We start from the raw sequence: 56,688 nt of genomic DNA, 5'->3' as shown, positions 1-56,688 counted from the left end.
AGGTGGGTTGCACGCCGACGAAGACATTGCCGAATTGCACGCCCTGGATCAGGATATTGCCGCCATCGGTCAATTGCTTGCCAGGAGCAGGGCCCCACGCGGCTTCGATTTCGGCCAGATGCTTTTCGCGCCGCACATGATCGTCCGCCGGGATCCGGTGGGCGATATTGGCATCGGTGCCGTAGCGTTCCGAATTGCCCTTGAGCAGCGCATCGCGCATCGCGTCGAGGCTTTCAGGCACATCCACGCTGTAACCGTCGGCAGCGAGCCGCTCGAGCGTAGCGTAAAGCGATTCGTGCACCGCCATGAACGCAGCAGTGCCGGTGGCGCCTGCGTTGGGCGGGAAGTTGAATACCACGATCGCGAGCTTGCGCTGGGCACGTTCGCTGCGGCGCAACTGGATCAATTTCACAGTGCGCGCGGCCAGCGCTTCCGCGCGTTCCGGGCAGGCCTGCATCGGGCGGGCCTTGTGCGACGCGGGACGACCGCACTTGCGATCACAACCGTTGCAGCCTTCGCCGGATGCACCAGCACGCCCGCCAAACACGCTCGGCACGGTTGAACCATCAAGCTCGGGCATGGCGACCATCATGGTGGATTCGAGCGGGAGCAGACCCTGCGGACGCAACGCCCATTCCTCGATGGTCTGGAATTCAATCGCGTGGGCGGCGAGGTAGGGCAGGTCAAGCTTGCCCAGAATCTCGCGTGCGGCCTGTGCGTCGCTGTAAGCCGGGCCGCCAACCAGCGAAAAGCCGGTGAGGTTGACGATCGCGTCAACCGTCGGCTTGCCGTCGCGGTCGATAAAGAAGGCTTCAATCGCAGGGCGCGCGTCCAGCCCGCTGGCGAACACCGGCACGACCTTCAGGCCTGCCGCCTCGAACGCGGCAATCGCGCCGTCATAATGCGCGCAATCACGGCCCAGAAGGTAAGAGCGCAGCAGGATCAGCCCCACAGTGCCTTGGCGGCCTTCTTCGATCGGAAGCAGGCGCAGGCTTTCGGACATGCGTTGCTGGGTGCGCGGATGATAGACCCCGGTTTCGGGATATTCGAGCGGCGCTTCAGCCTTGGTCATCCCGCGGCGATTGGCACGCTCACCCGAAGCATACCGATCGATCAGCGACCGCACCATGGCGACCACGTTTTCGTCCGAACCGGCCAGCCAATATTGCATGGTGAGGAAATAGGCGCGTACATCCTGCGCGGTACCGGGAATGAATTTGAGCAGCTTGGGCAGGCGGCGCAGCATCTTCATCTGCCCGGCGCCCGAGTTGCTGGCCGGCTTGCCATCCTTGCCTGTGCTGCCGCGAAGCTTCTTGAGCAGTGCCAGAGGGCCCTTGGCAGGGGCGTCCATACGGTAGCTGCCCATACGCGTCAGCTTGACCACTTCGCCGGCCGACATCAGGCACACCATCGCATCGCAGGCTTCGCGCCGCGCTTCGAGTGAGGGCAGGATGGCGCGGATATGATCGTCAAGGAACAGCATCGTGGCAATCACGAAGTCGGCTTCGGCGATTGCAGCTTTGGCCTTTTCCAACTCGCCCGCATCGGTCCATTCGGATGCGGCAAAAAGGCTGATATCGATGCCATCGGGCGCCAGCGCCTCGTCGGCCCGGTCAACCGCACCCTTGAGGTGGTTGTCGAGTGTGACGATCACCACCCGAACAGGGGCCTGTGAGTCTACCGAGCGGGCCGAGGCGACATTACCGTGCATGGTGAGCCTTCGCGTCATAGAGGGTTTCAAGGTCGATCTGCGTGCGCCCTTCGGCGGCAGCAAAATTTTCGGTATTTCGGCGGGCCTTGCCACGCACGAAGAAGGGTATCTTCTTCAGTTCGCGCTCAGCCTCGACGGTCCAGAGTGACGCGTCATCATCACCCATCGCCATGGCCATGGCCGGAATGTCTTCAACCGGCGCTTCGGAAACGTCCGGCATCGTCGCCTTGCGGGGCGAATGCGCGGCATGGTGCGATGCGCCCGCTTCATCGGAGAACTCAAAGTCCTCGCGGAACATGGTCAAAAGATGCTCTTCCAAGCCCATCACCAGCGGATGGACCCAGGTATCGAAGATCACGTTGGCGCCTTCAAAGCCCATCTGGGGCGAGTGGCGCGCGGGGAAATCCTGTACGTGCACCGGCGCGCTGATGACCGCGCAAGGGATGCCGAGCCGCTTGGCAATATGGCGTTCCATCTGCGTGCCGAGCACCAGTTCGGGTGCGGCCGCTGCGATGGCGTCCTCCACTTCGAGGTGATCGTCCGTGATCAAGGCCTCGACCCCGCAACGCGCCGCTTCGGCGCGAACGTCCCGGGCGAATTCGCGAGCGTAGCAGCCGAGGCCACAGACTTCGAAGCCCAGTTCCTCGCGGGCGATCCGGGCGGCAGCGACGGCATGGGTGGCATCACCGAAAATAAAGACGCGCTTGGAGGTCAGGTAGGTCGAATCGACCGACCGGCTCCACCATGGCATCCGGGAAGAGGTGTCGCCGAGGGCAGGCGTGGGATCTGCACCTGCCAGCTCGGCGACGTCGGCGATAAAGGAGCGGGTAGCTCCCACGCCGATAGGGATGGTCCGCACAGCAGGCTGATCGAAAGTCTTTTCGAGCCAGCGGGCGGCCTCATCTGCGATTTCGGGATACATTACGATATTGAAATCGGCGGCGCCGATCTGCGTAATGTCTTGCGGGGTAGCGCCCAAGGGAGCGACGAGGTTCACCTCGACCCCCAGTTGAGCGAGAATCTTGCGGATCTCGACCAGATCATCGCGGTGGCGAAAGCCCAGCGCGGTGGGACCGAGGATATTGGCGCGTGCAGGCCGGCCTTCGCGCGGGGCGCGTGCGATAGTCTTGTCGGCCAGCGTGCGCACAATCTGGTAAAACGTCTCGGACGCGCCCCAGTTTTCTTTGCGCTGATAGCTTGGCAGTTCGAGCGGGATCACCGGGCAGGGCAGGTCCATTGCTTCGGACAGGCCGGCCGGATCATCCTGGATCAGTTCAGCGGTGCATGACGCGCCGACGATGATCGCCTGCGGCTTGAACCGGGCCACGGCTTCGCGCGCGGCATCTTGGAAAATCTGCGCTGTATCTTTGCCCAGATCGCGGGCTTCAAACGTGGTGTAGGTGACCGGCGGACGTTTACCGCGCCGCTCGATCATCGTGAACAGCAGGTCCGCATACGTATCACCCTGCGGCGCGTGCAGCACGTAATGGAGCTTTTCCATCGCGGTAGCGACACGCATGGCGCCGACGTGGGGCGGGCCTTCATATGTCCATACAGCCAGTTGCATCGCTTAAATCTCCAGCATGTCACGGCGCCGCAGCGGCCGCGCAAAGAGTTCAGCGAGATCCGCGGCTTGGTCAAAACCATGGATCGGCGAGAAGACGAGTTCGATGGCCCACTTGGTGGTCAGGCCTTCGCCTTCGAGCGGGTTGGCCAAGCCAAGCCCGCACACAGTGATGTCGGGCCGGTCAGCGCGCACGCGATCAAGCTGGCGATCCAGGTGCTGGCCTTCGGAAAGGCGCACGTTCGGGCCAAACCGATCAAGCTCGCGGGCAAGGTGCGCGCGGTGCAGATAGGGTGTGCCGACTTCGATCAATTCCATGCCAAGTTCGTCCTGCAGGAAGCGCGCAAGCGGCACTTCGAGCTGCGAATCGGGAAGGAAGGTGATGCGCTTGCCTTCAAGTTGCGGGCGCAGGTTAGCCAGAGCGCGGGTCGCACGGGCACGGCCGGGCGCAATCACTTTTTCTGCCACTTCCGGGTCAACACCGAAGGCCTGCGCAGCGGCGCGAAGCCAATCGGTCGTGCCGTCGACGCCGAAGGGGAACAGCGCATCAATGCGCTGCGCACCGCGACCTTCGAGCGCCATTGCGGTCTCGGCAAGGAAAGGCTGAGCAAGCAGATAACGCGTGCCGGGACCAACGCTGGGCAGATCGCGCGCATTGCGAGCGGGCAGGCAGCCAACCTTGGCAATGCCCATTTCTGCAAACAGGCGCAGAAACTGGTCTTCGACGATGTCCGGGAGACTGCCAACAATCAGCAGTTCTTTGGGAGCATCGGCGGGAAGGCCAGGCATCACCGGCACAAGCGCGGTAAGGCAGGCATCCTCGCCTTGCGTGAAGGTCGTCTCAATACCGCTGCCCGAATAATTGAGAATGCGAACCCGGGGAAGATGAACGGCGCCGAGACGCTCGGCAGCCTTGGCAAGATCCAGCTTGATGACTTCCGAGGGGCATGAGCCGACAAGAAACAGCGTGCGGATGTCAGGGCGGCGTTCAAGCAGGCGGTTGACCACCCGATCAAGCTCTTCCTGCGCATCCAGCATTCCGGCCAGATCACGCTCTTCCATGATCGCGGTCGCAAAACGCGGCTCGGCAAAAATCATCACGCCGGCCGCTGATTGCAGCAGGTGAGCGCAGGTGCGTGAACCGACGACCAGGAAAAAGGCGTCCTGCATCTTGCGGTGCAGCCAGATGATGCCGGTGAGACCGCAAAACACTTCGCGCTGGCCGCGTTCACGCAATACCGGACGGGCTGGCGCAATGTCCTGAACATCGTCGCGGGCGATTTCAGCCGCGCAGCCATCAAGGATGTCGAGCGCGCTCATGCTGTCACCGCCTTGCCATGAATGTTGCCCTGAAGCCGCGCCATCCGCAGCTTCCAGATGAACTGGCCGGCGTTAATCACATAGGCTGCGTAGCCCGCCAGCGCGACCATCATGCGCTGTTCCAGCGTGCCCACCTCACCCAGCAACATCACCAGATATAAGGTGTGCAAGCCGAGCACGAGCATCGAGAACACGTCTTCCCAGAAGAAAGCCGGCGCAAACAGCCATTTGCCGAAAACGACCTTCTCCCAGATCGAGCCTGTGATCATGATCGTGTAGAGAACGAGGGTTTTGAGGACGACCGATACGTCCGCGGCAAAGGCACCTTCTCCTGTTGTGAGGGTGCGAATCACGAGCCCGAGGCTGACGACGAAGACCAGAAACTGTACCGGTGCCAGAACGCCCTGAACTATCGTCCAGACCGATTTGTCCCGACGCTGCCGTTCGTCCGCGGTGTAAAGCGCGTAAGTTTTGCCTTGTGTCAGCCCCGCTCCCTTCACCGGAGTTGCGGGTGCGGCCGGGGATGTCTGATCCGTCCGTGTCATGTGATGCGTCAACCTTTTCTCTCAGAATCAGAGATTACGCTATCCAACTTGAGTGTCAACTAGATTGGACGTTTAGTTTTGTTGACGATTGCACATTCCTAGGTAAGATCGGCGGTGCACTGTCAAAATCGACGTGCGAAAGAATCGTTGGCTTTTCGGGATCTGAGCCACGACCGGTTGTGTTGGATCGGTCACTACCTCCTGCGGAAGGTTCCTCCGCACGACCTTGGAGGGTCTGACGAATGGGAGAGTCTAAGGCTTCGAGCGTGTTCGGTGCGGGATCGGCGGTTCTGCGGGGCGTCATTTCTGCGCCGCTTGAGGCTGTCAGGCGTCGCAGCGCTGCGCCCAGTCAGGTCAAGTCCGACTCTGTCAACGTCATCATCGAAAGCGAGATCATACCGCGCCTGTTGATGGCCCACGCCGGTTCCGATGTGCAAAGCCGTTCGCGCCGTGTCCGTACAATATCGGCCGATGATGCGTCGCGCTTTGCGGTGCTGCCACTCCGGCTCGAAGCCGCCAGCCTGCTCGAAGAGGTCGATCGCTTCATTACCAAGGGCGCCAGTGTTGAAACCATATGTCTCGATCTGCTGGCCCCCGCCGCGCGCAAATTAGGCGAAATGTGGGAACGCGATGAGTGCGATTTTCTTGACGTTACAATGGGTTTGTGGCGTCTCCAGGAGGTGATGCGCGAAGTGGCCGCACGCTCCCCTACGGTGCTGGGCGGCTTGAGCGTGCCCTTTTCCGCACTGTTTTCACCCATGCCGGGCGACCAGCACAATTTCGGGACACTGATGATCGAGGAAGTCTTTGCACGAGGCGGCTGGCGCAGCGAGGCGCTAGTCAAGCCGGAGCGACGCGAGTTGCTCGACCGGGTTGCACGCCAGCCCTTTGACCTCATCGGATTGACGCTGGCGCGCAACTGCTCCAGCGCCGCTCTTGCCAATCTTATCAAGGCGGTACGAAATGTGTCAGCCAATCCTCACATCATCGTGCTTGTCGGTGGACGGATGATCAACGAAAACCCCGGGTTATCAGACGAAGTTGGGGCTGATGGAACCGGAGCGGACGCTTTGGCGGCGCTCGAATTGGCGAACGCGTTGCTGAAAAGCACCGTGCCCCGCCAATTGAACATGCCGTAGATTCGACCGACCATGCTCACACGCAAACACAGCATTGATGGCAAGCACCCGTTCGGGAACGCGGCCGCGCTGTTCGACACCCTTGATGCTGATGCTGCAATGAAGCTGGCGATGGTCGCAGGGGACGTAACACTCGTCCTCAACGACACCGGAACCATTCTTGATGCCGCGTTCGATCCGCGGGAATTTCCAGCCTTTGCCGATATGATCGGCACCAACTGGATCGAGACAGTGACCGACGAAAGTCGCCCGAAAATCATGGAGATGCTGGCCGCCGCCCGGCGCGGCGAAGTGCAGCATTGGCGGCAGGTCAACCACCCATCGCGGGATGGCGATGTGCCGATTCGCTATTCCGTATTGAGCGTGAATAACGGCGAACACCGCATCGCCTTTGGCCGCGATCTGCGCGAGGCGGGCAAGCTTCAGCAGCGCCTGCTGCAGGTACAGCAGTCGCTTGAGCGTGACTATCTGCGGATGCGACAGCTCGAAGCGCGCTATCGCATGCTGTTTGAACGCTCGACCGAACCGGTCATGATTATCGAAGCCGGGACTCTGCGCATTCGTGAAGCCAATCCTGCGGCGCATAGCCTGGTGGGCACACGTGTCGGTGGGCTTGCCGGCAAGAAGTTGCTGACATTCATAGACAAAAACTTCCACGACGCGATACAGGCGCTGGTCGGTGCGGCGCTGGTTTCGGACACGGTCAGCCCGGGCCGGATCCGCATTGCCCGCGGTGCGCGCGAAGTTTTGGCCACAATCAATGGCTTTACCCAGGATCGCGGGCAGTTTTTGCTGGTGCGGTTGGTTCCGGCAAGTGATCGCCCTGCGCCTGATTCCTCCCCTGTTCTGGCTCTGGTTGATCAGATGCCGGATGCCTTCGTTGTGACCGACAGCAATCTGGAAATCGTCACGGCCAATGCCGCCTTTGTCGAACTTTTGCAGGCGGCAAGCGTCGATCAGTTGCGCGGGCGGCACTTGTCGGAATCGATCGGTCGGCCTGGCATCGACCTTGATCTGATTGAAGGTCAGATTGACCAGCACGGCGCGGCGCGTAATGTGACGACGATCTTGCGCGTAGGACACGATCTCGACGGCGAAGCCGTTGAATTGTCAGCGGTTCGTACCTCGGGCGAGGATGGCTATTATGCCTTCGTTATCCGTCCGATCGGCCGCCGTTTGCGCGATTTGCCACCCGGTTCGCAAGATCTCCCGCGGTCGGTCGAGCAATTGACCGAACTTGTGGGGCGGATGAGCCTGAAGGATATCGTGCGGGAAAGCACCGATCTGATCGAGCGGCTGTGCATCGAAGCGGCGCTGTCTTACACCTCGGACAATCGCGCCTCAGCGGCAGAAATCCTCGGCCTTTCGCGCCAGAGCCTGTATTCCAAGCTGCATCGCTATGGCCTTGGCAATCTGGCGGGCGACAACGAATAAGCTGCGCCCGCTGTTGGAGTTAAACGCGGGCGGACCCCATCCTTTGCATAACTTGCATCGCATAGCGTCTGCGCGTGCCTGAAACGGGCAAGCGGGGGTCTATGCGGGGTCAAGCCCGACCTAGAGCGACCTCCGTTGAGGCGCCCCAAAATCGCCCGGCAATCCAACATGACACATAAGCTGTCATGCATCGAACAGCGGTTGGACGCGCATAAACGGCTTTCTGAACAGAAAAATCAGCCCAATCGCAATAAAAAGTGTCAAAACAATTTGACGCTTTCATCTGTCAGGCATAGCTTTGACATATGGATCGCTCTGTTTCTTCGACTCGTCCTGTGACCGATCCGGCGCCGCCGCCTGGTGTGCGTCCCAGATCCGCGCCGCGTCCGCGCGACGTGCTGGAGCTTCTCAAGCCGATCACATGGTTCCCGCCGATGTGGGCCTTTATGTGCGGGGCGGTTTCGTCCGGCGCCGGGCTTGAGGGTCGCTGGTGGTTTGTTGCGGGCGGCGTGCTGCTTGCCGGGCCGCTGGTGTGTGGCACGTCCCAGGCCGTCAATGATTGGTTTGATCGCCATGTCGATGCCATCAACGAGCCCAATCGCCCGATCCCTTCGGGTCGCATTCCGGGTCGCTGGGGGCTGTATATTGCCATTATTGCCACGCTGATTTCAGCGGGCATCGGCTGGCTGCTTGGTCCCATCGTGTTTGTTGCAGGACTTGTTGGCCTCGCGTTTGCCTGGGCCTATTCCGCCCCGCCATTGCGCTTCAAGGCCAATGGCTGGCTCGGCCCGCTGGTGTGCGGACTGACCTATGAAGGGCTCAGCTGGTTTACCGGCGCCGCCGTGATGCTGGGGTCCATGCCTTCGGTCGAGGTCATCTGCGTGTTGGTGATGTATTCGCTGGGCGCGCACGGGATTATGGTGCTGAACGATTTCAAGGCGGTCGAAGGCGATCGCCAGACCGGCCTTACATCGCTGCCTGTCGTGATGGGCGTGAGCGTTGCGGCAAGGCTCGCCTGCACCACCATGGCGGTGGCGCAGATTGTTGTGATTGCCCTGCTGGCCATTTGGGGTTTTGGCCTTTCGGCGCTGATCGTGACCGCTGTGCTGGTGGCGCAGATCGCTGCGATGCCCAAGCTTATCCGTGACCCGGCCAAGAACGCACCGTGGTATAACGGCGTGGGCGTGACTTTATATGTCCTCGGAATGCTGGCGGCGGCGTTGGGCCTTGGCGGCTATATATAGTGCATGGTTCGCTCGCCTCGCCTCTGACACAGACCGCACTTCCCGGATTTGGCTGGCTGGCCATTGTCCGCATCGGGTTGGTGCAGGCGAGTATCGGCGCGCTGGTGATGCTGGCGACCACGGTGCTGAACCGGGTGATGGTGGTTGAGCTGGAATTGCTCGCCGCGATCCCGGCGGGATTGGTGGCGTGGCATTATGCTGTGCAGCTCGGCCGTCCGTTGTGGGGCCATTCCTCCGACAAAGGGCGCGGCCGAACAAAATGGATCATTGGCGGTGTTGCCGTGCTGGCGGCAGGCGGACTGCTGGCGGTTCAGGCGACCTTGATCATGGACGGTGCCTTTGGTGCCGGCTTTGCGCTCGCGGTGCTGGCCTATGCCCTGATCGGCGTCGGCGTGGGCGCCGGCGGCACATCGGCGCTGGCGTTGCTGGCGAGCGGAGTCGCGCCGGAACGCCGCGCGGCGGCAGCGGCTGTGACCTGGATCATGATGGTCGCCGGGATTGTGGTTTCGGCGATCACAGTGGGCGAATTGCTCAAGCCTTATTCGCCTGAGCGGCTTTTGATCGTGGCGGGCGGCCTTGCCTTGGCGACCGTGACGCTGACCGTGTTGGCGACCTTCCGGCTGGAACGGCAGGCGGGGCGGTTCGGCCATGCGGCGTCATCTGACACGGCCCCTGATTTTCGCGCCGCCATGGCTGAGATCTGGAATGAGCCCGCGGCGCGGCGCTTTACCATCTTCATCTTTGTCTCGATGATCGCCTTTTCGATGCAGGACCTGATCCTTGAACCCTTTGCGGGCCTGATTTTTGGCATGACGCCGGGCGAATCGACGCAGCTGGGCGGGCAGCATCAGGCGGGCATTTTGCTGGGCATGATCATCACCGGCATCGGTGGTAGCGCCCTCAGCGGCAAGCGGCCCGATGGCTTGCGCATCTGGGTCGTGTGCGGATGCCTGCTGTCCGCAACCGGCCTTGGCGCGCTGGCGCTGGCGGCGGTGGCGGGGCCGGGCTGGCCGCTCGGCGCGAATGTGTTTGTGCTCGGCCTTGGTAATGGCGTTTTCGCGGTTGCCGCGATTGGCGCGATGATGGGTCTGGCAGGCGCAGGCGCCAAAACGCGCGAAGGCGTACGCATGGGCGTGTGGGGCGCAAGCCAGGCCATCGCCTTTGGCCTTGGCGGGCTGACCGGCGCGGTCGGCGTGGATCTGGCGCGGCGCTCTTTGGCGAGCGACGGCGCAGCATTTCAACTGGTTTTCATGATCGAGGCGGCGGCATTTGTGCTGGCGGCCATACTTGCCGTGAAGGCGACCGGGGGTGCGGCCATTCAGGCCGGCATCGCGCGGCAGGAAAGGGAGATTTTCGCATGAACGAGACCATTTATGACGCGGTCATCATTGGCGGCGGGCCTTCGGGTGCAACGGCGGCCACCGATCTTGCTCTTGCGGGCCATTCGGTGCTGCTGATGGAGCGCGGTGGGCGGATCAAGCCTTGCGGCGGCGCGATCCCGCCGCGCTTGCTCGCCGATTTCGATATTCCGCAATCCTTGCTGGTCGCCAAGGCACGCTCGGCCCGGATGATTGCGCCCTCGGGCCGCGCGGTGGATATGCCGGTGGGCGAGATCGGCTATGTCGGCCTGGTCGACCGCGAGGAGTTCGACGAAGCCTTGCGTGTGCGCGCAGAGGAGTCCGGCGCCGAACGGCTGACCGCCACCTTCGAAAAGATCGAGCGGGATGATGAAGCGCACCCGATCGTCACCTTCCGCCGCAGCCGCGGAGCACCGATTGAAAGGGTGCGCGCCCGTGTCGTCATCGGCGCGGACGGTGCGCGATCTGCCGTCGCCAAGCAATGTCTCGTCGGCGCGGAGCGCATCCCTTGCGTGTTCGCCTATCACGAGATCATCAAGGCTCCGGCGCGCAATTCCGAACAGTTCGATGCGACGCGCTGCGATGTCTATTACCAGGGCCGCCTGTCGCCCGATTTCTACGCCTGGGTGTTCCCGCATGGCGACACCGCCAGCATCGGCGTGGGCAGCGCCAACAAGGGCTTTTCCTTGCGCGGCGCAATCGCCACGATGCGCGATGATCTGGGCCTTGACCGCTGTGAAACGCTGCGCCGCGAAGGCGCGCCGATCCCGTTGAAGCCGCTCAAGCGGTGGGACAATGGCGCAGACGTGATTGTGGCCGGCGATGCCGCAGGTGTCGTGGCACCCGCTTCGGGTGAGGGGATCTATTACGCCATGGTGTGTGGCCGCGTGGTCGGCACGGCTGCGTCCGCCTTCCTCAAGACCGGCGACGCCAAACAGCTGCGCGGCGCGCGCAAGGCCTTCATGAAGGAACACGGCACTGTGTTCTGGGTGCTGGGGATGATGCAATATTTCTGGTATTCGTCCGACAAGCGCCGCGAACGCTTTGTCACCATGTGCGATGACAAGGATGTGCAGGAACTCACCTGGCAATCCTACATGCACAAGAAGCTGGTCCGCAAAAAGCCGATGGCGCACGTCAAGATCTTCCTGAAAGATACCGCGCATCTGCTAGGCTTGAGGGCTGCAACCCGCTAACGCTCGCGCCCATGAACAGAATGATGATGATCCCAGTGACCGTGGCGACAGCCGCGGCACTGTGCGTCGCCGCGCTTGGCGCAACGGTCACGGACCTTGGCCCCTGGTATCAGGCGCTGGCCAAGCCGGACTGGAACCCGCCCGACCTTGTGTTCCCGATGGGGTGGACCGTGATCTATGCGCTGATCACCGTGGCCGGCATCACCGCATGGCGCGCTGCGCCCCGGTCTGCGCAGGCAGAATGGGTGCTGGGGCTGTTTGCACTCAACGGGTTTCTCAACATCAGTTGGAGCCTGATCTTCTTCCGGCTCCAGCGCCCAGATTGGGCCCTTTACGAGCTGACGCTGCTATGGCTCTCGATCCTCGTGCTCATCATCTACTGCGGCCGCTTCTCCAAGACGGCGGCCCTGTTTCTGGTGCCCTACCTCGGCTGGGTGACATTTGCCGGCGCGCTCAACTGGGCGGTTGTTCAGCTGAACGCGCCGTTCGGCTGACCTTGGGGGCAAAAGCAGGGGGCCTTCTATGACCGGCGCGGACCTCACCGCAATCCTGTTCGATAACGGCCACGCGGCTGACGTGATCCTTGGCGTGCTTGCGATCGAGGCGGTGTGGCTGCGGCGATACCGGGGCTGGAGCGGGCAGGCCATTGTCGGCCTGCTCGGCACCGCAGCGTTGATCGTGCTAGGGTTGCGCGCCGCGCTGGTGGGGGCCGACTGGTGGTGGGTGGCTGTGCCGCTGGCTGCATCCTTGCCCTTGCATCTGATGGACCTGCGCACACGGTTTGGCGCCGATAAGCCGCACCACGACTGACCGGGACTGGCCGGGAAAAGGCAGACCCGCTCCCCTGCTTCCCCGCCTTCCACACACATTCCCTCGCCCCGCGCCTCCACAAAACCAAGACAAAGAAAAACCCGGCCGGACCAAAGTCCGCGCCGGGTTTTTTCTATCCAGGTGGGAGAAGCCGGGCCTGTGAAGGCCCGGCTGGCTCTCAGCTTCCGGTGGAGGCCTGCGCCGCACCGCTCGGATCGTAGTTGATTGTATCGGGAGCATAGTAATGTTCTTGCGCCCAAAGATACCAGTTATCGACCACGGTGCCGGTCAGCAGGATCCCGATGCCGCCCGTAAGCGTCGTCAGAACCGCAAACCACCAGGCCCAGCGGTGAATGGATTCAAAGCTTGCATTGAAGCCCATCACCCAGCGCCAGTACAGCGCGCCGCGTTCTGCAGCCGTGCCACGATCGGTAATCTGTTCGATCTCGCGTTCGCCGCCATAACGGCCAAGCGCCAGGATCGTCGCACCGTGCATCGCGAAAAGGAGAGCCGATCCGTAAAGGAAGACAATCGAGAGCGCATGGAAGGGGTTGTAGAACAGGTTTCCGTAGACCAGCGAGAAGTTGTTGGTCCAGTTGAGGTGTTCGAAGATGCCGTAAGGTACGGCTTCCGACCAGCTGCCCATCAGAAGCGGGCGGATGAAGCCCAGCACCAGGAACAGCCAGATGGCAGAGGCAAAGGCCCAGGGAATGTGCATCCCCATGCCGAGCGCTTTGGCCCGTGTGTAGGTGCGCCCCAACCAGCACAGCACCGAGATCGTCAGGAATGCGCCTGTCAGGATAAACCATCCGCCCTCATTCAGAGGCACGAACGGGCTGAACCCATATTCCGGCCCCGGAGGCGCCAGATAGAGCCAGAAGAACTCCCGCATGAAGCCTTGCGGGCTCCAGTTGACCTGGGCTGCAAAATTAAGCCCGATGATCGCGATCGCCAATCCGCCGAATACCAGAGATATGGTGCCCAGCAGGCCGAGATAGACAGGGCCGATCTGGGCCTGGCCCAGCTTGCCCATCCAGTAGTTGTGTCCAACGAGGGCAATGCGGCCCTCGCTACCATCGAGGTGCGGGACGCCCATTTCGGGCGGTCCCTGAACTTGCACCTGGGTAAAAATGTTTTGATATGTCGCCATAAATCAGGCTCCTTACGACCAGATCGGAATTTTTTTCCAGAAGTCCCAGAATTCGATCCAGCTGCCGACATACAAGGTGCCGGAAATTACGATGCAGATGGCGCTCCAGAACCCGGCGCTGAGCGCAAGGAAGAGTCCCACCCGGTGAATGCCGAGCGTGCCGACCGAGTAGCCGATGAAGTCCCGGAAATAGGTATCTTCATATTCCGGCGACTTGACGTCGGTTCCGCCAGTCGGATTGACTGCTGAAAGCACCAGACCGCCGTGCAGCGCGAGCGCGAGCGTGTTCGTAAAGAAGAACGTGATCGCGATCATATGTGCAGGGTTGTAGTGGAAGTTGCCAAACGCATATCCGACGTTCGAGACCCACTCGAGGTGCGTCCAGATCCCGTAAGGGAAGCCGTTGCCCCAGGCGCCCATCCACAAAGGACGGATGACATTGAGCGATACATAGGCAAACACCGCAACCGAAAAGGCGAACGGAACGTGATAACCCATGCCGAGTTTGCGGGCGATTTCAGCCTGCCGCATGACCCACGAGCTAAACGCTATGACAGCGCAAATGGTGATGACCTGCCAGTATCCACCTTCGGCCATCGGCGCGAAGCTGAGGCCATATTCGATCGCGGGTGGATTGATCGAGATGAGCCAGGGGTTGAGTGTCGGACCCTGCGTTGCAGCGGCGAAGATCAGAACCGTGCCAAGCAAGGCGCTGATTGCCGTCGTCACTCCAAAGAAGCCGACATAAAACGGCCCGACCCAAAAGTCGAAGAGGTCGCCGCCGATTAATGTACCACCGCGTGTGCGGTATTTCCGCTCGAAACTAAGGAGCGCCATAAGTCCATCCTTCCCGCCTGTAAGGCGGGCGCTAAATTCTTGCCAAAAAGTGATGGGAGGCAGGCAGGCGAACCTGCCCCCTCACATTTAAAGCAGGTGTTATCCTGCCGCCGGGGCTTCCGACGACTCGATAGCAGCCTGAACCGGTGCGGCCACGCCAGGAGCGCGTTCGAGCCAGTTGTAACGATCCGTGCTGAGCAGGATGAAGTGAATTGAAAAGGCGAGCACCGCGAGGCCAACATGCAAGGCAACGAGGGCGCGACGGATGTCAAAGTAAAACCAGACTCTCCACATGGGAAATTCCTTTATTTGAGGGATATGCGTGTCCTGAAAGGCCGGCTGAGCCGGCCCTCAGACGATTATTGGCCGAAGCCTGCACCGATCCAGGGCTTGTAAGCCCACATCAGGGCGTGCGCGACCAGAGCGATCACGGTGTACAGGGCGAAGGTGCCCATAAAGCCCTTGTGGATTTCCTGTGCCTCTTCAGGCGTCAGATGCGTTCCGATACGTTCGTTCATCGGGTTTTCTCCGTTCAGTTGGGTAGTATCGAGAGCAAGATTGCTCCCGTCGTAGTCCCCGCGTGATCCCCCACGTGGATTGGAGAGCCCCATTTTCAGGGGCGTAGGGATGTGCCGTCGCGGATCTGGTCCGCAGCAGCGACAAAGGGTGGGAAGAGGCGGGCATGATGATCATGCGCTCGCATCTTCGAGCAGTGGTGCCGGAAGTTTGCCCTCCAGGCAGTCTGCAGTAACTGTGGTCAGCCCGCGGCTACGCGCCGTGCGTTCGGCGGTGTCGCGCAAGGCCTTGGCGGCGGAAATCCGCACCAGCACCGGTTGCACTTCAACCAGTTGGTCGAGCAGCATCTTGGCATCATCGGTCCAGCCAAGCTGCGCCAGATTGCGCGCCGGGGTGGGATCGACCTTGTCGAGCTCGGTCCCCAGCGGAAGGATGTGGAACAGCGCATCAAACAGCGCGTTGCACACTTCCTGCACCAGATAGGTCGCGCCCGAATAGCCCATGAAGGGGGTTCCGGTATGACGGCGGATCGCCGCGCCGGGGAAGCTGGCCGGGATGAACTGTGTGCTCGGGCCGTAACCGCTGCCGGTCTTTTCCGCGAGGTACATGCGTTCGTTGTAGCTGCCGAACATCACCAGCGGCGGGTTGGTGTGCAAGGACTCGCGCACCGCGTGATTATCGGTTTTGACCCCGGCGCAGCGCGATGCGGCGATGGTGCAGGGCAGGCCCATATCCTCTTCAAGGAACTGGCGAATGCCGCGCGCGTAGGTTTCATTGGCGACGATGCCGAAGCTCGCCGTGCCGAAGAAATCCTGCGTGACCGAGCGCCACAGATCCCACAAGGGCTTGATCGTGGTGTGCTTTTCGCGCTCGATGAACGGTTCCGGGTCAAGCCCGAGTTCCGCGGCCAGAGCGCGCAGGAATTTGGTGGTCTGCGTGAGGCCCACGGGCGCCTGGAAATAGGGCCGCTCCAATGTCTCGCACAGATTGCGGCCAAATTCGCGGTACATGCACACGTTCGCGTCACTGGTGGCCAGATCGCGGATGTCAGCCAGGTGGCTGCCGAGCGGGAAGACCGCGCCAATTTCCGCGCCGATGCCTTCGATCAGGCGGCGGATCTCGGCCAGATCGCTTGGCATGTTGAACATGCCGTAGCTGGGGCCGATGATGTTGACGCGGGGCTTATCGCCGTCCTTGCGCACGCGTGGGGCGGGCATTTTCTTGGGGCCGAATTCGGTCCACAGCCACGTCAGCGCGCGGTCGGCAGATTGCCATTGATCTTCATCGATGGTGCGTGGGAGGAAGCGTTTGATATTGGTGCCTTCAGGCGTCACGCCGCCACCGATCATTTCGGCGATGGAGCCGGTGACGACCACGGCAGGCAGCTCGGTATCCAGCGCCTTCCAGGCGCGCATCATCGCGCCTTCGGTGCCGGTCTTGCCCAGTTCTTCTTCGCCCAGGCCGGTAACGACGATGGGGAGTTCATGCGGGGGCAGCGCATCGGTGTAATGCAGAACGCTTGTCACTGGCAGGTTTTCGCAACCGACCGGGCCATCGATGATGACCTGCAGACCTTTGACTGCGGTAAAGACGTAGGTTGCGCCCCAGTAGCCGCCAGCGCGGTCATGATCGAGAATGAGAGTCATGATCCCACCGCCTCTGACGCCTTGCGCGCCGCATCGTTGAGGGCCGCATACTTTTTGCGGAACTTGGGCCGGTCGACGGGGAGAGTTTCCCACACGCCTGCGGCATGATCGGTGCCGACGCCTTCGAAGAAATCGCGCATCGCATCAAAGCGCGCCTTGTTGGCCATCGCCGCGTTGATGACGGTGGCAAGGCTGCCAGCGCCTGCCGGGCCCATCAGCGGCCGGGCCGAAATCAGGTTGGTGAAATACAGCGAAGGGATCGCGCGGGATTTGGCGTGCTGGACCACGGGCGTGGTGCCGATCGCCAGATCGGGGCGGTATTCGTCAACCGCAGCAATATCCTGCTCAAGACTAGCGCGGAACTGTACGTGCACGCCGCGCGCTTCGAGCCATTCGCGGTCAGGATCCGACCATTTGGTGCGCGGGGTGGCGGTGCCGACATAAGGCACTTCGGCGCCGCTTTCGACCAGCAGGCGGGCGACCAGCAGTTCCGAGCCTTCATAGCCCGAAACCGTGATCCGGCCCTTGATCGGCATGGCTGACAGCGCGCCCTTGCAGGCAGCGATCATGGTGTTCTTGACCGCATCGACCTTGTCCTGCGGCAGGCCGAGCGTATCACCGAGCGATTGCAGCCAGGCCGCCGTGCCATCCGCACCGACCGGAGCAGAGCCAATGATCGGGCGTCCGGCCGCTTCGAATTCACGAATGCTGGCGGTGTAGAACGGGTGGATCGCGGCGACGACCGCGCAATCGAGCGCGGCATAAAGCTCGCGCCATTCGCGGGTCGGCACGACCGGACCAGCAGCAAGACCCAAGGGCGCCAGCATCTGCCCGATCACCACCGGGTCTGCCGGAAACATTTCGCCCAGCAGCGTCACCGTGGGCAGATCAGAGCGTTCACGCGGCGCGGCGACGGGGCCAGCGGCCACTTCTTCGCGGGCATAATTGAGCATTGCGCCGGCCAGCACGTCTTTGGCTTCCGCGTGGGTCGGGATGCCGAAGCCGGGAACATCGATGCCGATGATCCGCACGCCGTTGATCGCCTTGCCCAGCAACCGCAGCGGCACACCGCTGGCGGTGGGTACGCACAGGTTGGTCACGATGATGGCGTCGTAATTTTCCGGATCGGCCAAACCTTCGACCGCTTCCTTGATGTCCTCGAACAGCTTGCCTGTGACCAGTGTTTCGCTGGAGAAGGGCACGTAGCCGACTGTGCGGCGCGCACCATAGAAGTGCGACGTGAAGGTCAAACCATACACGCAGCAGGCCGAGCCTGACAGAACGGTCGCGGTGCGGCGCATCCTGAGGCCCACACGAAGCGAGCCAAAGGCGGGGCACATGGATTGCGGCTGATCGTGCGGGCCAGCGGCCGCATCAACCGGGTAATCGGCGGCGTATTGATCGAGAATCTCGCTCTTGCCCGCTGTCCGGGCCGCTTCGCGCATCGTGTCCTTGGAAGAACACGCGCCGCCGCTCTTTACTGCGCCGGCATCGAGGTCGATCCGGTCAGGGGCACGGTTGCCGTTGGTGGGGAAAGCATCGCTCATCGCATCAGGCCTCGTCGTAAATCACTTCGAGGCTCGGCTTGGTCTCATAGACGCCGCCGCGCATGTCGGCCTGGGTGGCCGGCATCAATTCGACATTGGCGCCGGTGATGTCCGCGCTGAACAATCCGAGCAATCCGTCCTGCGTGAGCGGGGTCGGGCGCACCGGCGGTGCTTCGGCCACGTTCACGGCCAGGTCTTCAAACAGGCTCGCCCATTCGCCGCCGGGGATGCCGATGATCTGATAATTGGCGCTCTTGCGGCGAATGTCTTCATTCGCCGGGATAGCGGTCAAAACCGGAATGCCAACGGCTTCGGCAAAGGCGTGGGCTTCGCCCGTACCATCATCCTTGTTGATGATCATGCCAGCCACACCGACATTGCCGCCCATCTTGCGGAAATATTCGACCGCCTGGCAGACATTGTTGGCGACATAGAGCGATTGCAGATCGTTCGATCCAACCACAATCACCTTCTGGCACATGTCGCGGGCGATCGGCAGGCCGAAGCCGCCACACACCACGTCACCCAGGAAATCGAGCAGGACGTAATCGAAGCCCCAATCGTGAAAGCCGAGTTTTTCCAGCAGCTCGAAGCCGTGAATGATCCCGCGACCGCCACACCCGCGACCCACTTCGGGGCCGCCGAGTTCCATCGCGAAAACGCCATCGCGCTGGAAGCACACATCTTCAATGCGGACTTCTTCGCCAGCGGCCTTTTTCTTCGAGGAAGTTTCGATGATGGTGGGGCAGGACTTGCCACCGAACAGCAGACTGGTGGTGTCCGATTTGGGATCGCAACCGATCAACAGCACGCGCTTGCCCTGCTGGGCCATCATGTAGCTGAGATTGGACAGGGCAAAGCTCTTGCCGCTCCCGCCCTTGCCGTAAATCGCGATAACCTGCGTTTCGCTTTTGATTTCGCCGGTGTGGACCGGATCAGGCTCAAAGCTCGCTTCGTCGCGAAGGGCAGCCATCTGGTTTTCAAGGACAGACATCAGCATTCGCTCCAATCAAGTATCATCTTCAGGCAATCAGGGTCGTTGAAGGCCTGTGGGTAGGCCTCCATCGCTTCACCGGCAGGACGCCGGTTGGTGATCAGGCCGGTCAGGCCTAGTCGTCCGCATTCGATCAGTGCGCGGGTTTCAGCCAAATCGCCCGGCTGCCATTCGGCAGCGACACGGAAATGGGCTTCGCGCATGAAGGCTGCGGGGAAGGCAAAGTTGATCCGATCGGAATAGAAGCCGGCCAGAACAATCTCGCCGCCCTTGGCCAGACGCATGATCAGATCATCAACCAGGCTGGCATCGCCGCTGGCGTCATAGATGGCGTGATAATCGCGGCGTTCGTCTGTTGACGGGTCGATCACCTGGTATCCCACAGCGCCTTCACGGCGGGCCGGATTGGTTTCCCACACGGTCGGCGCCGTGCCACCCAGCGCCAGCGTCAGACGGGCGAGCAGACGGCCCAGCACGCCGTGGCCAATAATAAGATCAGGCAGCGCCTCGCGCCGGGCAAAGCCGCCCTTGATTGCGTGGAGCGCCGTGGCAGCCAGCGCGCACAGCGTACCGGATTCACCAAGGCTTTCAGGAATGAGAATGGCGCGGGCCGAAGGAACAATCACGGTCTTGGCCGTGCCGCCGAAAAGGCCGCGGGCGTCGGTGTAGCAATTGGCGCCGGGAACAAAGACCCAGTCACCGATGCGTCCGCGCGCCTCGATCCCGGCATCGATAACCCGGCCGACGGATTCATATCCGGGAACCAGGGGATAACCAAGGCCGGGGAAGGGCGGCATACGCCCGCTCCACAACAGCTTTTCGGTGCCGGTGCTGATGCCGCTGAAGGCAACCTCAACCACGACATCCGATGCTTCCATGGGCTTCATCTCAAGCGATCGCAGAGCGAGACGCTCCGGTGCTTCAAGAATGACGGCCAAGGTATGCATTATGTCGGTCTCTCCGAGGTTTGTTGAGCAGGGCAGACCGAGTCGGGAACTCCAATTCTGCGTCTTGCTGAGTGTTTGATACGCCTTACGCTTTAGACTGTCAAACTTATTGGACAAGTTATGTTCAGGCCCGTGCGATGATGATGCTGGCGTTGACCGGCTGCGCGGTTGCGACGGTCCGGGCCGAGGCAAAGCCCGCCGCATGCAGCATGGCGATGATCTCTTTCGGACTGCGTGGACGGCCCGAACCCATGGCCCACAGATATAGGCCGAAGAAGGCTTCCCCCATCGGCTGCGCGCCGGGAATGCGCGCCATCGGCTCGGCAATCAGCAGGCGTGCGCCCGGCGTGAGGCTTTTGTGGATATTGGCAAGAAGGCCTTGTGCAGGCGCATCATCGTGGTCGTGCAGGATGCGGATCAGTGACACCATGTCGTAGCCTTGCGGGATGGAATCGCTGAAGAAGTTGCCGGGATGGGCCGAAACACGGTGCGCGCCCAGCGCGTCACCCAGAATGCGACCACCGGTAGCGGCCACTTCGGGCAGATCGAACAGCCCCAGCTTCAGATGCGGCCAGGCCGCGCCGATATGGCGCAGGAAGGCGCCATGCCCGCCGCCAACATCAAGCAGCCGCTCCACATCGCGAAACGGCATCGAGGCCAACACTTCGTCCGCAACGAAATGCTGGGAGGCCGCCATCAGTTCGGAATATTCGGCAGTCTCTGTCCCGCGCTCGCTCGCACCGTGAAGCGCGCCGGCATAGGTCCAGAAGCGTGACAGATCGGTCGGCGCCTGCCGATCGGCGCGCAGCAGCGCTAGGGGATCGGCAAGATCGGCATAGAGCAGCCGGTGATGGCGGATCATCGCCTGAACGCCGGGATTGCTCGCGAAGACAGCGCCTTGTTCGCCCAGCATCCACTGGTCTAACGCAGGCTCCTCGGACAGTTTGAGCGGTCGCCCTGCCCGCAGCAGGGTCAGCGTAGCATGGTCCGATAGATCAAGCCGCGCCGCGATGTCAGCCGCGCTGTGCGGCCCGGATTTCAGGACATCGAACAGGCCGCTCTCTACATAAGCGCGCAGCACCTGCGAATAGGCAAATCCTGCCAGCAGATCGAACGCGGCGTCGGCGCGGCTGCGCGCGATCCGCTTGATCAGGGGTAGGCGCGCCGCCCAATGCTGAAAGCGGGGCGATGCGAAAATGCGGTTTCGGCGGGTGACATATCCGACCTTGAAGGTGGCCCATGTGTTCACTGTCGGTTTGTTTCATCGGCCATATGTCTAAATAATTGGACAGAGACGAGCGTAAGGTCAATAATAATCGGCACGTGGATGGGAGCAATGACAGGTGAAGGCGCGAGTCGTCGTGATCGGGGCAGGAATAGGCGGGCTGACCAGCGCCGCCCTGCTTGCTGCGCGCGGCGCGGACGTGACTGTGCTGGAAAAAGAGGCATGGGTCGGCGGCAAGGCACGCCGGGTGGCCGTGGACGGCGCCGAAATTGACGGCGGGCCAACCGTGTTCACCTATCGCCAAGTGTTTGACGAAGTGTTCGCCGCGTGCGGCACAACGCTCGCCGAACATGTGACCATCACCCGCGCCGATGTGATCGCGCGCCACGCGTGGGACGCTTCGGGACATCTTGATCTTTACACCGATCCCGAACGCAGCGCGGCCGCCGTGGGCGCCTTTGCCGGGGCGGAAACAGCTGCAGGCTATCGCAGCTTCACCGCCGAGGCCAAGCGCATCTTCGAAGTCCTCGAAGACCCGTTCCTGCGCGGCGACAAAGCCTCCACGCCCTTGCCGATGATGTGGCGGATCGGGCCGTGGCGGATCGGCGATGCGATGGCGATGCGCCCGTTTGACGGGATGTGGAAAGCGTTGGGCGGGCATTTCAAGGACGCCCGCTTGCAGCAATTGTTCGGGCGCTATGCCACCTATTGCGGATCATCGCCCTTTGCTGCGCCTGCCACGCTGATGCTGATTGCCCATGTCGAGGCGCAAGGCGTGTGGCTGATCGAAGGCGGCATCCACGCGCTGGCCAAGGCTATTGCCGGCCTAGCGCAGCAACAGGGCGCGCAGGTGCGGACAGAGGCGCACGTCGACGAAGTGCTCACGGCAAACGGGCGCGCCAGCGGTGTGCGGCTTGCCTCGGGTGAGGTTATTCCGGCCGATATCGTCATCTGCAACGGCGATCCGGGCGCGCTAGCCACCGGACGCCTTGGCGAGGCTGCGATCCATGCTGTGCCGGCGATCCCGCAGGCCAAACGCTCCTTGTCCGCGCTGGTATGGTATGCCCACGCGAAGACGGAAGGGTTCGACCTTACGCATCACAACGTCTTCTTTTCCCGCGACTACGCCCGCGAATTTCGCGAAATCGGGGAGGGGCGAACCCCGTCTGAACCGACAGTCTATGTCTGCGCCATGGACCGCGGCGCGAGCGACACCGCCGCGGCGCCCAAGGGGCGCGAACGCCTGCAAATCATCGTCAACGCTCCCGCCAACGGAGACGTTCACCACTATACGACCGAGGAGAGAGCCCGATGCACCCAAGCCATGATGGCAACGCTCATACGCTGCGGCCTTCAACTGGAAGAGCCGCTGCCGCATCAGCTCATGACCCCCGAGGATTGGGAGGCCCTGTTCCCGGCCACGGGCGGCGCCCTTTATGGCAGAGCGTCGCACGGCTGGGCGGCCTCCTTCCAGCGTCAGGGGCCGAAAACCCGGATTTCCGGTCTCTATTGCACGGGCGGGGCGACCCATCCGGCCGCTGGGGTGCCCATGGCAGCCTTGTCCGGGCAGCTGGTAGCGCGGGTGATCGCGAAGGACCGCGCTTCAATGAAGACATCCCGCCCGGCGGCTACAGCTGGTGGTATGTCGACGCGATCAGCGACGACGGGCAGCACGGGCTGACGATCATCGCGTTCCTCGGAAGCGTGTTTTCTCCCTATTACAAGGCCAGCGGGCGCGGCGATCCGCTGGCGCACTGCGCGCTGAACGTCGCGCTGTACGGCCCCAAGGCCCGCTGGGCGATGACTGAACGCGGTAGCGCAGCAGTGGAACGCGATGCCAGCAATCTGGTGATCGGGCCAAGCGCAGTGCGCTGGGACGGCGAGGCGCTGGTGATCGACATCGTCGAAGGCGATTCGCGTCTCTTCGTGCCGTGGCAGCGCAAGGTCGCCGGCACGGTGCGGGTGTATCCCGAATCGCTCAACCGCACCGCCTTTGCGCTTGATGCGCAGGAAAATCACATCTGGCATTGCCTTGCCCCGCGGGCGCGGATCGAGGTGGATATGCACGAGCCGGGCATTTCGTGGCGCGGCAAGGCCTACCTCGATCACAACCGCGGCGCTGAACCTTTGGAACAGGGTTTCAACACCTGGCACTGGTCGCGCGCGCATCTGAACGAAGGCGCGCTGGTGTGCTACGAAGGCGAGCGCGGCGATGGATCGCTGTTTGCCAGCGCCTTGCGGTTTGACGCGCATGGCGTGCCCGAGCCGGTCGATCTGCCCCCGATCGCGCACCTGCCGCGCAGCAAGTGGCAGGTTCAACGCCGTACGCGGTCCGACATTGGCGTGGCCGAAGTGCGCCGTACGTGGGAGGACACGCCGTTCTACGCCCGCTCCGAACTCGCGTCGCGCTTTGCGGGCGAGGAGGTGGTGGCGGTGCAGGAAAGCCTGGATATGCGGCGTTTCTCCTCGCGCATTGTGCAATTCATGCTGCCCTACCGGATGCCGCGTCAGAAGGGGTAGGCGGGCACACCAAGGCGCGGGCCAGCATTCAGCCGCCCGCGCCTTGGTCGCGATGATTGCCTGTTCAAGACCTACCGGCGCCGGACGAGGTTGAGTACGCCCAGCAGAATGATCGAGCCAAGCAGCGATACGGCTATCGAGCTGATGCTGAGATCGCCACTCATGATGTTGCCCCCGCCGATCAGCGGATTGAGAAGAAATCCGGCCAGCAACGCGCCAACAATACCCACAACGATATTCATCAGAATACCGCCACCGCCGCCAACCAGCATACTGGCCACCCAGCCAATCAATCCGCCGACGATAAGAAGGATAATCAAGTTCACGTCAGTTCTCCTCAGTTTCACGAGTCCTAAGGAGGGGGCGAGTCGATTGTTCCAAAGCCTGGCACAATTCGGCAGGACAATTGGCGTGGCGAAATGCCAGCGGCCGCGTGTTTCAATGCTTGAGCCATGCGGTTTGGACACCGCTTATGGTGCCGCGTTCAGTTAGCGACCTTGTCGACGGCCTCTTCGGCGGCATTGCCGACCTGCTCGGCAGCGTTGCCCACTTGTTGTGCAGCTTCGCCAACAGCCGCGTCTTTCGCGGTTTCGGAATCACTCATCTGTGCAAAAACAAACAGGGCCGCTGCGGCGATCAGAACCAAGACAAGCAGCCCGACCCACTTGGTGCCACCCCCGGATTTTGGCCGATCGGTCACGATTGTCGTGGTTGTGTGGGTGTTGCCTTCAGGCGTGCGGGTTTCCGTGATGCGCTCTTCGGTCATGTCATTTTCCTAGCTGTTGAGACGCAATCACCCACACTCATGCGCGCGTTTCAATGCACCATCACTGATGAAAAAGTCGAGCCAAAATGGAAGGGCTATCTCGCCGTCTGTCAATATTCATCAGCCTGATCGGCGGACGCGGGCTTGCCTTCCGCAGGGCAGCGCTTTGTCAGGCAACATTCAAAGTGGACATTCATTCGCCTACGTCGCGAATAGCCTCGTCAACTTCGCGCGCTGCCGCTTCCTTCGTTGCCTTTTCAGCGCGGGTTTTCTTGAGCAGCCGGTCCATCTTGAGCCACTGCCACACGCCAAAACCCACGGCGATGCCGTAGAAGAACACCAGTTCAATCCATCCGAAGTTCGCGCCGCTCATGCGCCTCTCCTAACTGTGCCCCGCGAGGAAATCGGCGATCAGCGCGGCGACCTTGTCCGGCGCTTCCTCATGGGCAAGATGGCCGAGCGCGGGCAGCACGTCGAGCTGCACATCGGCCAGCCAACTGGCCGCATCGCGTGCCCATGCCAGCGGGATCGCCGGATCATTGGCGCCGTGGATCAGCTGCACCGGATTGCGCACTTCGGCCATGCGCTGGCGCAGGCCGGGCAGATCCCAATTGGCCATCATCGCCAGCGCGCCGCCGGCGTGGGCCGGGCTTTTGAGCAGCGTGCGGTAACAGGCGAGGCCTTCTGCATCGATGTGCGAATGGGTCGATCGCCACAGGAACCGCCCTGCGCCGCCGACAAGGTCGATACTGCCGGTGAAGATGCGAGGGACAAACGGGTTGATGAACAACGCTTTGGCCACCGCCGGGAAGATTTGCGCAAACGGGCCGGGGAAGGGGCGCAGCGCCGAATTCAGCCCGATCACCGGTCCGGCAAAGTCATGATCCAGCGCCATTTGCAACGCGATTGCTGAACCCGCCGAATGGCCGATGATCGCGGCGGGCTGGACATCCAGCACTTGCAGCAGCGCCGCAATTTCGCGTGCCATGGCGGGCAGGCTCATCGCAAAGGCATCGTGCCCGGTGGTAAAGGCATGGCGCGGCAGATCGGGGGCGATCACGGTATGGGTCTGCGCCAGAAGTGGCATTAGCCCGCGCCAGGAATGCACCGAAGCGCCGGTGCCGTGGAGGAGAAGCAACGGCGGCGCGTCACTTGCGTCTTTGGGCCCCATCCGCTGCACATGCCAGCGGGCGCGGCCCACTTCGACAAATGCGCTTGTCTCGCGGTGCGGCCAGATCAGGCCTTCGCGGTCCCAGTCGAGCGCGCTCATGCCGCCTTGCCCATCGGTTGGACCGCGTTGATGGCGGACTGGATCATGCGGGCATCGGCGCGGGGCAGGGCGAGGAAGCGGCCCCCCAGCGCCTGCGCGAGCGCGGCGCCTTCGGGGCCGGGGCGGGCCGAGATATCCACCACCAGTGCATCGATCCCGCGCGCGTAGATCGCTTTGGCGGCAGCCTCGGCGTCCGTTTTGGCCTGGCCGCGTCCGGGCGCGCCGTCAGCCGCGATGTTGGCGCGGCCATCGGTCAGGATCACCATCGCGGCGCTGCGCCCGCGGGCGATCACGGCTTCGGCAACCTCGCGCGCGACATTGAGACCCATGGCGAGCGGAGTGCCGCCGCCGCCGGGTAATTCGGATAGCGTGCGCCGCGCCCGGGTGAGCGAGCGGGTGGGGGGGAGGATCAATTCGGCCGTGGTGCCGCGAAAGGCAACCAGCGCCACTTCGGAGCGGGTGACATAGGCCTGCCCCAGCATCAGTTCGACCGCGCCCTTGGCCTCGGCGAGGCGCGCTGCCGCCGCCGATCCTGAAGCGTCCACGGCAAAAATCGTGACCCGCGCGGCGCGTTCCTCGAACCGGCGAATGCGCAGGTCTTCCTTGCGCATCAGGATGGCGGACTGGTTGCCTGCGCCCGCTTCCTTGCGTCGCACCGCCTGCCACGGCACAGCGGCGCGCAAGCTGTCGATCAGTGCCAGTTTGGCGCCGCCGCGCGGCATTCCCGGGCGCGCTCCCAGCGGTTTGCCGCGTGTGGCGGCCTTGCGCTTTTGCCCGGTGCCACTGCTGGCCGAGCGGCGCGGCGCCTTGCCTTGCACCAGGCTTGCCAAAAGGTCCGCCGGGATCGCTGCCTTGGCCGCCTCGACCAGCATTTCGGACAGATCGGGCTCCTGCTGCTCGCGGTCGGAATCGTCGGGGGTGTCATTCTGCCCGTCAGGGGGCGGGGGCGGCGCGTCTTCGGGTGGGGCGTCTTGCTCCTGCGGCGGCAGGCGGGTGGCGCGCGGGGCAAGGATCAGGCGGACCGCGCCGGCGAGATCGGCCTCGTCCGCAGACTTGCGCCCTTCCAGCGCGGCGAGCCCGCGTGCGGTTTCGCCTGCGAAGATCAGTGCCCTCACGCCATCGACCCCGAGCGCATCCGCCGTTGCAGCCAGGGCTCGCAGCGCAGAGTCATCAAGGGCGGCGACATCGCAGAGCGCACCTACCGCTGGCGCCAGCTCCACCCCTTGCCAACGCCGCGATGCGGACAGATCGGATACGAAGGCGAGGCGTTCGGTGAGGCTGGCGGGCGGGGCTTCTTCGGGCTCGGTCGCATCGTCGAGCAGAACCAGCGCGGTTGAGCCTCCATCGACTGACGAATCGAGCATTTGGGCCAGCCGCCCGGCGATACTGGCATCCAGCCGCTCGGCCATTCCGGCGATCAAGGCGCCGCCGCGCGCCTCCTCGATCAAACCGGTTTGGCGAATGGGGCGGCCTGCCGAAAGGCTGGCGGCAAGATCGATGCCGCCCAGCAGGCGCTCATCATCGACATGGCCCGGCATCCGCCGCAGTGTCATCGCATTGCTCAAAGCCGTCACAAGTGCTTCTCGCGCAGGACTGCTGCCGCGCAGCACCATGCCCTTGAAGGTCGCAGGGGCCAGAGCAAAAAGCCGCGCCGCCAGCACCGCATCCCCCAGCGGATCGGCTTGCGAGTCTGCTTGCGGGTCCGCGTCGTCAGAAATCATCCAAACAGCTCAGAAATCGCCCGGGTGATGCGCACGGTGGAACCGGTTTCGTCCAGCACGTCGCGCCGCAGCCGGTGACGCAGGGCCGAAGGTGCGATGGCGATCAGGTGCTTGCGGGTGACGGTCTTCGCGCCCTCCAGCGCTGCGAGAGCGCGGGCGGCGCGCATCAAGGTGAGCTCGCCGCGCAGGCCGTCGGCGCCCACGGCAAGGCACAATTCGGCGGCATCGCGCAGCACGTCTTCGCCCGTGACCAGCTTGGGCAAGCGCGCCTTGCCCTTGGCGACGCGTTTGAGGATCTTGTCGTCCTCGCCCGCCCAGCGTTCCGCGAAGGCTGCGGGGTCAGCCTCGTTCGCGGCGACGAGGCGCATGATTTCGATGCGTACCTCGATATCCTTGGGGCTGCGCACTTCCACCGACAGCCCGAAACGGTCGAGCAACTGCGGGCGCAATTCGCCTTCTTCCGGGTTGCCGCTGCCGATCAGGACGAACTTGGCCGGGTGGCGGACCGAAAGCCCTTCACGCTCCACCACGTTCTCGCCCGAAGCGGCCACGTCCAGCAGCAGGTCGACAAGGTGGTCTTCGAGCAGGTTGATTTCGTCGATGTACAGGAACCCGCGATGCGCTTTGGCCAGCAGGCCCGGCTCAAAGGACTTCTCGCCCGATCGCAGCGCGCGTTCAAGATCGAGGCTGCCGATCACCCGGTCTTCGGTCGCGCCCAGTGGCATATCGACGAAGGGGACCGCGCGCTTGACCATCTTGCCTGTGCCGCACACGTCCGGATAGCGCGCCTGATCTTCTTTCGAGCAGCCGTACACGCATCCCTCTGCGGCCATGATCGGCGGGAGCAATCCTGCCAGCGCGCGCGCTGCAGTGGATTTGCCGGTGCCGCGATCGCCAAAGACCATCACCCCGCCGATGCTGGGGTCAACGGCTGCAATCAGCAGCGCAAGTTTCATCTCGTCTTGACCGACGATCGCGGAAAAAGGGAAGCGTGCCATGTTGGGGGTCTTGTGAACGGTTGATGCGCATCGGACAAGCCCAACTGACAGGCTGGCGTGACACTTTTGGCCTACCTTTTCCCCAGACGGTTCAGCACCAGCACCGGCAGCAGCCCGGCTGCCAGCAGGATCAGGGCGGGGATCGAAGCCTCCACCAACCGTTCGTCGCTGGCGAGGCGATAGGTGCGGGTGGCGAGGGTTTCGAGATTGAAGGGGCGCAGGATCAGCGTGGCGGGCAATTCGCGCAAGGTATCGATGAACACCAGCGCGGCGGCACCGGCAAGGCTTGGCGCGAGCAGCGGAGCGTAGATGCGGGCCAGCACGCGTGCGGGGCGGGCGCCCAGACTGCGCGCGGCAGCGTCAAGGCCGGGGGGAATGCGCGCTAGGCCGCCGCTGACACTATTATAGGCGACGGTGAGGAACCGCACCGACAGCGCATAGATCAACACCGCGCTGGTTCCGGTGAGCAGCAATCCGCCGCTCCACCCCAGATTGTCACGCGCGAACCGGGTGAGGTTTTGGTCGAAAGTCCCCAACGGTGCGAGCAGGCCGACGGCGAGCAAGGCGCCGGGCAGCGCGTAGCCGAGCGTCGCCAGGCGGATCGCGCCCGAAGTCATGCGAGAGTTAGACCGTGTCCGTACGAAGACGAGCAGCAAGGCGGTGACAAGGCACAGGCTTGCCGCCGCCAACCCAAGCCACAGGCTGCCGCGCAGGTAGGTGGGCAGGTCGCCCGCCGCATTTTGCGCCGTGTCGCTGAGTGCCAGCATCGCCAGGTATCCGGCGGGCAGCACGAAGCCGAGCAGCACCGGCATCATGCAGGCCAGAAACGCCAGCGTTTTGCCGAGAGGGGACAAGACCACCAGCGGCTCCGCATCTGCGTCCCGCGCAGCCAGCCCGTCCCGGCTGTCGCTGCGTCCGGCCCGCGTGTGCGCTTCCCACGCCACCAGCGCGATGACGAAGATCAGCATGATGGCGGCGAGCTTCAGCGCGGCCGCCTTGTCCCCCATCGCCAGCCAGCTGCGAAAGATGCCGGTCGAAAAGGTGGGGATCGCGAAATATTCGGCCACTCCGAAATCCGCGAGCACTTCCATCAGCACCAGCGCAAGGCCGCCGGCGATGGCGGGGCGCGCAGCGGGGAGCGCAACCCGCCAGAACGCGCGCGCCGGGCCTGCGCCCAGGCTGCGCGCGGCGCGGAACTGTGTCAGGCTTTGCGTGGCGAAGGCGGTGCGCGCCAGGAGATAGACGTAAGGGTACAGCACGAAGCCGAGCACGAAAGCTCCGCCCCCGAGCGACCGGATATCGGGGAAGGGGTAATCCCCTGCACCCCAGCCCGTTGCATCGCGCAAGGCGCTTTGCACAGGGCCGGCAAAGTCGAGCATATCGGCGTAGATATAGGCCGAAAGATAGGCGGGCAGGGCCAGCGGCAGCACCAGCGCCCAACTGAGCGCCGTGCGTCCGGGAAAGCGGGTGGCCGCGATCAGCCAGGCGCAGCCGGTCCCCGTCACGCTTGCAATGCCGCCTGCCAGCAGCATCAACAGCGCGGTATTGGCGATGTAGGTGGGCAGGACGGTGCGCGCCAGATCGCCAATTGTTCCACCTTCTCCCGCCAGCGACAACCACAGAATCGCGGCAATCGGCAGGCCGGCCAGTGCAGCCACGATCAGCGCCGCGATAGTCCATCCGCTGGGCGCAGACAGCTGCGGGCTTTGCCTCGCAATCGCAGCATCGCTTGCGCGCAGAGCGGCAAATTGCCAAAGGCGGCTCATCGGGAAACCCCCGAGCCCAAGCGCAGGATCACGGATTGAGCCTCGAATTTCGTCATATTGCCCATGCTTACGGTGCGGTGCGGGCGCTGGAGGATGTCAGCTTTGCCGCGCCGGCGGGAGAGATCACCTGTCTGCTTGGCGCGTCAGGTTGTGGGAAGTCAACACTACTTGGCCTTGCCGCAGGTTTGCTCACGGTTCAGCAGGGCACCATTGCGCTGGGCGACGCGGTGCTCGCCAATGCGCATCGCAGTCCGCCGTCCGAAGATCGCCCCGTAGGGCTGGTGTTTCAGGACGGCGCGCTGTTTCCGCACATGACCTTGCGCGCCAATGTCGCCTTCGGCTTGCCCAAAGCACGGCGGAGCGAGGCTGACGACTGGCTGGCCAAGGTGGGCCTTGCGGGTATGGGCCCGCGTTATCCGCATGAGCTTTCCGGCGGGCAGCAACAGCGCGCCGCGCTGGCGCGGGCGATGGCCCCGCAGCCCGAGGTGCTGCTGATGGATGAACCCTTCGCCAGCGTCGATATTGTGCTGCGGCGCAAGCTGCGGCGCGAATGCCGTATCCTGCTGCGCGAAGCGGGGGCGACGGTGGTGCTGGTGACCCATGATCCGGCCGAGGCGCTGGATATCGGGGACCGGATCGCGGTGATGGAAGGGGGGCGCATCGTCCAGTTCGGCACGCCGCAGGATCTCCACCTTGCGCCTGCCACCGCTGCGGTCGGTGCGATTTTCAGCGGCGCGCAAGTGATCGCAGCGGCGCGCGGTGCAGAGGGGATCGATACGCCGTTCGGTCTATGGCCGATGACATGCCTGATCGACACCCTGCCCGATGGCGGCGCGTTCGATCTGCTGGTGCAGGCTGACCGGCTCATGCCGGTGGCTGATTTGCGCGGCTGCAGCGTGCGAGATGTTCATCCGCTCGGGCCGCGCAATCGCGTGCTGCTTGAAGGGGCGGCTGGGACGACGGTGACGGCCGAAACCGCGCTCCCGATCGACCCGGCCAAGACCTACAGCGTCATGCCCGATGCGGGCAGCGTGCGAGCTTTTGCCCGCAGTTAGCGCTTGCGCCGCCAATGATTATATTGCAAGTCATTCGCAAATAGCCATTGAAAGCCGATTGCCCAATGAAAACGATATTCGCCGCCGCCTTCGCCTTCGCGAGTCTCACTGTGCTGTCCGGATGTGCTGAGGAAACCGCCGAGGACGCCGCGCCGGTCACCGGCGAAGTCAACATCTACACCTCGCGCCATTACGATACCGACTTGGCGCTTTACGAGGATTTTACCAAGCAGACCGGGATCAAGGTCAACCGTATCGAAGCCGATGCCGATGCCCTGATCGAACGGATCGAGGCCGAAGGCGAATTCAGCCCCGCGGACCTGTTTGTCACGGTTGATGCCGGGCGCCTGTGGCGGGCCGAGGAGGCGGGCATTCTCGCGCCCGTCGATTCGCAGGTGCTGGCCGACCGGATCCCCGCCAGCCTGCGCGACCCGCAGAACCGCTGGTTTGGTCTGACCACTCGGGCGCGGATCATTGTCTTCAACAAGGCCAAGGGGAGGCCCGAGGGGCTCGACGCCTACGAAGACCTTGCCGATCCCGCCTTCAAGGGCCGCATCTGTATGCGATCATCCTCCAGCGTCTACAACATCGCGCTGCTGGCCAGCATGATCGCGCACGAAGGCGAGGCCAAGGCCGGTGCCTGGGCCAAGGGTGTGGTGGCCAATTTCGCGCGCGCACCGCAGGGCAATGACATGTCGAACATCGAAGCGGTGGCGGCGGGCGAGTGCGATATTTCGCTGGTGAACACCTATTACCTCGCCCGTTTCGACACGCCGGAAAAGCGCGCTGTGCTGGACGGCATCGGGGTCATCTTCCCCAATCAGGCGACCACCGGCACCCATGTCAATCTGAGCGGCGCAGGGGTGGTCAAGACCGCGCCGAACCGCGCCAATGCGGTGACGTTCCTTGAATATCTCGCGTCGGACAACGCCCAGGGTTTCCTCGCCAACGGCAACAACGAATATCCTGCGGTTAAAGGAATCGCACCGACCTCCGCTGTTGCGGCGCTCGGCACGTTCAAGGCGGACCCTTTGCCCGCGGCGCAGATCGGGAAAAATCAGGCGCGGGCGGTCGAGCTGTTCAACGCGGCGCGGTGGAACTGAGGCGCAGCCAATCAAGGCCCGCTTTCACCCTTTAACGCATATCTAGCTTGAAGGGGGCGCAGGCTTAGTCCATTTGCGCCCCCATTCCGGTTGCCCCGTCCGGGCAGCGCACACTTGTATCCGAGGCCCGCTTTGAACCAGCCCATCATTGATCGCGAACAGTTTACCGAAAGCGCGGCGCTTTCCGTCGAAACCGTTACCCATGTCCATCACTGGACCGATGGGCTGTTCACGCTGAAGATAACGCGGCCGGCGTCCTTCCGCTTCCGTTCGGGCGAGTTCGTGATGATCGGGCTTCCCGGCGACAACGGCAAGCCGCTGCTGCGCGCCTATTCGGTCGCATCGCCGGCTTACGAGGAGGAACTGGAGTTCCTGTCGATCAAGGTGCAGGAAGGCCCGCTGACCTCGCGGCTCCAGCACATTTTGCCGGGCGATCCGATCTACCTCGGCAAGAAACCGACCGGCACGCTCGTTACCGATGCGCTGCTGCCCGGCAAGCGGTTGTTCATGCTGTCGACCGGCACCGGCCTTGCCCCGTTCATGAGCCTGGTCCGCGATCCGGATGTCTACCAGATGTTCGAAGAAGTGATCGTGGTGCATTCAGTGCGCAACGTGAACGAACTGGCCTATCGCGAGCTGCTGGAAAGCCGGCTTGAAGGCGACCCGCTGCTCGAAGATGAAGACCGCGCCAAGATTATCTATGTCCCCACCGTGACGCGCGAACCGTTCCGCACGCAGGGCCGCATCCAGGCGCTGATCGACGATGGCCGCCTGTTCGAACAGAGCAAGGGGCCGCAACGCTTCGTGCCCGAGGAAGACCGCGTGATGCTGTGCGGCAGCATGGCCATGATCAAGGACCACGCCGCCGATCTGGAACGCCGCGGGTTTGAAGAGGGCGCAAACAACAAGCCTGGCCAGTTCGTGATCGAGCGGGCATTTGTGGGGTAAGGTACAGATGTAAGGTCGACTTCTACTGCCGGTTGGAAGGACGAACGGTAGGCTCAATCTACGATGGTGCAAAAGGCTTCAATGGGTATTGAGCAACACTACCCCGACAAGCGCCATGACCAGCATTACAAGTGCGATGAGGAAAAATACCGCGAGTGGGAGGCAGGTTCCAAGGTCATCATCGCTTGCGATGGCGACGCCTAAAAACCCAATAGAGCCAGAAATTACTGCTGCAACTGGGCCGACCAATGCACCAAAAATTAGTGTTATGCTTACGGCAATCAGCGATGAATAGGCGAAGCGCTTTAGCCTCAATTTCGTTTTATTTTCCACTCCTAAAAATCCCTGGCAAGCGTTACGTCAAACAGCTTTCAGACAAAGCGCGGCCTCGCAATCGAACCTTCGGCTGCTTTTTGCTCTACGTTATCGCAGAAGTTCGCTCACAATTGTTTTTCGTTATGAGAATGACAGGGTTCGTACGGCCAGGATCACAATGAAAATGGCCGGATTGGAGTCGATAGCTGAGCGGCAGCCTCTGCTCGCCAGAGCGCCTTCGCAGCCATGACCCATCCCGGCCCCGCCGCCAATTTCACACTTGACCCGCCCCCTCGGCCCCTGTTCACTCATGGCAAATCAAAACCGATTTGACCGGAGAGAACCGCCATGCTCGCATCATCCTATCGCACCGCCTATAATGCAGACCACGAGGCGTTCCGCGACACCGTGCGCAAGGTCTTCGCGGAAGCTCTGACCCCGCACATGGACGCGCATGAAGCCGCCGGCATCGTGCCGCGCGATGTGTGGAAGGCGGTGGGCGACGCCGGGATGCTGTGCATGACGGTGAAAGAGGAAAACGGCGGCCTCGGCCTCGATTTCGGCTTCAACTGCGTGCTGACCGAGGAGCTTTCCTACCTCGGATCATCCGCAGGCTTCACGCTCCAGAACGATATCACCGCCAATTATTTCGAGCGCCTCGGCACCCCCGAACAGCGCGCCAAATATCTGCCCGGCATGATCAGCGGCGACATCATCACCGCCATCGCCATGACCGAACCGGGCGCAGGGAGCGATCTTCAGGGCATCCGCACCACGGCGAAGAAGGATGGCAATCACCTCGTCATCAATGGCTCGAAAACCTACATCACCAACGGCCAGAACGCCGATTGCGTGATCGTGGTGGCCAAGACCGATCCGGACATGGGCGCCAAAGGTATTTCGTTGGTGCTGGTCGACGCCGACACCCCCGGCTTTGCGCGCGGGCGCAACCTCGACAAGATCGGCCAGCACGCCGCCGATACCTCGGAACTGTTCTTCAACGATTGCCGCGTGCCGATGACCAACATCTTCGGCGCAGAAGGCATGGGCTTTGTCCACCTGATGGAGGAACTGCCGCAGGAGCGCCTCAGCATCGCGGTCGGCGCGCAGGCCGCAGCGCAGCGGGCGTTTGATGAAGCGGTGACCTTTACCAAGGACCGCAAGGCGTTTGGCAAGACCGTGTTCGATTTCCAGAACACCAAGTTCACGCTGGCGGATATGACGGCCAAGCTGCAGGTCGGCTGGGCGCATCTCGACTGGGCGATCCGCAAGCATCTGGCGGGCGAACTCACCACGGCAGAGGCCAGCGCGGCCAAGCTGTGGCACACCGACCTGCAATGGGAAATCTGCGACGCCTCGCTGCAACTCCATGGCGGGGCGGGCTACATGAACGAATACGCCATCGCCCGCCTGTGGCGCGATGCGCGCGTGACGCGGATTTTCGGCGGCACGAACGAGATCATGAAGGAAGTGATCTCGCGGAGTATTTGAGGGTTGGTCGATGAAGCCTGAGTTCAAGCGGCTGCTGGTGGTGGTATTGGTGACGGTGGTGGTGGTGCAGGTGTTCCTCTGGCTGAATAAAGCTTCATAGGGTGGCCGAGATGACTGACCCTTTGGACTTCACCGGCAAACGCGTCCTCGTTATCGGCGGGTCCAGCGGGATCGGGAATGGCATTGCCCACGGTTTCCGCGGACGGGGGGCAAGCGTCACCGTCACGGGCACGCGGCCCGATTGCGGCGATTACCTTGAGGCGGAGGACGCCGATTTCACCGGGCTGGATTATCGCCAGTTGAACCTCACCGACCGCGATGCGGCGGAGCGGCTGGCGGCCACCTTCGGCCCGCTCGATGTGCTGGTGCTCTCCCAAGGCACGGTGCGCTATGGCCGGCAGGAATTCACCCGCGAAGGCTGGGATGTGGTGGTGGATATCAACCTCAACTCGGTGATGGACGCTGCCCGCGCCTTCCACCCCGCGCTGGCCGCCAGCCCGGGCACGATCATTATTCTCTCCAGCGTCGCTGCGTTCCGATCGACCCTCGGCACGCCTGCCTATGCCGCATCCAAAGCCGGCGCAGCGAGCCTCACCAAGACGCTGGGCGAGGCGTGGGCGCGCGACGGCATCCGCGTCAACGGCATCGCGCCGGGGCTGGTGCCGACCAAGCTCACATCGGTGACCACCGATCACCCCGAACGGCTGGAAGCAACGATCAAAGCGATCCCGCTGCGCCGGGTCGGCACGCCCGAGGATATGGCCGGCGCGGCGCTGTTTCTCGCCTCGCCCCTTGCCGCCTACATCACCGGGCAGACGCTGGTGGTGGATGGGGGGCTGACGCTGTCCTGACAGGCGTTTCGTTCATGAAACACACGCCTGAATCGGCCTTTTTGCGGCCGGACATTCCAACATTCCTACAGCCACCGGCTGCGCCTGTGTTGGATTGCGACACCCCGCTGTAATCCCGTCACAAATGCGTCACACGCTTGCGCCAATCCTGCCGTAAACGGGGCTGGCTCACCATGGATGTCGTCAATATCTTCCTCACCGGCGAACTGGGCGAGAGCCTGGATGACTTCGTCCATGATCAACGCCGCTTCACCTTTGACCGCCTTGGCCCGGAAGGTCCGCGGCGGCTGGTTGAAGGGCCGGTGTGGGCGTTCGTCGATTGGGTGATGCCCGAACTCGCCGGGTTGGAATTGTGCCGCCGGTTGCGCGCCGATCCGCGCACGGCCGACGCCCATGTGACGATGGTGCTCGACGAAGACGATGCCGAAGATCGCCGCCGCGCACTGCGCGCCGGTGCGGATGACTACGTGGTCGGGCCGCTCACGCGCACCGCCGTGCTGGACCGGGTGCTGGCGCTGCAATCGCGCGGGGCCGAGCGCAACGCGACCCGGCGCTTTGAACTGGGTGAACTCACGATCGACATGGCGGCCTTGCAAGCGCGCTGGGACGCAACGCCGATCGTGCTGCGGCCCAACGAGTTTCGGCTGCTGCGGTTTCTTGCCGAAAACCCCAACCGGGTGCTCACGCGGGAGGATCTGATCAATGGCCTGGGCAAGCGCGAGCCGCCGATTGATGAGCGCACGGTCGACGTATGGATCGGCCGCCTGCGGCGCGCGATCAAATCGGCCGGCGGCGGCAACCCGCTGCGCACCGTGCGTTCGCTTGGGTATGTTTTCGATGTGGGGTGAACGCTCGGGCCGATCTGGCGCCGCAGACCCCGCACGCCCGAGCCATCTAGGTTACTCCAGCCCCTTCCCGCACGCAGCACGGCGGCTTCAGCCGCTCGGTGGATAAAAGCGGACATTCGGGAAGCGACCCCGTTTCGGTCATAAGCCGGCAGACCAAGTTTCAAAGTTCGTTACATGATGTGGGGATGCAACCCATAGCCTCCCTGAAACTTTTAGAAGACGGTAGTGCCCGCTTGAGCTCGCCGATGAAATCGCCTTTTTTGCCGTGCCCAAATTGCGGATCCCAACTTGCTCTTGAATTCATTAAGTTCTAGCTTTTGACGCTTTGAAAGGATGGGAGCAGTCCTGAATTAAACCAGCGCCTCTTCGGCCTCAACGGCTGCATCCCACCCGTCAAGACGGGCTCAAACCCCTATTCAGCCAAAGAAGCCGTCGATATGGTTGCATGACTTAACCGGAACTGTTTCCGAGAACGCCGGGGCTGATCACGTCGTTGTATCTATTGCAAATCAACAACGCACGCAGCCCGTCTTCGGGATTCCCGAGAACTGGCGAAGCCTGACCCGTCGGAATCGAGTCTACGAGATCATACCACAACTTGGGAAGTCTGCTGATCCGGGCAAATCTATTCTGACCCAATGTAGCAGGGAACGCCCTTGCAAACTCGCGCGCGTCTTCGCAGCTTCTGATTTTCGCGACGCCGTCGATGAACTTGAGGCGGCGATCATCATCCCACTCATATATCGACAAGCGCATCGTGTGGTAAATTCTGTCTTTCCTGACTACAATTTCCGATCCGTCTTGCTCTTGAGCCAAAGACGGCTTCGCCAAGCACAATGCTAACAAGGCGAGCACAGTGATAAGGTTTGCGACAATTCGGATCGGAGCGGATTTATCGATTGACATGACCAATCCTGAATTCTGCCCTTATGGCCGCTCTCGTATTTCCCGGCGCTCTACAGCCAAGGCTAAAGTTGAACCGGTTTTCTGCGCATGAGCGTGGTTGAAACGAACGGGTGCATGAAAAGAAAGCCTATAACTTATAAGGCTTTAAATAGCAACACGACACAAAATCGTGTATGGCAGGGAAGACCTGTCTCAGCGTCCAATGCAGCGTGGTTTGAGGGAACGTCGCCAAGGTCGGAACGGGCGAGTTCGGGAGGAAGTTCTCAAGATCCCAAAACGGCTCCCCGTTTCTGCCTCCGAAATGACGACCAACACTCGCGCGCTTTCGGAAAGTGAGACTCAAGAGTGGCGCAAATGCCTACGATCGCCGAACGGACGAAAGTCGCCCTTCCGTTTTCCACCCACATCCCGCCATAAATCCGCGCCCATCGTCGCCCCGAAACCGGACACTACGCCGACAGGTTTGGTGCCTTGTGCATCGCCCGGCCATGCAAAAAGGCCGCCCCGGCGTGGGGGCGGCCTTGTGTGTTTGCGGTGCCGCAAGATGCGGGATCAGAATGTCGCTTTCAACCCGATCGCGAAACTGGTGCCGACATCGAAGGTGTTGATCTCGGCGCGGTTGCCGTTCAGCTCCTGGAATTCGAAATTGTCGCGCCCGAAGATGTTGCGCGCCTCCAGGCTCAGCTCCAGCGGCAGGCTGCCGAGCATGACCTCGGACCGTGCCACGACATCGACTGTCAGGCCCGGATCTTCCACCACATCGGGCAGCGCGCCGCCGCGCAGCGTCACGCGTTCGCTGGCGTAGTTCAATAGCACGGTGAACTGCTGAACCTTGTCCAGATCCTCGATCCCCAGCGACAGGTTGGCGACGTGATCCGACTGGCCGACCAGCGGCGATCCGTCATCGAAGATCTGGCCGGCCAGCTGTTCCACTGCGCCCGGGATCGGAGCAAGGTCGCCAGCGCCCACCGAAATGCTCGACTGGGTGTAAGTGTAGTTGCCCATCACCAGCAATTGCTTGGTGGCGAAGAACCCACCCATATTGGCCAGATCAAAGCCGTAAGACAGATCAAGCTCTGCGCCGTAGAGTTCTGCCGAGGGCGCGTTGGCATAGCTCGTCTCGATGATGCCCGGTGCGGTGATCAGGAAGTTTTCGATCGGGTTGTCGATTTTCTTGTAGAACCCGGCCACGCTCACCTTGCTGGGCCCGCCAAGATAATACTCGGCGCGGGCTTCGGCGTTGATGAGCTCGCTGTCCTGCAGGAACGGGTTGCCGCGGTAACGGCGGTTGGATTCGGGATCGAAATAGGTCTGTTCCACCAGTTCGCGGAACTGCGGGCGGGCGATGGTCTGCGATGCGGCAAAGCGCAGTTGCAGATCGTCTATCACCTCCCAGGTCACCGTGGCAGACGGCAGAAAGTAGTCATTGGCGATCCGCGTCGGGTTGGCGATATTGCCGCCGCCGAAGGTCAGATCGGGCGCAGCCACCTGCAGCGCGTCTTCATAGCGCACACCGGCTTCGATGCTGATCCGGTCTGTGGGCCGGAAGCGCGCCAGGCCATAGCCCGCGTGGATCGTGAGCGCGGCATCGAAGACAGGGAACGGTGTCGGGTCCGAAACGGTGACGTTGAAAAAGCCGACGCCATCGGCATCGGTTGCCAGAGTGGCGCCGTTGAAAATGTCGCCCGGACGTCGCAGGCCCAAGGCCCGCAGCGCGGTGTTGAATTCAGCCGTGGACCCCAGCAGAGGCCGGACGATGAACGAGACGGAGCGACGCGTGGTGTCGGTGTAGGCATAGCCTGTGGTCAGCGACAGATTATCGAAAACCTCATAGGTCACGTCTGCGCCGCCGAACCACAGCTCTTCACGCAGGTCTTCAAAGCCGACCTGAATTCGCTCGGTTCCACCAATTTGTGCACCGACATCAACCACAAACTTGTCGCCAAAGGGGTCATTTTCGATGTTGGTGCGGATGTAGGGAACGATGGCGTTGTAAGGCGCTTCGCGGTCCGTACGGGCGTAACCGCCGCGCAAATCGACCTCAAAGGTATCGAAGTCGAACTCGGCAACGATCTGCGAATCCATCAACTGGCGTTCAAACCAGCCGGTCTGCTGGGTCTGGAAATCAAACCCGGTTTCGCGGTCGGTGAAGAAGTCCTTGCCTTGCGCCAGACGCGCGGTTTTCAAGGTGTCGCGGATGTAGAGGTTGGTCCAGCGGATGGTATGTTCGCCGATGTCGAGACCCACGCCGATCAAGGCGTTTACCAGAACCTTGTTGTCTGTGATGAAATTGGTCGAATCAACGATGATATCACCCGCCTCGGCATCGCCGAACTGCTGGCTGATGACGGAGCGGTTGCGCCAGGTGTTGCTGATCCCGGCGGTCGCAATCAGGCCGAGGTAATTGCCATCGCCCACTTCGAACGAGGCGCCGCCGGTGATGTTGGCGCTGAAGTTGATCGGCAATTCGTCATTCTTCTGTAACGTAACGAGGTTGAGGGGCAGAATTTGCCCGGCGAGTTGCCGTTGCACGTCCGCCGGCGCATCATTCACGCGGATGCCGTCAGCGATGAGGCCTTGCAGCGCAGTGGGAAAATCGCGATTGCCGTTGTCAAAGCCAAACGTGTCCCAGCGACTGCCGAAATAGGTTAGGCCATTCTGGAAGGTCGTTTCGGTATCGCCACTGCCGGAGACGCCGATGGTCAGGAAGTCTTCGGTCGGGATCGCCTTGGTGGTGAGGTTGATGACCCCGCCGCCGAATTCGCCGGGAAAGTTGGCCGAGTAAGTCTTCTGCACGAGCGACGACGAAATCACGCTGGTGGGGAAGATGTTAAGCGGGACAACTCGGCTCAGCGGTTCCGGGCTGGGGAGCGGGAGCCCGTTGAGCAGCGCGAGCGAATAGCGGTCGCCAAGCCCGCGCACGAACACGCGGCCATCGCCCACCAGTGAAAGGCCGCTGACGCGGGCGAGAGCACCAGCGATATCGCCTTCGCCGCTGCGGGCGATGTCCGCTTCGCTCAGAACGCTCAAAACCTGGCCCGAGTTGCGCGCCGGATCGCGGTTGCGGCGCCCGGTTACGATGATGCCACCGCCGGGAAGCGAGATATCTGTTTCCTGCAGATCTTCGGCTGGGGGATCGCCCTCCACCGTACTGGTCAGCGCATCCTGCGCCATTTCCTCATCCTGCGCGGTGTCCTGCGCGTGGAGGACGGATGGCAAAGTGAGCGATGTGGTCAGAAGCAGCAGCCCTGCCAAACGCGTGCCGGTCGACATAGGTGAGGACCCCCTCATGAATAGGCCTGTCTAATTTTGATCACGAACTGCCGCGCAGTCCGCCATTATGCGAAAGAGGGGGCGGGGCTGCACCATAATGCGGCCTCGCCCCCCTAAAGTACCATTCGCGCCGCTTATGCCGGATAGACGGGAAGCGTGGTGCAGGCGCCGGTTGCGCTGTTGAAGTTCTGGATCGACGAATTGCAGGTCCAGTTGCCAAAGGTGCTGGTCAGCGCGGCCGCGTTTTGGATCCCCCCGATAAACGTCCGGGTTGGGAAGTATGTCGACCGGGTGCTGGCGTTGAAGGCCGTGCGTCCGGTTTCGCCTGCGCCATTCACCACATTATTGGTCAGCGTGATGGTGAAGGCGAAATTGTTGTTGGTGCCGGCATTGATGCGCGCCGCCGCCTCGGCATTGGTCACGCCAGCGCCGCCGCGGATCGGATCAGTTGCGGGGCAATCACCCACGACGGAATCCACCCCGATGATCGCGGCGAGCGTGGTGGGCTCGTCAATCTGGAAGCACCAGTTGGTGCCGGCATTGATCACGCCATTGGTGAGACCCAGAGCCGCGCCGCCACGGGCCTGCACAACCTGCGGCGCGCCATCGCGGACCACGAAGGTGAAGTTGTTCACCTGGAAACGGGTCTGCGGGACGGCGTTGGACGGTGTCCGGTCCGAAACGTTGGGCGAATCGAGTTCGATGATGCGGTCACCCGTGGTTGAACGCTGCACCGCAAGCACTGTGTCAAGGTTGACGACTGCGCCGGAATCCACGTCAAGCGAGTCGTCCGACGCGCCGATGATGGCAAAGTTGCGGGCATTGAACCCACCGCCGAAGAATTCGACACCGTCATCCGAGCTGTTGAACGACAGCAGGTTTTCGATCACGGTGCCCGAACCTGCGCCGCCGGTGGTCAACGACTGAAGTTCGTTATTGGGCGCCAGTTCGAAGCCCGAAAAACGGATTTGGTTGAACCGGAACGAACCCGAGCTGTCTTCTGCGTTGGCACCGCCATACGGCGTGGTGGTGGCAAAGCCTTCGATCTGGCCTTCGCAGGTCGGATTGGCGTTGGGATTGGTGGTCGTGTTGAACACGCCGGTCCGGCAATCGGAAGACGGCGCGCGGCCCAGGATCACGACGCCGCCCCATTGCTGCTGACTGTTATCGTTGGCGAGGCCAATGACGTTGTCACGGCTGGTCCAGATGATCGGGCGGTCAGCCGTCCCGTTGGACTGGATCGCGTTGCCGCGGTTCACCACCAATGCCGAATCCTGCTGTGCGAACAGGATGACGCCGGGCTCAATCGTCAAAGTGACCGTGGTGCCGGTGCTCGCAAAGCCGCGATCCGTGCCGACGTCGACGCGGCCAGGGATTTGATACAGTAGGCCGCGGACGTAGGGTAATGTATCTGTCGATGTGAAACGTGCGGGAAGCTGGCACACGCGGTAGCTGCCGGTAGGACCGGTGATGGTGCCTGCATCCGTCAGACCACCGGTCGTGGCGATGGTCGGGCAACCAGCGGCAGCGGTTACTGTCGCCTGCGTTGCGGTCGGCGTCGGCGCGGGCGCCGCGGTCGGCGGCGGATTGTTGATGATGATATCGCCGCTGGTTCCCGGCGAGACGATTTCGTCCGCGCCGCAGCCAGCCAAAGCGACAAGGCTGCAACCCATGATCAGAGTGCGTTGAAAGTTTTTCACAGCGAGCGGTCCCCTATTGAGCCGAGAATCGAGTTAGGCGCCTTAATGTGTTGCGCTGAAGGCTCACTAGGGGGTGTGCGTGACACAATTCTTGCAGCATGACAGCTTTGTGTCACTTGGCGGATTATGACTGAAGAAAGACAAATGTGACCATACGCTGTTCCGCGTTGGCGGAGAGCGATTGCCATATTGTAATACAAAAAAGGCTATTAATCAGTCAAATAGGTATTTTCATTACAAATAAATTACAATGTTTCATATTTGTTCCATTCCGCTTTAGGCTGGGTCATCTTCGGCATTGTTCAAACAGGAGCTATGCCGATGTCCGTTACCGTCTTTGCAATCGCACTGTTCGCTGCGACCCCGCTTGCAGGCGCTCCTGCTGCACATTTCAATGACCCCGAATTGGCCGCGAAGCCGCTTGTGGCAGGGCGCGCAGAGCAGGCTTTGGCGACTCTCCAGAAGGCAAGCGCGGCCAATCCGCAGGATGCTGCCATCCTGATCAATCTGGGCATCGCCTACGCGCAGGCGGGCGACGAGGATAATGCACGCACCGCATTTCAAGCGGCCCTGGCCTGCGACGAAGTGATCGAACTCGACACGGCTGACGGCACGGCCACCGACTCGCGCCGCTTGGCCCGCAAGGCGATCAAGATGCTTGAACGCGGAGAGTTTCGCGCGCCGACGGTGCGCGGTGATCAGCTGACGCTGCGCGATTAAACGCCAGCCAGACGCGGCCGACAGGTCGCACCTGAGCCGCCAACGGGCGGGCTGCGCTGCGCGGCTCGCCCGTTTCGCTATCGGCGCACGGCGTTGCGTGCGCTGGTTTCGCAAGACTGTCACCCGCCTGTCATTTAGGATAGACAAAGGGAGACATTCTGGAGGGCCGAGACATGATTCTCGCCGCGGCGTGCCGCGTCATGATTGTTGCTACTGCGTTGGGCCTTGCGGTTCAGGCTCGTGCAGACGTGCTTGAACTGAACGCGGATGGTGCGCGCTGGGTGGCAGGTCCGCTGGCCGGGCAGCCAAACGCGGTGGTCAATCCGGAAGCGTCAGACGTTGATTTCGGGGCGGGCTCAGGGGTTCCCGACGTCGCTCTCGCTGATCCGGCCCGCCACGCCGCAGCGATCCCGCTGCGCTATCACGCTAAACTTAACGAGCTTGCCGTGCGTTTCGATCTTTCGCCCAGCCTGCTCGAGGCGCTGGTATGGCAGGAAAGCCGCTGGAACGAAAACGCCGTCTCGCCTGTCGGCGCACAGGGCCTCGCGCAGTTGATGCCCGGCACGGCACGCTACTTGGGTGTCGATTCGCGCGATCCGTTTCAGAACCTTGAAGGCGGAGCGCGCTATTTGCGCGAACAGCTCGATCGGTTCGATGGTGATCTGGAAAAGGCGCTCGCAGCCTACAATGCCGGCCCGGGCCGCGTTGCGCGGGCGGGCGGCGTTCCGAATATTCGTGAAACGCAGCTTTATGTCGCCGCAATCATGGGCCGCCTTGCAAACCATTCCCGCGCTCCAGCGTATTAATATCAGGATCATTGGCGCAGCTTTCGCCCTGAACCCAAGGAACACGAGTATCACGATGACGTCGCTTCTCCGCTTTCCTGCCCGCCTCGCCGCTCTGCTGGCCTTCGCGCTCACCCCCGCCGTCGCTTTTGCGCAAGGCGCCGATCCGGCTGGCTCGCAACCGATCAACTCGGCGCTGCTGTGGCTGCAAGGCACGCTGCTGGGCACGGTGGCGACTACGGTCGCGGTGATGGCCGTGGCCGCCATCGGTTTCATGATGCTGACCGGCCGGATGAACTGGCGCTTTGGCGCCACGGTAATCGTTGGCGTGTTCATCCTGTTCGGTGCGACCACCATCGTCGCCGGCATTCAGTCGGCAGCAGGGTAGGGCGGCGATGAGCGAGCTGATCCGCAACCCGGTGCACCGCGCGCTCACCCGCCCGCAGATGTTTGCGGGTGTGACGATGAACTTCTTCATCATCAACCTGATGGTGACGACGATCGGCTTCCTTATCCTGAAAAGCTGGTGGATTTTGCCGGTGCCGGTGGTGATGCACGTGATCGGCTATTTTGCGTCGCTGCGGGAACCGCGCGTGTTCGACCTGTGGATCACCAAGGTCAGCAAATGTCCGCGCGTGCCCAATTTCAAGCGCTGGGGATGCAATTCTTATGCCCCTTAAGGACGCCGTAACATGGTGAAATGGATCGGGCCTGCCTCTTGGAGCGCCAAGGAAGCCCGCGTCGGCGACCGGTTGCCCTATGCGCGGCTGGTGGATGAGAACACCGTGCTGCTGCGCGATGGTTCTGTCATGAGCGCGATCCAGGTGCCCGGCCTACTGTTTGAAACCGAGGATTCTGATGCGCTGAACGCGCATGCCGCAACCCGTGAAGTGATGCTGCGGTCCACGCTCGATGCGCGGTTCGTGATGTATCACCATGTTATCCGCCGCCGGGTGGAGGTGGAACTGGACGCCGAGTTCCCCGATGCCCTTTCGCGCCATATTGATGCGCGCTGGAAACAGCGGCTGGCGGGCGGATCGCTGTTTATCAATGATCAGTTCGTCACCTTGATCCGTCGCCCGGCACGCGGCAAGACGGGCCTGCCCGAGCGGGTCTCCAAGTTCTTTTCGCGTCAGGGTAATGACGAGCCCGAGGCCGATCCCAAGGACATCCGCAGCCTCAAGGCTGCGATCACCGGCCTTGTTGCCAGCTTGCAAAATTACGGCGCGGCGGTGCTGGGGGATTATCAATCGCCCGGCGCTGCCAGCACGGGCGGCACCAATTCGGAAATGCTCGAACTGCTGTCGGCGCTGTTCAACGGCGAGATGCGGCCCGTGCGCCGCCCGTCGCCCGAAACCGATATCGGCCATATGCTGCCCTATCGCCGGGCGAGCTTTGGTCTTGATGCGATGGAGTTGCGAGGCAGCGCAGCGCCCGATTTTGCCGCAATCCTCGGGCTGAAGGATTACCCCGAGGCGACCTCGCCCGGCCTGCTCGATAATCTGTTGCGCCTGCCGTTTGAAATGGTGGTCACGGAAAGCTACGCCCCTAACGAGCGCACGACTGCCAAGGAACGGATTGACCTCGCGCTGCGCCGTTCACGCTCGGTGGACGAGGAGGCTGCGGCTGAGCGGGGCGAGATGATGGCCGCGCGCGATGCGCTGGGCAATGGCGCGGTGGGCTTTGGCGATCATCATCTCACTGTGCTGGTGCGTGAGCACGATCTGGCGCGGCTCGATGACGCGATGGCGTCGTGCGCGGCGGCATTGGCTGATACGGGCGCGATCGCGGTGCGTGAGGACACCAACCTGGAACCTGCCTTCTGGGCGCAATTCCCTGGCAACGAGGAATATATCGTGCGCCGTGCACTGATTTCCTCGGCCAATATGGCAGGCTTCGGTAGCTTCCACGGCTTTGCGCTGGGGCAGGCGAGCGGCAATCACTGGGGCGATGCGGTGACGTTGCTGGAAACCACCAGCGCCACGCCGTTCTTCTTCAATTTCCATCACGGCGATCTGGGCAATTTCTCGGTCATCGGCCCGTCGGGTTCCGGCAAGACCGTGGTGATGAATTTCCTCGCTGCGCAGGCCCAGAAGTTCAAACCGCGCACCATTCTGTTTGACAAGGATCGCGGCGCGGAGCTGTTCATTCGCGGCATTGGCGGGCGTTACAGCCGCATTGCGCCGGGCGATCCGACCGGGTTCAACCCGCTTGCGCTGCCCGATAGCCCCGCCAACCGCGCTTTCCTGCGGGACTGGCTGGCGGTGCTGCTGAAAGCTGAGGGGCCGGAGGAGTTTTCGATCATCAGCACTGCGGTCGATGCGACCTATGGCAATGATCCATCGCTGCGCCGCCTGCGTCATTTCAAGGAATTGCTGGCCGGCGCGCGCCGTCCGCAGCCGGGCGATCTGGCCGACCGGCTGGCGGCGTGGATCGGCTCGCCCAGTGGTGACGGCGGCGAGCACGCCTGGCTGTTCGACAATGACCGCGACCGACTCGATTTGTCCGAGCGCGTGCTCGGCTTCGACATGACCGCGCTGCTTGAAAACCCGCGTCTGCGCACGCCGACGATGATGTATCTGTTCCACCGTATTGACGAGCGGCTGGACGGACAGCCGACGATGATCCTGATCGATGAAGGCTGGAAGGCGCTGGATGACGAGGTGTTCGCTGCGCGCATCCGTGACTGGCTCAAGACGCTGCGCAAGCGCAACGCGCTGGTGGGTTTCGCCACGCAGTCTGCCCGCGATGCGCTCGACAGCCGTATTTCCACCGCATTGGTCGAACAGACCGCGACGATGGTGTTCATGCCCAACAGCCGCGCGCGGCCGGAGGACTACTGCGATGGCTTTGGCCTGACCGACCACGAATACGCGCTGATCCACAGCCTGCCTGCGCATAGCCGCTGTTTCCTCGTTCGCCAGCCCGATGCCAGTGTGGTCGTACGTCTTGACCTGTCGGGTTCGCCCGAAGTGCTGACGATCCTGTCGGGCCGCGAAAGTGCCGTGCGCAGGCTCGATGTGCTGCGCGAAGCGGTGGGCGATGCGCCCCCGGCATGGTTCCCGGCGCTGACCGGCAAGGCGTGGCCCGATGGGGATGTCGATCCTGATGGCCAGCCGATCTGGCAGGCGGCGGAATGACCACCGCGTGCGATCTGGCCGCCCAGTCGATGGGCACCGGTGTCTCCGCCGCGCTGTCCGCGGTGGACTGCATCGCGGCCACTGTCAGCGAACAGGCCTTCAACCGCCTGTTCGGCACAGAAGGGCAGTTGGCCTTCGCGCTAACGGTTCTGCTGGGGCTGTATGTCGGCTTCTTTGGCATTTCGCTCATGCTGGGGCGTTCAAACATGGGCCTGCGCGCCCTGTTGCCGCGCATGATGACGCTGGGGCTGGTGCTGACCTTCGCCACCAGTTTCGTTGCGTTCTCGACCATCTTCTACAACATCTTCATCGGCGGGCCGGATCAGATTGCGGGCATCCTCACAGGAACGCAGGGCGAAAGCGCCACGGTGGTGTTTGCGCAAAAACTCGACGTGGTTTTCCTCGCAATCCAACGAGCGAGCGGGGATACCAAGGATATCAGCGCCTTCTCGCCATCCGGGATGATGTGGATGGGGGCGATGCTGCTGCTGCTGGGCACAGTCGGTCTGCTGGTGACGGCGCGGATCGCGTTGGCGCTGCTGCTTGCGGTGGGGCCGATTTTTGTGGTGCTGGCGCTGTTCAATGGCACGCGCGGTCTGTTCACCGGCTGGCTCAAGGGTCTGACGATGATGGCGCTTGCCCCGCTGTTTGCGGTGCTGGGCGGGTCGATCATGCTGGAAATGGCGGTGCCGGTGCTCGCCGCGTTGGTCGCGGTGCCGGGCCAGATCGACCAGCAGGCCGCGATGGCGTTCTTCGTGGTGGGCGCGGTGCACATGGCGCTGATGCTGCTTTCGCTGAAGGTCGCGTCGAGTATGGTGGCAGGCTGGCAGGTCTTCGGCCTGGTGCCCGACAAGGAACGCAGCCGCAGCACTGATGGACCGCGCAGCGTGGCGGCGGCGCAAATGGCTGCCACCGTGCCGCGCAGCACCAACATCGCTCCGGCCAGCCCCGGTCTTGCCGCGCGCAGGGTGGACCTCGGCGCGCTTCAGCCTGCGGTTGCCGCCAATGACGCAGGGCCAGCCGGCAGTGTGTCCCGGGAAACCCGCGTTTACGCCACCGGCGGTGGGGGCGGGCAGGTGACGCCGCTCAATCCCGCGACATCGCGCACCCGCGGCATCGGCAACCGCTTTCGCTCGGCCTCCGCGGCCAAGCCCGCGCCCGCCGCCGCCCCCGCCCCAAGGGCAGCGCCCCCTTCGGAGACCTATCAATGATCCGCGCCGCGCTCCTTGCGAGCCTCGCCCTGACCTTCGCGTCGCCTGTGATGGCTCAGGATAACCGTCTGCAAACGCTTGTCTTCGATGAGAACGCCGTGGTGCGCATCGATGGCAAGGTGAAGGTCCAGACCACCATCAAGTTCGCGCCTGACGAAGTGATCGAAAACGTCGCGATCGGCGATTCGGCCGCGTGGCAGGTGCAGCCTAACAAGGCGCAGTCGATCCTGTTCGTAAAGCCGCTGGAAGTGAACGCGCGCACCAACATGACCGTGGTGACGGACAAGCGCACTTACCTGTTCGATCTGGTGGCATCCCCGAGAAACGGCGCACTTTACGTGATGCAATTCCGCTATCCCGAGCTGGAGAAGGCGGCTGAACAAGCCCGTCTCGCTGCGCTTGCCGAGGCCGAGGCCGAAGCCTTGCGCGCCGCCGACCCCGAGCAGGTTGCTGCCGCTGCGGCTGCTGCTGATCCCTATGCCGTCAGCGATCCGGCTGCGCTTAACTTTGGCTGGGCCAGCGCTGGTGCGCGCGACCTGTTGCCTTCGCGGGCGTATGACAATGGCGACGCGGTGTTCCTGACCTGGCCCAAAGGCGTTGCGATCCCCGCCATTCTCGTGACCAACCTCGATGGTGACGAAGGGCCGGTCAATTACACCGTGCGCGGAGATACGCTGATTGTGGACGGCGTGCCGCCGCAGATCATCCTGCGATCGGGGCGTGACACGGCGACGCTGACCAACACTGGCCCGGTGCCGTCCTCTGCCCGCCAGGCCGGTCTGGCCGCACCGCGCAAGAAGGGTTCATAACCCGTGCCGACTTTTCCCGCATTCGCCAAGGAGAGCATCTGATGCGTCTGGCCAAAGGTATGCCGCCAGGCAAGGGTGAGAGCGGCAACATCACCGCAAGCGGCGATCCCCGCGAGCAGGAATCGGCTGAGATCATCGATCTCGCCAGCCGCGCAGGCTTTCCCGCAGTCGTCGATCGTAAGGCCAAAGGTGATGGCCTCCAGCTCGCAGCGGGCGTTGCCTTTATTGGTCTGGTCGGGGCGTTGACGTTCTGGGCCATGAGCACGCCGGGCACGCCCGAACCGCAGGGGATCGGCAATCCCGAAGTTGTGCCGCCGCAGGCCGCGGTGCCCGTTACGGTTGAACCGACTGGCGATCCCTTGCAACAGCCCGGAGCGGTCACGCCCCAGGCCGTCCCCGGACCTGCCCCGGTATACGCCACCAATCCAGGGATCGCCCCCGGCATGGCGGTGAACCCCTATGCCAGCCCGCAACTGGTGTTCGATGCGAGCCGCGCCGCCACGGCGCCGCGTCTGGCGGAAGCGCCGGTGAGTGACGGTGCCGCCATCCCGGCAGGCAATGTCGGCGGAACCGGCGGTGCAGCGGAATTTGCAGGCCGGATCGGCGGTGTCGGGGGTGGTCCTGCGCAGGCGCGGGCGATGACCAATCCTTCGACCACTGTGACCGAAGGCACGTTGATCCCGGCAATTCTGGAAACCGGGATCAACACCGATGTGCCGGGCTATGTCCGCGCAGTGGTCAGTCAGGATGTTCGCAGCTTTGATGGCAAGCGCGTGCTGGTCCCGCGGTCCTCGCGCCTGATCGGACAGTATCAGGCGGGCGTGGAGCAGGGCCAGCGCCGCGCCTATGTCGTCTGGACACGGTTGATCCGGCCTGACGGCGTATCGGTCAATCTTGCCTCTCCGGCGGTCGGCTTCGATGGGACGACGGGCTTGGAAGGGGACGTCAACAGCCACTTCTTCAAGCGTTTCGGTTCGGGCCTGCTGCTATCGGTCGTTGGCGGGCTGGGCGCGGTGGCAACCGGCGGGGTCGGCGGCGTGCTGATCGCTGGCGGATCGCAGGGCGCGGCGAGTTCAGCGGTGCAATCGCAGGGCCAGATCAGCCCGACAATCCGGGTACGCGCAGGCGAGCCGATCAAGGTTTACACCGCGCGCGATCTCGATTTCAGCACGGCGGGCAACTGATATCATGAGCGCGGATATCCACCGGCTGGGCGCAGGCGGCGGGGGCGCCGAGCCCGAAAGCGAACCGATCGTGCCGCTGTCCGCCGAGCGCAGCGTGTATCTTGACGCCTATCTCGCTCCGTTTCGTCGCTGGCTTGATCGTGACACTGTGACCGAAATCATGGTCAACGGCCCCGGTGAGGTGTGGATTGAAGACGCTGCCAGTCCGGGGATGCAGCGCATCAGCACGCCCGAGATTGACGACCGACTGGTGCAGCGGCTGGCCGAACAGGTGGCGCGGGTCAGCCACCAGGGGATCAACCGCGAACACCCTTTGCTGGGCGCGACCTTGCCTGATGGCGCCCGCGTGCAATTCTGCGGGCCGCCTGCTGCGCGCCGCCACTGGGTCATGGCGATCCGCCGCCACCGCCGTCTGGATCTGCCGCTTGACGCCTATGACACGGGACCGCTGGTGGGGGAGGGGCATGTTCAACTGCCCGATCCGCAGGCCGAGCCTATCGCCTTCCTGCGCGCCGCCATCCGCGCCCGGCGCACCATCCTGATCTCGGGCGGGACCAGCACCGGCAAGACCACCTTTCTCAACGCCATGCTGGGCGAAATCCCGCGCGGCGAACGGGTCGTCATGGTTGAAGACACCCCTGAATTGAAGTTCCCCGGTGACAACGCTGTGGGGCTGGTGGCGGTCAAGGGGGAGCTTGGCGAGGCCAAGGTCACCGCTAACGAATTGCTGCAAGCCGCGCTCCGGTTGCGGCCAGACCGCATCGTGCTGGGCGAATTGCGCGGCGCGGAAAGCGTCAGCTTTCTGCGCGCCATCAACACCGGGCATCCGGGCAGCTTTTCGACCATCCACGCCAACAGCTTGCGCGGCGCGCTGGAACAGCTTTCGTTGATGGTGATGCAGACCGGGATCGGGCTGACCCGGTCTGATACCATCGCCTATGCTGCCAGCGTGATTGATGTGATCGTCCAACTGGGCCGCGATGCCAATGGCAAACGCGGCATCACGCAGATTGCCGAAAGCCGGGAACTGGTGTGATCGCGGCCGCTTGAGCTGCGCAGACCCAGCCGCCGGCCAGATTGACATTGGTGTGACAAGCTCCTCATCCTGATTTACACCGCAGGGCCAAGCGAACACATGCGCTGGATGCGCGCCACAGCTCCCAAAACGGCGCAAGGCAGAACAGGATAGCGATGAGCACGTCACCGATTGGCAGCGCGGAAGAATCCGCAGGCGCAGCCCCCATGCAGATGGCGGAGCTGGCACATGACGAATCGCCGTATTTCAACCGCGAGCTATCCTGGCTGCAATTCAACGAGCGTGTGCTGGCCGAGGCTTACAATGACCAGTATCCGCTGCTCGAGCGGCTGCGATTCCTGTCGATTTCGGGCAGCAATCTCGATGAATTCATGATGATCCGCGTGGCCGGTCTGGTGGGGCAGGTGCAGCGCGGGCTGGAGACGCCGTCAATTGACGGGCGCAGCCCTGCGCAGCAATTGGGCGCGATCCGTACAAAGCTGGCCGAACTCAGCGCCATTCAGCAAACGATCTGGCGCGCAGTGCGCGAAGGGCTGGCCGGCGCCGACATTCATATCGCCGATGAACAGCGGGTCAGCCCGGCTGCGCACAATTGGCTCAAAACCTATTTCCTCAACGAAATCCTGCCGATCATCACGCCGCAGGCGCTGGACCCTGCGCATCCCTTTCCGTTTGTTCAGAACGAAGGGATGGGCTTGCTGTTCACGCTGACCCGCGATGCCACGCATGAACAATTGATCGAGATGGTGCTGATCCCCAGCGCGCTGCCCCGCTTTGTGCGGGTGCCCGATGCGGTTTCGGGTGACGGCAGCGTGCTCTACATCTCGATCGCACGGTTGATCCAACGCTATGCCGCCGCGCTGTTTCCCGGCTTCACCATCGAAGGTGACGGCCTGTTCCGGGTGCTGCGCGATAGCGACATCGAGATCGAAGAGGAAGCCGAAGATCTGGTGCGCACCTTCCGCAGCGCGATCCAGCGCCGTCGCCGGGGGCAAGTGATCCAGTTGGAAATCGAAGAGGATTTCGATTCCGCCGCCGAAGCGCTGTTGCTTGATCAGCTTGGCATCAATGAAGCCGCCTTGATCAAGACCGATGGCATGATCGGGATCGATGGACTGGCGGAAATCGTCCGCGAAGACCGGCCCGATCTGAAGTTTGACGCCTATTCCCCGCGCCTGCCTGAACGCGTGCGCGAACATGATGGCGATGTATTTTCCGCCGTGCGCGAAAAGGACATCATCATTCATCACCCTTACGAAAGTTTCGAAGTGGTGGTCGATTTTATCCGGCAGGCGGCTGCTGATCCCGACGTGGTGGCGATCAAGCAGACGTTGTACCGCGCCGGTTCGCAAAGCGCGGTGGTGGGCGCGCTGATCGAAGCGGCCGAAGCCGGCAAATCCGTAACAGCCGTGGTTGAACTGAAGGCCCGCTTCGATGAAGAACAGAACCTGAAATGGGCCAGCAAGCTCGAACGTGCAGGCGTGCAGGTGATCTATGGCTTTACCGACTGGAAAACCCACGCCAAAACATCCATGGTGGTACGGCGAGAAGTGGAGGGTTTTCGGACCTATTGCCACTTTGGCACAGGCAATTATCATCCCATTACAGCCAAGATCTACACCGATCTCAGCTTCTTTACCGCAGACCCCAAGTTGGGGCGCGATGCGGCCAAGATGTTCAACTTCGTTACTGGCTATGTCGAGCCCCACGCGCTTGAACGCATCCACATCGCCCCGATCGATCTGCGTGAGGAAATCTACCGCCGCATCGACATCGAAATCGCCAATGCAAAGGCGGGCAAGCCTGCAGCGATCTGGTTCAAATGCAATCAACTGACCGATGAAGGCGTGATCGACCGGCTTTATACCGCCAGCAACGCCGGTGTGCAGATCGAACTGGTGGTGCGCGGCATTTGCTGCCTGCGCCCTTGCGTTGCCGGTTTTTCCGAGAATATCCGGGTCAAGTCGATCATCGGCCGTTTCCTCGAACACAGCCGCATCTATGCCTTTGCCAATGGCCACCCGATGCCAAGCGCCCATGCGGCCGTGTTCATTTCCTCTGCCGACATGATGAGCCGCAATCTTGATCGCCGGGTGGAATCGCTCATCCCGATCCTCAATCGCACGGTGCACGATCAGGTGCTGCAGCAGGTGCTGCTGGCCAATATGCTCGACACCGAATTGAGCTGGTGGCTGCATTCTGATGGCAGCTATTCGCGGGTCGAGACTGAACCGGGTTCCAAGCCCTTCAACTGCCACCGCTACTTTATGACGAACCCCTCGTTGTCAGGGCGCGGCGGAGCATTGGAGGCAGGGGCGGTGCCCAAACTGAGTTTACGAAGAGGGGCAGTCGCATGATCTGGGGTCGTCGGCGGGAGTCCCGCGACAAGGCGCTTGGCGGGGGGACGGCCGAACGCGCGATCATCGACATCGGATCGAACACGGTCCGGTTGGTGGTTTATGGCGGCACGATGCGCGCGCCCACGGTGCTGCACAACGAGAAAGTCACGGCCAAGTTGGGGCGCGAAATTGCATCGACCGGCCGTCTGGCGGACGAAGCGATGGCGCTCGCGCTGCGTGGGCTGAAGCGGTTTGTGCTGTTGCTGTCCGATCTCGGGATCAAGGATGTCGCAACCGTCGCGACCGCAGCGGTGCGCGATGCGGCCAATGGCCCCGAATTTGTCGAAGCCTTGCGTGCAGCGGGCCTCAATCCACGGGTGATTTCGGGCGAAGAGGAAGCGCTGCTGAGCGCCCACGGCGTGATTGGCGCCTTTCCTGATGCGCGCGGGATCGTGGCCGATCTTGGCGGCGGCAGTCTGGAACTGGTGCGGGTCGCCAACGGCCAGACCGACAGCGCCAGCACACTTCCACTGGGCACATTGCGTCTGCCTGACCATCGCCCGTCGAACCGGAAGGGGGACGCGGGCCGGGCTGACATGCGCAAAAATCTCGACAAGGTGATCTGCAAAGGCGGGTGGGATCTGTCCGCCTCGCCTGCGTCGGAAAACGGGACGCTGTATCTGGTGGGGGGCACCTGGCGCGCCATGGCGGTCTTTGCGATGGCGGCGCACGGCTATCCTTTGAGCGATCCCCACGGCTTCGTGATCGAGGCGGGCGCAGCGATGGATTTGGCCGCGCTGGTGGCAGCAAGCGAAAGCGATGCCCTCAAGGGCCGAGAGCGGATTTCCTCGATGCGGGCGGAAAAGCTGCCCGATGCCGCCGTGCTGCTTCAGGCGCTGCTGACGCGGTTGGCGCCCGAGCGGGTGGTCTTTTCCTCCTGGGGTCTGCGCGAAGGGCTGCTCTACGACCGCCTGCCTGCGCACACCAAGACGCAGGATCCGTTGCTGGCCGGTGTGGCGGTGTTCACCAGCCAGCGGGGATCCGCGCCGACTCTGGCAACGCGCATGGCGGCCTGGACACTCGATGCGGCGCCCGCGCGCGAACATGGTGACGAACGGCTGCGTCTGGCTGCGACCATGCTGGCGCTTGCTGCGATGCAGATCGAGCCCAATATTCGTCTGCCGCACGCGATCAACTGGGCGTTGCACAAGCGCTGGGTGGGGATTGACGGGAAGGGCCGGGCGATGCTGGCCGCCGCGATTGCCGCCAACGGCAACCAACTGAACCAATCCGCCGATTTGGGGGCGCTGGCAGGCGATGCGGCGCTGGAGGAAGCCGTGCGCTGGGGACTGGCGCTGCGGCTGGCGCGCCGACTGGGCGCACAGTCAGCCCGTTCGCTCGAGGTCAGCCGATTGGTGGTCGAGGCGGACACGTTGGTGCTACGGATTGCGGAAAACCATGCGGCACTGATCGGTCTGCCGACCGAAAAGGACATGAAGCTGCTCGCTGGACGGCTCGGGATCGGCTGGCGGATCGACGCCGTGCCTGACAGCGCGCTTTAGGCGGGCTTGGCCATCCTGCCTTTGGCGAAGGGCGAAAAATCGGTGTCGATATCGAACAGATCAACACCTTCTGCGGCCTTGAGCCGGTTCACGACCAGGTAGGTCACCGGGGTCAGCACGGCTTCCCACACGACTTTCAGCGCCCAGTTGGTGACCATTACGGTCAGCACGGCTTCCGTCGTCCAGATGCCGTAGAAGGCAACAGGGTAGAAGATCAGGCTGTCGACCCCTTGGCCCACGATGGTCGAGCCGATGGTGCGGGTCCACAAGGCGCGGCCTTTGGTGAGCACCTTCATCTTGGCCATGACGAAGGAATTGACGAATTCACCCGCCCAGAACGCGGTGATCGATGCAACCACGATGCGCCAGGTGCTGCCAAACACCGAATCGTAGGTCTGCTGACAGATCGCGCCGGGGGCCGAGGCCGGATCGCCTTTCATCGCCAGCGTGCCCGATCCGGCGCATTCCCACCCGGCGAACGGGGGCAGGGCGGTGACGACAAAGCTCATGAAAGCCAGGAACAGCATCGCCGCCGTACCTACCCAGATCACCCGCCGCGCCTTGGCAAAACCGTAAATCTCGGTGAGCACGTCACCGATCACATAGCCCAGCGGGAAGAACAGGATGCCGGCGCCATAGATGAAGGTGCCATCAGCGGCGGGCCACCAGCCTTCGGGCCAGAATGGCACATCGACAAAGGTAAGCTTGGCTGCGCCAATGATGTTCGACAGCAGCAGGATCGCCACGAAGGCCGCCATCACCAGATCATAATAGCGGAAAGCCACCGGCGCGTGGCTGGTGGCGGTGATGCCGTCGGCAGGATCGCGATCAAAGCCGGCTGCCGGATCGGTGAGAACGGGGTTTTCCATCGCTTGCAGAATTAGCGCGATTTGCCTGCGGCGCAAAGCGCGCTATTGGGCGTTCGGGCGCGCGCCCGTAGCTCATCTGGATAGAGCGCGAGACTTCTAATCTTGAGGCAGCAGGTTCGAGTCCTGCCGGGCGCGCCAAATTACAACGAGTTATGTTGGTTCAACCTTACCCTGCCGTTAGGGTAGGCTTATTGTGCTCCCATTTAGTGAATTGCAGGCTAGTGTAACCGTCCAAGTGAAGCTGTCGCCTGAAGTCGATACTTGCGCCGCTCGCACTGCCATTCCGCTGACAATTGTGCCAACATCACGGCAGTAACCA

52 protein-coding genes and 1 tRNA gene (2 of these 53 cut by a window edge) are annotated in these 56,688 nt (G+C 62.6%); 27 read left to right on the top strand and 26 right to left on the bottom strand.

Features of this window, described 5'->3' with window-relative positions:
• The 4 genes in view from ACRANW_RS14155 to bchF are tightly spaced (at most 3 nt apart) and all read right to left on the bottom strand, a layout consistent with a single transcriptional unit that may run on beyond the window.
• Positions 1–1,711 carry the beginning of a magnesium chelatase subunit H gene (locus ACRANW_RS14155; RefSeq protein ID WP_479432393.1) on the bottom strand. It extends 1,934 nt beyond the left edge of the window, so only the first 1,711 of its 3,645 coding nucleotides appear in the window; the start codon lies at positions 1,709–1,711; its stop codon lies off the left edge, out of view.
• Positions 1,701–3,278, bottom strand: coding sequence for a ferredoxin:protochlorophyllide reductase (ATP-dependent) subunit B (bchB, locus tag ACRANW_RS14150; RefSeq protein ID WP_479432392.1), 1,578 nt, complete (start codon positions 3,276–3,278; stop codon positions 1,701–1,703). The genes ACRANW_RS14155 and bchB overlap by 11 nt, the downstream gene beginning before the upstream one ends.
• Positions 3,279–3,281: 3 nt before the next feature.
• Positions 3,282–4,595 carry a ferredoxin:protochlorophyllide reductase (ATP-dependent) subunit N gene (locus ACRANW_RS14145; RefSeq protein ID WP_479432391.1) on the bottom strand — a complete coding sequence of 438 codons (1,314 nt, stop codon included), beginning with the start codon at positions 4,593–4,595 and terminating at the stop codon, positions 3,282–3,284.
• Positions 4,592–5,140, bottom strand: coding sequence for a 2-vinyl bacteriochlorophyllide hydratase (gene bchF / locus ACRANW_RS14140; protein WP_479432390.1), 549 nt, complete (start codon positions 5,138–5,140; stop codon positions 4,592–4,594). Before bchF ends, ACRANW_RS14145 begins: the two co-directional genes overlap by 4 nt.
• Before the next feature lie 242 nt (positions 5,141–5,382).
• Here bchF and ACRANW_RS14135 point away from each other — a divergent pair, with 242 nt between their 5' ends.
• The 7 genes from ACRANW_RS14135 (at position 5,383) to ACRANW_RS14105 (ending at position 12,321) form a co-directional block, all read left to right on the top strand.
• A complete protein-coding gene (locus ACRANW_RS14135; protein WP_479432389.1) occupies positions 5,383–6,279 on the top strand; it encodes a cobalamin B12-binding domain-containing protein in 897 nt (298 codons plus the stop codon).
• Between the two features lie 12 nt (positions 6,280–6,291).
• Positions 6,292–7,713 carry a transcriptional regulator PpsR gene (gene ppsR / locus ACRANW_RS14130; protein WP_479432388.1) on the top strand — a complete coding sequence of 474 codons (1,422 nt, stop codon included), beginning with the start codon at positions 6,292–6,294 and terminating at the stop codon, positions 7,711–7,713.
• 335 nt (positions 7,714–8,048) lie between these two features.
• Positions 8,049–8,957: a chlorophyll synthase ChlG gene (gene chlG / locus ACRANW_RS14125; protein ID WP_479432387.1), complete on the top strand. Its 909-nt coding sequence runs from the start codon at positions 8,049–8,051 to the stop codon at positions 8,955–8,957.
• Entirely contained in the window at positions 8,957–10,318 is a 1,362-nt protein-coding gene (locus tag ACRANW_RS14120; protein WP_479432386.1) for a BCD family MFS transporter, read from the top strand. The genes chlG and ACRANW_RS14120 overlap by 1 nt, the downstream gene beginning before the upstream one ends.
• A complete protein-coding gene (locus ACRANW_RS14115; RefSeq protein ID WP_479432385.1) occupies positions 10,315–11,511 on the top strand; it encodes a geranylgeranyl diphosphate reductase in 1,197 nt (398 codons plus the stop codon). Before ACRANW_RS14120 ends, ACRANW_RS14115 begins: the two co-directional genes overlap by 4 nt.
• Positions 11,512–11,522: 11 nt before the next feature.
• Entirely contained in the window at positions 11,523–12,005 is a 483-nt protein-coding gene (locus tag ACRANW_RS14110) for a TspO/MBR family protein (RefSeq protein ID WP_479432384.1), read from the top strand.
• A gap of 28 nt (positions 12,006–12,033) precedes the next feature.
• The gene (locus tag ACRANW_RS14105) at positions 12,034–12,321 is read left to right on the top strand and encodes a hypothetical protein (RefSeq protein ID WP_479432383.1); all 288 of its coding nucleotides are present in this window, start codon (positions 12,034–12,036) and stop codon (positions 12,319–12,321) included.
• 178 nt (positions 12,322–12,499) lie between these two features.
• Here ACRANW_RS14105 and pufM read toward each other — a convergent pair whose 3' ends face one another.
• The 9 genes from pufM to ACRANW_RS14060 all read right to left on the bottom strand — a co-directional run bounded on the left by pufM (position 12,500) and on the right by ACRANW_RS14060 (position 21,207).
• Positions 12,500–13,471, bottom strand: a complete 972-nt coding sequence (gene pufM / locus ACRANW_RS14100) for a photosynthetic reaction center subunit M (protein WP_479432382.1) — start codon at positions 13,469–13,471, stop codon at positions 12,500–12,502.
• 12 nt (positions 13,472–13,483) lie between these two features.
• The gene (pufL, locus tag ACRANW_RS14095) at positions 13,484–14,308 is read right to left on the bottom strand and encodes a photosynthetic reaction center subunit L (RefSeq protein ID WP_479432381.1); all 825 of its coding nucleotides are present in this window, start codon (positions 14,306–14,308) and stop codon (positions 13,484–13,486) included.
• Positions 14,309–14,407: 99 nt separating this feature from the next.
• Positions 14,408–14,602 carry a light-harvesting antenna LH1, alpha subunit gene (gene pufA / locus ACRANW_RS14090; protein ID WP_479432380.1) on the bottom strand — a complete coding sequence of 65 codons (195 nt, stop codon included), beginning with the start codon at positions 14,600–14,602 and terminating at the stop codon, positions 14,408–14,410.
• A 65-nt stretch (positions 14,603–14,667) separates the two neighbouring features.
• Entirely contained in the window at positions 14,668–14,826 is a 159-nt protein-coding gene (gene pufB, locus ACRANW_RS14085; protein ID WP_479432379.1) for a light-harvesting antenna LH1, beta subunit, read from the bottom strand.
• Positions 14,827–14,997: 171 nt separating this feature from the next.
• Complete coding sequence (gene bchZ / locus ACRANW_RS14080; protein WP_479432378.1) at positions 14,998–16,470, bottom strand: chlorophyllide a reductase subunit Z; 1,473 nt, start codon at positions 16,468–16,470, stop codon at positions 14,998–15,000.
• Positions 16,467–18,017 (bottom strand): chlorophyllide a reductase subunit Y, encoded by a 1,551-nt coding sequence (bchY, locus tag ACRANW_RS14075; RefSeq protein ID WP_479432377.1) that lies wholly within the window; start codon positions 18,015–18,017, stop codon positions 16,467–16,469. The genes bchZ and bchY overlap by 4 nt, the downstream gene beginning before the upstream one ends.
• 4 nt (positions 18,018–18,021) lie before the next feature.
• The gene (locus ACRANW_RS14070) at positions 18,022–19,011 is read right to left on the bottom strand and encodes a chlorophyllide a reductase iron protein subunit X (protein WP_479432376.1); all 990 of its coding nucleotides are present in this window, start codon (positions 19,009–19,011) and stop codon (positions 18,022–18,024) included.
• Positions 19,011–19,958, bottom strand: coding sequence for a chlorophyll synthesis pathway protein BchC (gene bchC / locus ACRANW_RS14065; RefSeq protein WP_479432375.1), 948 nt, complete (start codon positions 19,956–19,958; stop codon positions 19,011–19,013). Before bchC ends, ACRANW_RS14070 begins: the two co-directional genes overlap by 1 nt.
• 124 nt (positions 19,959–20,082) lie before the next feature.
• Entirely contained in the window at positions 20,083–21,207 is a 1,125-nt protein-coding gene (locus tag ACRANW_RS14060) for a methyltransferase (RefSeq protein WP_479432374.1), read from the bottom strand.
• 94 nt (positions 21,208–21,301) lie between these two features.
• On the opposite strand from ACRANW_RS14060, the gene crtD reads away from it, so the two are divergent.
• Together crtD and ACRANW_RS14050 are read left to right on the top strand one after the other, a co-directional pair.
• The gene (gene crtD / locus ACRANW_RS14055) at positions 21,302–22,864 is read left to right on the top strand and encodes a 1-hydroxycarotenoid 3,4-desaturase CrtD (protein ID WP_479432373.1); all 1,563 of its coding nucleotides are present in this window, start codon (positions 21,302–21,304) and stop codon (positions 22,862–22,864) included.
• A gap of 23 nt (positions 22,865–22,887) precedes the next feature.
• Complete coding sequence (locus tag ACRANW_RS14050) at positions 22,888–23,703, top strand: hydroxyneurosporene dehydrogenase (RefSeq protein WP_479432372.1); 816 nt, start codon at positions 22,888–22,890, stop codon at positions 23,701–23,703.
• Positions 23,704–23,774: 71 nt separating this feature from the next.
• Here the strand turns inward: ACRANW_RS14050 and ACRANW_RS14045 are convergent, their stop codons facing one another.
• From ACRANW_RS14045 to ACRANW_RS14015, 7 genes are all read right to left on the bottom strand, one after another.
• Complete coding sequence (locus ACRANW_RS14045; RefSeq protein WP_479432371.1) at positions 23,775–24,029, bottom strand: GlsB/YeaQ/YmgE family stress response membrane protein; 255 nt, start codon at positions 24,027–24,029, stop codon at positions 23,775–23,777.
• Between the two features lie 158 nt (positions 24,030–24,187).
• Positions 24,188–24,469 (bottom strand): hypothetical protein, encoded by a 282-nt coding sequence (locus ACRANW_RS14040; protein WP_479432370.1) that lies wholly within the window; start codon positions 24,467–24,469, stop codon positions 24,188–24,190.
• A 193-nt stretch (positions 24,470–24,662) separates the two neighbouring features.
• A complete protein-coding gene (locus ACRANW_RS14035) occupies positions 24,663–24,842 on the bottom strand; it encodes a hypothetical protein (protein WP_479432369.1) in 180 nt (59 codons plus the stop codon).
• A 9-nt stretch (positions 24,843–24,851) separates the two neighbouring features.
• Entirely contained in the window at positions 24,852–25,739 is an 888-nt protein-coding gene (bchO, locus tag ACRANW_RS14030) for an alpha/beta fold hydrolase BchO (RefSeq protein ID WP_479432368.1), read from the bottom strand.
• A complete protein-coding gene (locus ACRANW_RS14025) occupies positions 25,736–27,460 on the bottom strand; it encodes a magnesium chelatase subunit D (RefSeq protein WP_479432367.1) in 1,725 nt (574 codons plus the stop codon). Before ACRANW_RS14025 ends, bchO begins: the two co-directional genes overlap by 4 nt.
• On the bottom strand, positions 27,457–28,458 hold the full coding sequence (bchI, locus tag ACRANW_RS14020) for a magnesium chelatase ATPase subunit I (protein WP_479432366.1): 1,002 nt from the start codon (positions 28,456–28,458) through the stop codon (positions 27,457–27,459). The genes ACRANW_RS14025 and bchI overlap by 4 nt, the downstream gene beginning before the upstream one ends.
• Positions 28,459–28,529: 71 nt before the next feature.
• Positions 28,530–30,224: an ABC transporter permease gene (locus ACRANW_RS14015; protein WP_479432365.1), complete on the bottom strand. Its 1,695-nt coding sequence runs from the start codon at positions 30,222–30,224 to the stop codon at positions 28,530–28,532.
• Between the two features lie 35 nt (positions 30,225–30,259).
• On the opposite strand from ACRANW_RS14015, the gene ACRANW_RS14010 reads away from it, so the two are divergent.
• The 3 genes from ACRANW_RS14010 to ACRANW_RS14000 all read left to right on the top strand — a co-directional run bounded on the left by ACRANW_RS14010 (position 30,260) and on the right by ACRANW_RS14000 (position 33,330).
• Positions 30,260–31,279, top strand: coding sequence for an ABC transporter ATP-binding protein (locus ACRANW_RS14010; RefSeq protein ID WP_479432364.1), 1,020 nt, complete (start codon positions 30,260–30,262; stop codon positions 31,277–31,279).
• Between the two features lie 65 nt (positions 31,280–31,344).
• A complete protein-coding gene (locus ACRANW_RS14005; RefSeq protein ID WP_479432363.1) occupies positions 31,345–32,382 on the top strand; it encodes a Fe(3+) ABC transporter substrate-binding protein in 1,038 nt (345 codons plus the stop codon).
• A 132-nt stretch (positions 32,383–32,514) separates the two neighbouring features.
• On the top strand, positions 32,515–33,330 hold the full coding sequence (locus ACRANW_RS14000) for a ferredoxin--NADP reductase (RefSeq protein WP_479432362.1): 816 nt from the start codon (positions 32,515–32,517) through the stop codon (positions 33,328–33,330).
• Between the two features lie 78 nt (positions 33,331–33,408).
• Here the strand turns inward: ACRANW_RS14000 and ACRANW_RS13995 are convergent, their stop codons facing one another.
• On the bottom strand, positions 33,409–33,663 hold the full coding sequence (locus ACRANW_RS13995) for a hypothetical protein (protein WP_479432361.1): 255 nt from the start codon (positions 33,661–33,663) through the stop codon (positions 33,409–33,411).
• Between the two features lie 330 nt (positions 33,664–33,993).
• Between ACRANW_RS13995 and ACRANW_RS13990 the strand changes: the two genes are divergently transcribed.
• The 3 genes from ACRANW_RS13990 (at position 33,994) to ACRANW_RS13980 (ending at position 36,835) form a co-directional block, all read left to right on the top strand.
• Positions 33,994–35,136: an acyl-CoA dehydrogenase family protein gene (locus ACRANW_RS13990; protein ID WP_479432360.1), complete on the top strand. Its 1,143-nt coding sequence runs from the start codon at positions 33,994–33,996 to the stop codon at positions 35,134–35,136.
• Positions 35,137–35,246: 110 nt separating this feature from the next.
• Positions 35,247–35,987, top strand: coding sequence for an SDR family NAD(P)-dependent oxidoreductase (locus ACRANW_RS13985; RefSeq protein WP_479432359.1), 741 nt, complete (start codon positions 35,247–35,249; stop codon positions 35,985–35,987).
• A 173-nt stretch (positions 35,988–36,160) separates the two neighbouring features.
• Positions 36,161–36,835, top strand: a complete 675-nt coding sequence (locus tag ACRANW_RS13980; RefSeq protein ID WP_479432358.1) for a response regulator transcription factor — start codon at positions 36,161–36,163, stop codon at positions 36,833–36,835.
• Between the two features lie 450 nt (positions 36,836–37,285).
• Here ACRANW_RS13980 and ACRANW_RS13975 read toward each other — a convergent pair whose 3' ends face one another.
• The 3 genes from ACRANW_RS13975 to ACRANW_RS13965 all read right to left on the bottom strand — a co-directional run bounded on the left by ACRANW_RS13975 (position 37,286) and on the right by ACRANW_RS13965 (position 42,714).
• On the bottom strand, positions 37,286–37,741 hold the full coding sequence (locus tag ACRANW_RS13975; RefSeq protein ID WP_479432357.1) for a hypothetical protein: 456 nt from the start codon (positions 37,739–37,741) through the stop codon (positions 37,286–37,288).
• A gap of 552 nt (positions 37,742–38,293) precedes the next feature.
• On the bottom strand, positions 38,294–41,014 hold the full coding sequence (locus ACRANW_RS13970) for a TonB-dependent receptor domain-containing protein (protein ID WP_479432356.1): 2,721 nt from the start codon (positions 41,012–41,014) through the stop codon (positions 38,294–38,296).
• A 134-nt stretch (positions 41,015–41,148) separates the two neighbouring features.
• Positions 41,149–42,714 carry a hypothetical protein gene (locus ACRANW_RS13965; RefSeq protein WP_479432355.1) on the bottom strand — a complete coding sequence of 522 codons (1,566 nt, stop codon included), beginning with the start codon at positions 42,712–42,714 and terminating at the stop codon, positions 41,149–41,151.
• 321 nt (positions 42,715–43,035) lie between these two features.
• Here ACRANW_RS13965 and ACRANW_RS13960 point away from each other — a divergent pair, with 321 nt between their 5' ends.
• The 11 genes from ACRANW_RS13960 (at position 43,036) to ACRANW_RS13910 (ending at position 55,500) form a co-directional block, all read left to right on the top strand.
• Complete coding sequence (locus ACRANW_RS13960; protein WP_479432354.1) at positions 43,036–43,434, top strand: tetratricopeptide repeat protein; 399 nt, start codon at positions 43,036–43,038, stop codon at positions 43,432–43,434.
• Between the two features lie 173 nt (positions 43,435–43,607).
• The gene (locus ACRANW_RS13955; protein WP_479432353.1) at positions 43,608–44,240 is read left to right on the top strand and encodes a lytic transglycosylase domain-containing protein; all 633 of its coding nucleotides are present in this window, start codon (positions 43,608–43,610) and stop codon (positions 44,238–44,240) included.
• A 55-nt stretch (positions 44,241–44,295) separates the two neighbouring features.
• Positions 44,296–44,607 carry a TrbC/VirB2 family type IV secretion system protein gene (locus ACRANW_RS13950; RefSeq protein WP_479432352.1) on the top strand — a complete coding sequence of 104 codons (312 nt, stop codon included), beginning with the start codon at positions 44,296–44,298 and terminating at the stop codon, positions 44,605–44,607.
• A gap of 7 nt (positions 44,608–44,614) precedes the next feature.
• Positions 44,615–44,899, top strand: coding sequence for a VirB3 family type IV secretion system protein (locus ACRANW_RS13945; RefSeq protein WP_479432351.1), 285 nt, complete (start codon positions 44,615–44,617; stop codon positions 44,897–44,899).
• Positions 44,900–44,911: 12 nt separating this feature from the next.
• A complete protein-coding gene (locus ACRANW_RS13940; RefSeq protein WP_479432350.1) occupies positions 44,912–47,359 on the top strand; it encodes a VirB4 family type IV secretion/conjugal transfer ATPase in 2,448 nt (815 codons plus the stop codon).
• The gene (locus tag ACRANW_RS13935) at positions 47,356–48,570 is read left to right on the top strand and encodes a TrbL/VirB6 family protein (RefSeq protein ID WP_479432349.1); all 1,215 of its coding nucleotides are present in this window, start codon (positions 47,356–47,358) and stop codon (positions 48,568–48,570) included. The genes ACRANW_RS13940 and ACRANW_RS13935 overlap by 4 nt, the downstream gene beginning before the upstream one ends.
• Entirely contained in the window at positions 48,567–49,379 is an 813-nt protein-coding gene (locus ACRANW_RS13930; protein WP_479432348.1) for a TrbG/VirB9 family P-type conjugative transfer protein, read from the top strand. The genes ACRANW_RS13935 and ACRANW_RS13930 overlap by 4 nt, the downstream gene beginning before the upstream one ends.
• 41 nt (positions 49,380–49,420) lie before the next feature.
• Positions 49,421–50,563, top strand: coding sequence for a TrbI/VirB10 family protein (locus tag ACRANW_RS13925; RefSeq protein WP_479432347.1), 1,143 nt, complete (start codon positions 49,421–49,423; stop codon positions 50,561–50,563).
• Positions 50,564–50,567: 4 nt separating this feature from the next.
• A complete protein-coding gene (virB11, locus tag ACRANW_RS13920; RefSeq protein WP_479432346.1) occupies positions 50,568–51,599 on the top strand; it encodes a P-type DNA transfer ATPase VirB11 in 1,032 nt (343 codons plus the stop codon).
• A 206-nt stretch (positions 51,600–51,805) separates the two neighbouring features.
• Positions 51,806–53,956 carry an RNA degradosome polyphosphate kinase gene (locus ACRANW_RS13915; RefSeq protein WP_479433959.1) on the top strand — a complete coding sequence of 717 codons (2,151 nt, stop codon included), beginning with the start codon at positions 51,806–51,808 and terminating at the stop codon, positions 53,954–53,956.
• Positions 53,953–55,500 (top strand): Ppx/GppA phosphatase family protein, encoded by a 1,548-nt coding sequence (locus ACRANW_RS13910; protein ID WP_479432345.1) that lies wholly within the window; start codon positions 53,953–53,955, stop codon positions 55,498–55,500. Before ACRANW_RS13915 ends, ACRANW_RS13910 begins: the two co-directional genes overlap by 4 nt.
• Here the strand turns inward: ACRANW_RS13910 and ACRANW_RS13905 are convergent.
• On the bottom strand, positions 55,497–56,369 hold the full coding sequence (locus ACRANW_RS13905; RefSeq protein WP_479432344.1) for a queuosine precursor transporter: 873 nt from the start codon (positions 56,367–56,369) through the stop codon (positions 55,497–55,499). The genes ACRANW_RS13910 and ACRANW_RS13905 overlap by 4 nt on opposite strands.
• Positions 56,370–56,430: 61 nt before the next feature.
• Here ACRANW_RS13905 and ACRANW_RS13900 point away from each other — a divergent pair.
• Positions 56,431–56,507: transfer RNA gene (locus ACRANW_RS13900), tRNA-Arg, on the top strand.
• 166 nt (positions 56,508–56,673) lie between these two features.
• On the opposite strand, the gene ACRANW_RS13895 is transcribed toward ACRANW_RS13900, so the two are convergent.
• Positions 56,674–56,688, bottom strand: the 3' end of a protein-coding gene (locus ACRANW_RS13895; RefSeq protein WP_479432343.1) for a hypothetical protein. Its footprint extends 270 nt past the window's final position; only the last 15 of its 285 coding nucleotides appear in the window; its start codon lies beyond the right edge, outside the window — the gene reads right to left on this strand; the stop codon is at positions 56,674–56,676.

This window comes from Erythrobacter sp. 'gip.4 top 5', from assembly GCF_056495765.1.
This window is presented reverse-complemented; position numbering and strand designations above follow the sequence as displayed.

Excerpts from the sequence above, each read along its gene's own strand:
- bchO (WP_479432368.1), bottom strand. The coding sequence starts at position 25,739 with ATGAGCGCGCTCGACTGGGACCGCGAAGGCCTGATCTGGCCGCACCGC.
- ACRANW_RS14115 (WP_479432385.1), top strand. The coding sequence starts at position 10,315 with ATGAACGAGACCATTTATGACGCGGTCATCATTGGCGGCGGGCCTTCG.
- bchF (WP_479432390.1), bottom strand. The coding sequence starts at position 5,140 with ATGACACGGACGGATCAGACATCCCCGGCCGCACCCGCAACTCCGGTG.
- virB11 (WP_479432346.1), top strand. The coding sequence starts at position 50,568 with ATGAGCGCGGATATCCACCGGCTGGGCGCAGGCGGCGGGGGCGCCGAG.
- bchI (WP_479432366.1), bottom strand. The coding sequence starts at position 28,458 with ATGGCACGCTTCCCTTTTTCCGCGATCGTCGGTCAAGACGAGATGAAA.
- ACRANW_RS14005 (WP_479432363.1), top strand. The coding sequence starts at position 31,345 with ATGAAAACGATATTCGCCGCCGCCTTCGCCTTCGCGAGTCTCACTGTG.
- ACRANW_RS13990 (WP_479432360.1), top strand. The coding sequence starts at position 33,994 with ATGCTCGCATCATCCTATCGCACCGCCTATAATGCAGACCACGAGGCG.
- ACRANW_RS13925 (WP_479432347.1), top strand. The coding sequence starts at position 49,421 with ATGCGTCTGGCCAAAGGTATGCCGCCAGGCAAGGGTGAGAGCGGCAAC.
- pufM (WP_479432382.1), bottom strand. The coding sequence starts at position 13,471 with ATGGCGACATATCAAAACATTTTTACCCAGGTGCAAGTTCAGGGACCG.
- ACRANW_RS13945 (WP_479432351.1), top strand. The coding sequence starts at position 44,615 with ATGAGCGAGCTGATCCGCAACCCGGTGCACCGCGCGCTCACCCGCCCG.
- ACRANW_RS14110 (WP_479432384.1), top strand. The coding sequence starts at position 11,523 with ATGAACAGAATGATGATGATCCCAGTGACCGTGGCGACAGCCGCGGCA.
- ACRANW_RS14070 (WP_479432376.1), bottom strand. The coding sequence starts at position 19,011 with ATGTCTGTCCTTGAAAACCAGATGGCTGCCCTTCGCGACGAAGCGAGC.
- ACRANW_RS13910 (WP_479432345.1), top strand. The coding sequence starts at position 53,953 with ATGATCTGGGGTCGTCGGCGGGAGTCCCGCGACAAGGCGCTTGGCGGG.
- ACRANW_RS14035 (WP_479432369.1), bottom strand. The coding sequence starts at position 24,842 with ATGAGCGGCGCGAACTTCGGATGGATTGAACTGGTGTTCTTCTACGGC.
- pufA (WP_479432380.1), bottom strand. The coding sequence starts at position 14,602 with ATGTGGAGAGTCTGGTTTTACTTTGACATCCGTCGCGCCCTCGTTGCC.
- bchB (WP_479432392.1), bottom strand. The coding sequence starts at position 3,278 with ATGCAACTGGCTGTATGGACATATGAAGGCCCGCCCCACGTCGGCGCC.
- ACRANW_RS13980 (WP_479432358.1), top strand. The coding sequence starts at position 36,161 with ATGGATGTCGTCAATATCTTCCTCACCGGCGAACTGGGCGAGAGCCTG.
- pufL (WP_479432381.1), bottom strand. The coding sequence starts at position 14,308 with ATGGCGCTCCTTAGTTTCGAGCGGAAATACCGCACACGCGGTGGTACA.
- ACRANW_RS13905 (WP_479432344.1), bottom strand. The coding sequence starts at position 56,369 with ATGGAAAACCCCGTTCTCACCGATCCGGCAGCCGGCTTTGATCGCGAT.
- ACRANW_RS13940 (WP_479432350.1), top strand. The coding sequence starts at position 44,912 with ATGGTGAAATGGATCGGGCCTGCCTCTTGGAGCGCCAAGGAAGCCCGC.
- ACRANW_RS13955 (WP_479432353.1), top strand. The coding sequence starts at position 43,608 with ATGATTCTCGCCGCGGCGTGCCGCGTCATGATTGTTGCTACTGCGTTG.
- bchC (WP_479432375.1), bottom strand. The coding sequence starts at position 19,958 with ATGCATACCTTGGCCGTCATTCTTGAAGCACCGGAGCGTCTCGCTCTG.
- ACRANW_RS14105 (WP_479432383.1), top strand. The coding sequence starts at position 12,034 with ATGACCGGCGCGGACCTCACCGCAATCCTGTTCGATAACGGCCACGCG.
- ACRANW_RS14040 (WP_479432370.1), bottom strand. The coding sequence starts at position 24,469 with ATGACCGAAGAGCGCATCACGGAAACCCGCACGCCTGAAGGCAACACC.
- ACRANW_RS14135 (WP_479432389.1), top strand. The coding sequence starts at position 5,383 with ATGGGAGAGTCTAAGGCTTCGAGCGTGTTCGGTGCGGGATCGGCGGTT.
- ACRANW_RS13930 (WP_479432348.1), top strand. The coding sequence starts at position 48,567 with ATGATCCGCGCCGCGCTCCTTGCGAGCCTCGCCCTGACCTTCGCGTCG.
- pufB (WP_479432379.1), bottom strand. The coding sequence starts at position 14,826 with ATGAACGAACGTATCGGAACGCATCTGACGCCTGAAGAGGCACAGGAA.
- ACRANW_RS13915 (WP_479433959.1), top strand. The coding sequence starts at position 51,806 with ATGCAGATGGCGGAGCTGGCACATGACGAATCGCCGTATTTCAACCGC.
- ACRANW_RS13935 (WP_479432349.1), top strand. The coding sequence starts at position 47,356 with ATGACCACCGCGTGCGATCTGGCCGCCCAGTCGATGGGCACCGGTGTC.
- ACRANW_RS13960 (WP_479432354.1), top strand. The coding sequence starts at position 43,036 with ATGTCCGTTACCGTCTTTGCAATCGCACTGTTCGCTGCGACCCCGCTT.
- bchY (WP_479432377.1), bottom strand. The coding sequence starts at position 18,017 with ATGAGCGATGCTTTCCCCACCAACGGCAACCGTGCCCCTGACCGGATC.
- ACRANW_RS14145 (WP_479432391.1), bottom strand. The coding sequence starts at position 4,595 with ATGAGCGCGCTCGACATCCTTGATGGCTGCGCGGCTGAAATCGCCCGC.
- ppsR (WP_479432388.1), top strand. The coding sequence starts at position 6,292 with ATGCTCACACGCAAACACAGCATTGATGGCAAGCACCCGTTCGGGAAC.
- ACRANW_RS14015 (WP_479432365.1), bottom strand. The coding sequence starts at position 30,224 with ATGAGCCGCCTTTGGCAATTTGCCGCTCTGCGCGCAAGCGATGCTGCG.
- ACRANW_RS13985 (WP_479432359.1), top strand. The coding sequence starts at position 35,247 with ATGACTGACCCTTTGGACTTCACCGGCAAACGCGTCCTCGTTATCGGC.
- bchZ (WP_479432378.1), bottom strand. The coding sequence starts at position 16,470 with ATGACTCTCATTCTCGATCATGACCGCGCTGGCGGCTACTGGGGCGCA.
- ACRANW_RS13950 (WP_479432352.1), top strand. The coding sequence starts at position 44,296 with ATGACGTCGCTTCTCCGCTTTCCTGCCCGCCTCGCCGCTCTGCTGGCC.
- ACRANW_RS13970 (WP_479432356.1), bottom strand. The coding sequence starts at position 41,014 with ATGTCGACCGGCACGCGTTTGGCAGGGCTGCTGCTTCTGACCACATCG.
- ACRANW_RS14025 (WP_479432367.1), bottom strand. The coding sequence starts at position 27,460 with ATGATTTCTGACGACGCGGACCCGCAAGCAGACTCGCAAGCCGATCCG.
- ACRANW_RS13975 (WP_479432357.1), bottom strand. The coding sequence starts at position 37,741 with ATGTCAATCGATAAATCCGCTCCGATCCGAATTGTCGCAAACCTTATC.